Origin of the sequence: Amycolatopsis sp. CA-126428 (assembly GCF_002904335.1) — a bacterium.
Taxonomy (GTDB): Bacteria; Actinomycetota; Actinomycetes; order Mycobacteriales; family Pseudonocardiaceae; genus Amycolatopsis.
The window spans coordinates 1-48310 of record NZ_PPHF01000042.1; the positions used below are offsets into that span (position 1 = coordinate 1).

At 67.9% G+C, this 48310-nt stretch carries 36 protein-coding genes and 1 pseudogene; 24 read left to right on the forward strand and 13 right to left on the reverse strand.

What is annotated here, in order from left to right:
- Positions 1 to 729: 729 nt before the first annotated feature.
- The 5 genes from C2L58_RS12535 to C2L58_RS12555 are packed head-to-tail and all read right to left on the reverse strand — an operon-like array spanning position 730 to position 8266.
- A complete protein-coding gene (locus C2L58_RS12535; RefSeq protein ID WP_199191237.1) occupies positions 730 to 2040 on the reverse strand; it encodes a DUF3500 domain-containing protein in 1311 nt (436 codons plus the stop codon).
- 55 nt (positions 2041 to 2095) lie between these two features.
- A complete protein-coding gene (locus tag C2L58_RS12540) occupies positions 2096 to 3331 on the reverse strand; it encodes a CaiB/BaiF CoA transferase family protein (RefSeq protein ID WP_103337746.1) in 1236 nt (411 codons plus the stop codon).
- Complete coding sequence (locus tag C2L58_RS12545; protein WP_103337747.1) at positions 3328 to 4530, reverse strand: flavin reductase; 1203 nt, start codon at positions 4528 to 4530, stop codon at positions 3328 to 3330. Before C2L58_RS12545 ends, C2L58_RS12540 begins: the two co-directional genes overlap by 4 nt.
- 23 nt (positions 4531 to 4553) lie before the next feature.
- Entirely contained in the window at positions 4554 to 5786 is a 1233-nt protein-coding gene (locus C2L58_RS12550; RefSeq protein WP_158264109.1) for an acyl-CoA dehydrogenase family protein, read from the reverse strand.
- Between the two features lie 29 nt (positions 5787 to 5815).
- Positions 5816 to 8266 carry a CocE/NonD family hydrolase gene (locus C2L58_RS12555; RefSeq protein ID WP_146073576.1) on the reverse strand — a complete coding sequence of 817 codons (2451 nt, stop codon included), beginning with the start codon at positions 8264 to 8266 and terminating at the stop codon, positions 5816 to 5818.
- 136 nt (positions 8267 to 8402) lie between these two features.
- On the opposite strand from C2L58_RS12555, the gene C2L58_RS12560 reads away from it, so the two are divergent.
- Positions 8403 to 9437 carry a quinone oxidoreductase family protein gene (locus C2L58_RS12560; RefSeq protein WP_103337750.1) on the forward strand — a complete coding sequence of 345 codons (1035 nt, stop codon included), beginning with the start codon at positions 8403 to 8405 and terminating at the stop codon, positions 9435 to 9437.
- 116 nt (positions 9438 to 9553) lie between these two features.
- Here the strand turns inward: C2L58_RS12560 and C2L58_RS12565 are convergent, their stop codons facing one another.
- Entirely contained in the window at positions 9554 to 10336 is a 783-nt protein-coding gene (locus C2L58_RS12565) for a FadR/GntR family transcriptional regulator (RefSeq protein WP_103337751.1), read from the reverse strand.
- A gap of 240 nt (positions 10337 to 10576) precedes the next feature.
- Here C2L58_RS12565 and mhpA point away from each other — a divergent pair, with 240 nt between their 5' ends.
- The 17 genes and pseudogenes from mhpA (at position 10577) to C2L58_RS12650 (ending at position 35441) form a co-directional block, all read left to right on the forward strand.
- Positions 10577 to 12175 (forward strand): bifunctional 3-(3-hydroxy-phenyl)propionate/3-hydroxycinnamic acid hydroxylase MhpA, encoded by a 1599-nt coding sequence (gene mhpA, locus C2L58_RS12570; protein WP_255410530.1) that lies wholly within the window; start codon positions 10577 to 10579, stop codon positions 12173 to 12175.
- 6 nt (positions 12176 to 12181) lie between these two features.
- The gene (locus C2L58_RS12575; RefSeq protein ID WP_199191238.1) at positions 12182 to 12526 is read left to right on the forward strand and encodes a cupin domain-containing protein; all 345 of its coding nucleotides are present in this window, start codon (positions 12182 to 12184) and stop codon (positions 12524 to 12526) included.
- Positions 12527 to 12587: 61 nt separating this feature from the next.
- Positions 12588 to 13457, forward strand: a complete 870-nt coding sequence (locus tag C2L58_RS12580; protein ID WP_103337753.1) for a fumarylacetoacetate hydrolase family protein — start codon at positions 12588 to 12590, stop codon at positions 13455 to 13457.
- A gap of 66 nt (positions 13458 to 13523) precedes the next feature.
- Entirely contained in the window at positions 13524 to 14075 is a 552-nt protein-coding gene (locus tag C2L58_RS12585; protein ID WP_103337754.1) for a nuclear transport factor 2 family protein, read from the forward strand.
- Positions 14076 to 14228: 153 nt separating this feature from the next.
- The gene (locus tag C2L58_RS12590) at positions 14229 to 14810 is read left to right on the forward strand and encodes a nuclear transport factor 2 family protein (protein ID WP_199191239.1); all 582 of its coding nucleotides are present in this window, start codon (positions 14229 to 14231) and stop codon (positions 14808 to 14810) included.
- 58 nt (positions 14811 to 14868) lie between these two features.
- Positions 14869 to 17124: a CocE/NonD family hydrolase gene (locus C2L58_RS12595; protein ID WP_103337756.1), complete on the forward strand. Its 2256-nt coding sequence runs from the start codon at positions 14869 to 14871 to the stop codon at positions 17122 to 17124.
- Positions 17125 to 17165: 41 nt separating this feature from the next.
- Positions 17166 to 18431 (forward strand): acyl-CoA dehydrogenase family protein, encoded by a 1266-nt coding sequence (locus tag C2L58_RS12600; RefSeq protein ID WP_103337757.1) that lies wholly within the window; start codon positions 17166 to 17168, stop codon positions 18429 to 18431.
- A 96-nt stretch (positions 18432 to 18527) separates the two neighbouring features.
- Positions 18528 to 19136: a TetR/AcrR family transcriptional regulator gene (locus tag C2L58_RS12605; RefSeq protein ID WP_158264111.1), complete on the forward strand. Its 609-nt coding sequence runs from the start codon at positions 18528 to 18530 to the stop codon at positions 19134 to 19136.
- A gap of 217 nt (positions 19137 to 19353) precedes the next feature.
- Positions 19354 to 20562 (forward strand): cytochrome P450, encoded by a 1209-nt coding sequence (locus C2L58_RS12610; RefSeq protein WP_103337759.1) that lies wholly within the window; start codon positions 19354 to 19356, stop codon positions 20560 to 20562.
- A 206-nt stretch (positions 20563 to 20768) separates the two neighbouring features.
- Complete coding sequence (locus tag C2L58_RS12615; RefSeq protein WP_103337760.1) at positions 20769 to 21572, forward strand: SDR family NAD(P)-dependent oxidoreductase; 804 nt, start codon at positions 20769 to 20771, stop codon at positions 21570 to 21572.
- An 89-nt stretch (positions 21573 to 21661) separates the two neighbouring features.
- Positions 21662 to 28453: a type I polyketide synthase gene (locus tag C2L58_RS12620; RefSeq protein WP_103337761.1), complete on the forward strand. Its 6792-nt coding sequence runs from the start codon at positions 21662 to 21664 to the stop codon at positions 28451 to 28453.
- Between the two features lie 308 nt (positions 28454 to 28761).
- A pseudogene (locus C2L58_RS51485) lies at positions 28762 to 29541 on the forward strand (acyltransferase domain-containing protein); the annotation flags it as partial.
- A 1721-nt stretch (positions 29542 to 31262) separates the two neighbouring features.
- Positions 31263 to 31547: an acyl carrier protein gene (locus tag C2L58_RS12630; protein WP_233225691.1), complete on the forward strand. Its 285-nt coding sequence runs from the start codon at positions 31263 to 31265 to the stop codon at positions 31545 to 31547.
- 1 nt (position 31548) lies between these two features.
- Positions 31549 to 32385 carry an alpha/beta fold hydrolase gene (locus C2L58_RS12635; protein WP_103337764.1) on the forward strand — a complete coding sequence of 279 codons (837 nt, stop codon included), beginning with the start codon at positions 31549 to 31551 and terminating at the stop codon, positions 32383 to 32385.
- A gap of 17 nt (positions 32386 to 32402) precedes the next feature.
- On the forward strand, positions 32403 to 33548 hold the full coding sequence (locus C2L58_RS12640; RefSeq protein WP_369904180.1) for a glycosyltransferase: 1146 nt from the start codon (positions 32403 to 32405) through the stop codon (positions 33546 to 33548).
- A gap of 49 nt (positions 33549 to 33597) precedes the next feature.
- Positions 33598 to 34542 (forward strand): ATP-binding cassette domain-containing protein, encoded by a 945-nt coding sequence (locus C2L58_RS12645; protein WP_103337766.1) that lies wholly within the window; start codon positions 33598 to 33600, stop codon positions 34540 to 34542.
- The gene (locus C2L58_RS12650; RefSeq protein WP_369904179.1) at positions 34539 to 35441 is read left to right on the forward strand and encodes an ABC transporter permease; all 903 of its coding nucleotides are present in this window, start codon (positions 34539 to 34541) and stop codon (positions 35439 to 35441) included. The genes C2L58_RS12645 and C2L58_RS12650 overlap by 4 nt, the downstream gene beginning before the upstream one ends.
- A gap of 167 nt (positions 35442 to 35608) precedes the next feature.
- On the opposite strand, the gene C2L58_RS12655 is transcribed toward C2L58_RS12650, so the two are convergent.
- The 4 genes from C2L58_RS12655 to C2L58_RS12665 form a co-directional block, all read right to left on the reverse strand.
- Entirely contained in the window at positions 35609 to 35974 is a 366-nt protein-coding gene (locus C2L58_RS12655) for a transposase (RefSeq protein WP_158264112.1), read from the reverse strand.
- A 119-nt stretch (positions 35975 to 36093) separates the two neighbouring features.
- Positions 36094 to 37116 (reverse strand): RNA polymerase sigma factor, encoded by a 1023-nt coding sequence (locus C2L58_RS12660; protein WP_146073577.1) that lies wholly within the window; start codon positions 37114 to 37116, stop codon positions 36094 to 36096.
- Positions 37113 to 37328, reverse strand: a complete 216-nt coding sequence (locus C2L58_RS48575; RefSeq protein WP_146073578.1) for a hypothetical protein — start codon at positions 37326 to 37328, stop codon at positions 37113 to 37115. Before C2L58_RS48575 ends, C2L58_RS12660 begins: the two co-directional genes overlap by 4 nt.
- A gap of 103 nt (positions 37329 to 37431) precedes the next feature.
- On the reverse strand, positions 37432 to 37866 hold the full coding sequence (locus tag C2L58_RS12665; RefSeq protein ID WP_255410529.1) for a DUF4158 domain-containing protein: 435 nt from the start codon (positions 37864 to 37866) through the stop codon (positions 37432 to 37434).
- A 345-nt stretch (positions 37867 to 38211) separates the two neighbouring features.
- Between C2L58_RS12665 and C2L58_RS12670 the strand changes: the two genes are divergently transcribed.
- Together C2L58_RS12670 and C2L58_RS12675 are read left to right on the forward strand one after the other, a co-directional pair.
- Positions 38212 to 39420 (forward strand): cytochrome P450, encoded by a 1209-nt coding sequence (locus tag C2L58_RS12670; RefSeq protein ID WP_103337770.1) that lies wholly within the window; start codon positions 38212 to 38214, stop codon positions 39418 to 39420.
- A 32-nt stretch (positions 39421 to 39452) separates the two neighbouring features.
- The gene (locus C2L58_RS12675) at positions 39453 to 40631 is read left to right on the forward strand and encodes a cytochrome P450 family protein (RefSeq protein WP_103337771.1); all 1179 of its coding nucleotides are present in this window, start codon (positions 39453 to 39455) and stop codon (positions 40629 to 40631) included.
- A gap of 341 nt (positions 40632 to 40972) precedes the next feature.
- On the opposite strand, the gene C2L58_RS12680 is transcribed toward C2L58_RS12675, so the two are convergent.
- Together C2L58_RS12680 and C2L58_RS12685 are read right to left on the reverse strand one after the other, a co-directional pair.
- Positions 40973 to 41398, reverse strand: a complete 426-nt coding sequence (locus tag C2L58_RS12680; RefSeq protein WP_146073579.1) for a hypothetical protein — start codon at positions 41396 to 41398, stop codon at positions 40973 to 40975.
- 797 nt (positions 41399 to 42195) lie between these two features.
- Positions 42196 to 42810, reverse strand: a complete 615-nt coding sequence (locus C2L58_RS12685; RefSeq protein WP_103337773.1) for a TetR/AcrR family transcriptional regulator — start codon at positions 42808 to 42810, stop codon at positions 42196 to 42198.
- A gap of 116 nt (positions 42811 to 42926) precedes the next feature.
- Here C2L58_RS12685 and C2L58_RS12690 point away from each other — a divergent pair, with 116 nt between their 5' ends.
- Positions 42927 to 44933: a CocE/NonD family hydrolase gene (locus tag C2L58_RS12690; RefSeq protein WP_199191240.1), complete on the forward strand. Its 2007-nt coding sequence runs from the start codon at positions 42927 to 42929 to the stop codon at positions 44931 to 44933.
- Between the two features lie 420 nt (positions 44934 to 45353).
- Positions 45354 to 46130: a class I SAM-dependent methyltransferase gene (locus C2L58_RS12695; RefSeq protein WP_103337775.1), complete on the forward strand. Its 777-nt coding sequence runs from the start codon at positions 45354 to 45356 to the stop codon at positions 46128 to 46130.
- 163 nt (positions 46131 to 46293) lie between these two features.
- On the opposite strand, the gene C2L58_RS48580 is transcribed toward C2L58_RS12695, so the two are convergent.
- Positions 46294 to 46560, reverse strand: a complete 267-nt coding sequence (locus C2L58_RS48580) for a hypothetical protein (protein ID WP_146073580.1) — start codon at positions 46558 to 46560, stop codon at positions 46294 to 46296.
- Here C2L58_RS48580 and C2L58_RS12700 point away from each other — a divergent pair.
- Positions 46546 to 46935, forward strand: a complete 390-nt coding sequence (locus C2L58_RS12700) for a TetR/AcrR family transcriptional regulator C-terminal domain-containing protein (RefSeq protein ID WP_233225692.1) — start codon at positions 46546 to 46548, stop codon at positions 46933 to 46935. The genes C2L58_RS48580 and C2L58_RS12700 overlap by 15 nt on opposite strands.
- A gap of 176 nt (positions 46936 to 47111) precedes the next feature.
- Complete coding sequence (locus C2L58_RS12705; RefSeq protein ID WP_199191241.1) at positions 47112 to 48251, forward strand: FAD-dependent oxidoreductase; 1140 nt, start codon at positions 47112 to 47114, stop codon at positions 48249 to 48251.
- Positions 48252 to 48310: the final 59 nt, after the last annotated feature.

The window sequence follows — 48310 nt, forward strand, 5'->3', positions numbered from 1 at the left end:
CTCTCGGTGAGCAGGTTGTCCAGGGCGGGGGACTGCTCGGTCATGGTTGCAAGGCCTCCTGTAGTGCGCCGAAACGAAAACTGCTATCACGAGCACGACGTTCATCTGTCAAAGCTGCCCGCAGGTTTCGTGAGTGAATAAACCATGCCTGGCAAACGAATATCATGGTGACGCTGAGAATTGAAGTGCCGAGCGGAGTCGATGGCGCATCCCTGCCGAATTCGCGGTCGAGGCGAGTAATGCGCGCCTCCAAGGTCATTGCCAACGGGACGTGGGGGCCGACAGCGAGCCGGTCGCTGATGTCACTGCTGTCCGTCACCCGGAGTCAGGTCGCTGCTCTGTCTGGCTTGGCAGCGTTACCAACTTGTCCGGGATCATGTGCACTCTCTTACTGGAGGTAGGGCCTTCATTTCGACATGTGCACAGCAGACGACCTCTTTGACGACGGATCAGGAGGTGCACACGCAAGCCGTGGCGAAAGGGCGATGCGCTCGACTGGGGTGAGCGTGTCAATGCGGATATCGGGTGTGTCAGTTTCAGGAATCGCGATGTCATGGTGAGCGAAGACGAGCGCCACTGCCGATGACCGGTCCGGGACGGACGGTTTCTGCTGGGGCCAATGCGAGCTTGCCGGGAGCTTTCCGACGGTCTGTGATGTTCTGTTGCCTCCGGGGAAAGTCGAGCGCAGGCGGGGATTGCGGCGGCCCAGTCGAGTCGCACTGCCATGGCTTACTCCTCGTCGGTGAGGGTCAGCTGTTGTCCGGTTTCCTGCGCGACGAGGGCGACTCCGTAGTCATTGCCGTTCGGCGTGCGGATGATGGTGTGGGTGTGGAACTTCTCCGGGCGTTCGTTGGCGAGCATGATCCCGGCGTGGTGTTCGTATTCGATGAGCACAACGGGACTTTGAATACGGAAATAAAAGGGGCTGTCGGGTCCTGAGCCGCCGATCCAGCACAGCCACGTGTCATCCAGGTGAGCGCGGATGTCGTTGAGACGCGCGTGGTAGGGGCCGGGTGGCAGGTGGTCGATGAAGGTTCCGGCGAGGCGGCAGAGCAGGTCGCGGCTGTGCGGCGGGAAGCTGACGGCGCACACCCCCTCGTAGGGAATGACGCGGTTGTCCTGGAACATGCCGCCGAGGTGCAGCTCGTCGCCGAAGGCTTCCCGGCCGGGCGGGATCGCCGGGTCGCGTTTGTCCGGGTAGAGCACGACCGCGTCGCGGATCGTCTCGGGCAGGCCGTGCAGCAGGTTCAGGGCGAGCCTGTCCGGTTCACCGAACAGCCTGGTTCCTTCGTATGGGCCGTCGTCGATGACGTTGGGTTCGGCGCCGAGGAACATGGGGCTGGCGATCATCTGGGTGCCGATCACCATGACGTTTACGCAGACGTGGTGGCCGTAGAGCGACCATCCCCACGCAGCGGTCTCGCTCGGCTCGGCGAAGAGATTGAAGTTGTAGCTGTACTCGTTCATCACGCGGGGACCGCCGACGAGCTGCCCGAGGAAGGCGTTGGTCCACATGCATCCGCGCACTTTGGCGAAGCCCGCTTCGCTGAGGCTTGCGCGTATCAGATCCAGTACGGCGGCGCGCACGTCGGCGGAGACTTCGTCCAGGCGGAGGCCGAAGCGGTTGACGTACAGTTCCGGGTTCATCCACGCCCGCCAGACGCGGCTGTTCAGCGGGTGCTGCACGGCACGCCGCTGCGTGTCATCGAGCGTGCCGAGCAGGTGCTGTGCCGCTGCGACCATCGCCGTGGTCGGTGCCGCCTCGGCCCGCCTCGGGAACAAACCCTCGTGCCGCGTGCCGTCGGTGGTGATGCCGCGGAAAGACGTCTCAGCGAACATTGCGGTCCACGCGTCGATGGCGCCGCGGAACGTGTCGTACTGCAGGTGCCGGTCGACCCATTGGTAGGCGTCGAGGTCCTCGATGCCGTCGAACTTCTCGGCATCGGGTGGCATCAGGTAGTCGCGGAAGTTTTCCGGCATCAGCAGTCCTTGGCGATCAGCCGTCAGCAACGGGGTGGGATTGATGTCGTAGGAGAGCAAGTCGAACGGTCCGGACAGCGAACGAGGTGGTCAGCGGCGGAAGGCTGGCGAGCAGTCAGGAGTCCGCATGAGCGTCTCGTGGCTCGTCCGAGATTCCCCAGCGGATCGCCGGCCCATGCTGGTCGAGCCGCGGAGGCGGGCGGTGTCCCGTTCGGGTGTGCTCGGTGCCGGAAGCCTCGAAGAAGCGCAACGGCGGCCCGGGCAACGTGATCGTGCCAAGAGTGTCGTGGTCGACCTCGATGAGCAGACCCTGGCTGCGGGTCTGGTCCCACGTGTACACCTCGTCGATGCTGCGCACCTTGCCGGCAGGAATCCCTGCCTCGGCGAAGCGATCGAGCAGGTCGGCTGCCGTCCACGTCGCGAACACCTTCTCGACAAGGGCGACCAGCTCGCCGTGGTGGGCCACCCGCTCGGCATTGGTGGCCAGGCCCGGGGTGGCCGGATCGATGTCGAAACCGGCGCAGAACCGCGACCACTGGGCTGGGGTGGCGACCGCGATCTGCACGGACCCGTCGGCGCAGCGGAACAGGCCATAGGGGGCGATGGCGGCATGGTGGTTGCCGGCCGCGCGCCCCACTTCTCCGGCGACGGTCCAGCGTGTCCCCTGGAACGCGTGGACGCCCACGGCGGCCGCGAGCAGGGACGTCCGGACGATCTGACCGCGGCCGGTGCGGGTCCGCTCGTGCAGCGCGGCGAGGACACCGTACGCCCCGTACATCCCGGTGAGCAGGTCGCAGATGGGTGTACCGACCTTCTGCGGATCTTCGGGACCGGATCCGGTCACCGACATCAGGCCGCCTTCGCCTTGGGCGATCTGGTCGTAGCCGGGCCTGCCGCCCTCGGGCCCGTCGTGTCCGAACCCGGTGATCGACAGCACGACCAGGCGTGGGTTGAGTTTGTGTAGCCGCTCATCACCGAGCCCGAGTCGGTCCATCACCCCGGTGCGGAAATTCTCGACGAGGACGTCAGCGCGACCGATGAGTTGCTCGAGGACCTCGAGGTCGGCCGGATCTTTCAGATCGAGACAGACCGACTCCTTGTTCCGGTTGACGGAGAGGAAATACGTCGACTCGCGCTGACCGTCGTCGCCGGTGACGAACGGCGGTCCCCAGCCACGGGCGTCGTCGCCGGTATCCGGCGCCTCCACCTTGACCACTCGTGCTCCCAGATCGCCGAGCATCATTGTGGCGTGCGGTCCGGCCACGGCCCGGCTCAGATCCACCACGAGCAGGTCGCGCAGCGGCCCGGGCGAATCCGCTGCTGCGGGAAGCGAGGCGGATGCGGGATTCATCGGGGGTTCCTTCCTGCCACGGCGTCCGACGCTGCGCGCCCGGCGTCGGGCAGTGTTCGAGACACCCGCTCGGCCGCGTCCCGCAGATGCCGCACGTACGTGTCGACGTCGGCTTGCCCGGCCTGGGGCGGTAGGCCGTTGACCGTCAGCTGCATGACGACCTGGTGTCGTGCGTCGAACACGGGTACGGACACGCTGCGGATCCGGTAGTGCTGGCTCTTGTCGTGCAGATCGTCGGGTTCGTGCTCGCTGCCCAGTTGTTCGACCAACTGCCGCACTGCGCGGCGCCCGTGCGGGGTCAGCCCCTTGAGGGTGGTGTCGTCGACGCTGGACTCGAGCTCACGCAGGCTGTCGCTCCACGTCGCCACCGACCAGCCGCGGGCGCGCACCCGCTCGACCAGTTGCTGGGGGTCGTACTGCCGCTGCGAGCAGTCGCCGGCTCGAGCGATCCAGGCGTGCGCGGCGTCTTCCGACCAGGCCACCAGCGCGGTTCCCAAGGGGGGTATGTGCGGCAGTCGTTGCCCGACGCGGCTGTAGGTGCGGCCGCCGGCGGGGGTGCCGGCCGTGGCCAGCAGGACGATGTCCTCGCCGACGGCGGCGGAGGCCAGGCATTCGACCTGGTGGTGCGCGGCGACCTCTTCCATGATGGGCCTGGCCGCATCGACCAGCCGGAGGTGCTCGATCAGGTCGGGCTCGCTCGCGGCCGCCAGCGACAGAGGCGCGAACCGTCCGTAGCCGCCCTGGAAGAACAGCAGCGGCAACGATGGTTGCGGCGCATCCAGCGCCGTCACCTGCCCGATGACGATGTTGTGGTCGCCGGCCTCGTGCACGGCGTACACGGTGCACTCGATCCAGGCGAGGGAATTGTCCACGCGGGGCAGTCCGTTGGGTGACCACGTCCAGCCCAGGCCGTCGAACTTCCGATCGCCGCCGCTGGCGAAGGACCGGGATGCCGTTTCCTGGTGCGCGCCCAGCATGTTGACGCAGAATCGGCCGTGGCGCTGGATCGTCGCCGACGTACGTGAGTGCTTGCCCGGCAGGAACGCCACCAGCGGTGGCGAGAGTGAGACGGAGGTGAACGACCCGACCGTCATGCCGACCGGGGCGCCGGTGTCGTCGCAGGAGGTCACTGCAGCGACGCCGGTGGGGAAGTGTCCCAGCACATGGCGGAAGTGCTGCGGGTCGATGGGTTCGGACATGATGCTCTCCTCGTCGAGGCAAGTCAGGCGGGGCGCCGCTCAAGCACGCTGGTCGACAGCGCCGCGGCGTCAACGCCACACAAGCTCCGTCCGAGGTTTTCCAGCCACGTGTCGAGGTGGTTGGCGGCGTGCATGCTGCCGGCAAGGCAATTGCGGGTGATCAGCTGCAGCGGGTTGCGTGTGGCGATCGCCGAGGCGCCCGAGTCGCGGAACAGTGCCTCGACCGCGCGGCTGCAGGTGTCCCAGACGTAGGCGGCGTCAGTGTGCAGCTGCAGCGCCTCAGGTTCCGAGGGATCCTTGTCTTCGGCCTGGTAGCGGTCGAGCTCGGCGACCGCGGCGTCGGCGACGCGCCCCGCGGCGCGGATTTGCTGGTATGCGTGGCCGGCGGTGTGGTGGGCGACCGGAGCGTCGAGCTGGCGTGAGTACGGCGAGTACGGCAGGCTGCGCCGGCCGATGGCACCGAGGAACGCCTCCACCGCCTGGTCGGCCATGCCGAGAGCCAGGCCGGTGCTGATGGTGATCGACCGGACGATCCCGCCTCGCGCCGGACCGCGACCCTGCTGGGTCAGCTGCGTGATCTGGGCGTCGAGCTGGGCGGGGGTGCTGAATCGCTCGTCCGGGACGAACAGCTCCCCGTCGGTGGCGACGGTCTGGCTGCCGGTGCCGGCGAGCCCCATCGCCTCCCAGTCGTCGCGCTCGATCAGCTGCTCCTTGGGAACTAGCGCCATGCCGATCTTGCCGTCGTCGGTCTCGTCGTAGAAGGCGGCGAGGTACCCGTGGGAAGCATGGACGCTGCCGGTGGCGAACGGCCACGCGCCCTGGATCATCCAGCCGCCCTCGACCTGGCGTGCGGTCCCGGACATGCGCCGGCTGGTGCCGCCGAGGGCGAAGGTGCGGTTGCCTACCCACGGCGATTGGTACACCGGGGCGATGACCTTCTCGGGAAAGGCGCAGCTCCACAGGTTGCCCCCGGCGGCGGCCCAGACCACCCACGCGGTCGCCCCGCACCCGGCGGCGAACGCGCGGAAGATGTCGTGCATGTCCCGGGTACTGAAGTCGGCGCCGCCGTAGCGCGGCGGCGTGGTCAGGGCGAAGATCCCGGCCTTGTCGAGACGCTCGATGCTCTCCTGGGGGACACGGCGCTGCTGTTCGGCTTCGGCCTGGTGCTCGCGCAGCCAGGGCGTCAGCTCCTCGATGTGGGCGAGAATGTCTTTCGCCTGGGGCCGCTGGGCGACCACGGTGCTGTTGGTCGTCACGTGTTGCTCACCTTCTGCTTGGGCTGGGTTCATGACGCGGCGAGCGGCACGACCGGCAGTTGCACGTAGCTCGGGTAGTCGGGTCCGGTGAAGATCGTGTTCTGCGCCCCGTCGTGGTAGGCACTGTCGTAGGTGTGACGCATGCCGTGTCCGGCGCCGGTGTAGGGCTGGATGTCGACACGCAACCGCTGGCCCGTCCGGATCAGACCGGTGTTCGGGATGATCTCGACCTCGACCGGCACGACTTCACCGTCGCGCAGCGGTGCGTAGTCGGCCTGCAAGTGGGTGTGCTTGGGCCGGAACTCGGTCGAGCGCTGCGGGTCCAGCTTGCGGTGCGAGACCTTGAGCCAGCCCTTCGCCAGCGGGTAGAACGTGGTCGAGATGCCAGGAATCAGGGCCGGGCCACAGAAGTCGACTTCCTGGCCGCGTTCGTCCAGAACGCGCAAGGCGACGAAGATGTCCATGTCCTCGCTGGTAGAGGAGACCCAGACGATCAGCTTGCTGTAGCCGGCGATGACGGTGTCGGCGTCGAACGGAGCGCTGAGAAAGGTGGCACCCGGTGAACACGGCGCGGCTTTCCCGCCGTGTTGCGCGGCTGCCGGTGGCGCGGGCCGGCGGAACTCGGCCACGTCCACCGCAGCCGAGAACGCCATCGATGGGTCCACCTCGGCCGAGTAGGTCACCGAGTGCTGGGCCTCGGGTGCTGTGCGGGCCAGTCGTCCGACGTTGTCGCAGCCGGGGTGGCTGTCTCCCTCTGCCGGTGCTGCGTCCAGGTACCACTTGACGTAGTCGGTGCGCGCGATCGGCCACTCGTGCTCTTGCTGCAGATACGAGCTACCGCGCCCGGTGCGGATCTCCAACCGGACCGGGGGCGTGTCCATGATCCCGTTGTCGACGCCCTTGAGCCAGTGGTCGAAGAACGCGACGTGGCCCTCGACTGCCTCGGGCGAGTAGGACTTGAGGAACCAGTCCTCCCAGAAGTCGATCTTCTTGTTCGACGTCGGTGTGTTGAGGTAGGTTTCGCTGCTGCCGAGCTGGTGGAAGTTGCCGGGATGCGCGGTCGCAGCGACCGTCCACAACGGCACCGAGACGTCACTGAGGTCGGGACTCATCAGCACTTCGGACCGGGGCCCGAAGATCGCGTCGGGGTCGGAGTCCTTGAACGGGTTCGCCCGGGCGGTCGCCAGGAAGTCCTCCGCGTCGACGTCCCCGCAGATCGCGGGAACGATGCCACCTGCGAACCAGCCGGGGAAGAATTCCTCGTTGAGGATGCCGCCGGTGTAGGCGACTTCCTCATAGAGGTCGGCGTCGGTACCGATCGCGATCATGGCCTTCAAGTGCGGCGGCTTCAGGCTGGCCACCGCGTGCTGGTTGACCGCGTAGTACGACATGCCCCACAGGCCGACGTTGCCGTTCGACCAGCGCTGGGCACCGGCCCATTCGATGGCGTCGTAGTAGGCCTCGGCTTCCTCGATGCCCCAGATGCCCAGTGTCCCGGGGCTCTTGCCCGCGCCCGGGCCGTCGACGCGGACGAGGGCGTAGCCGCGCGGGATCCAGGTGGCGGTGTTGATGCTTTCGTGGTTTTCGTACTCGTAGCCGTCGGGGTTGCCGCGGAAGTACCGGTCTTCCATCACCTCGTGGTGTTCGGCGTCTTCTCCGCTGCAGATGGAGTGGTGGACGAAGGCTCGTCCGTAGACGCCGCAGTTCATCACGACCGGGACCGGGTCGTCGCTGTCGGGGCGGAAGACGTCGGCGTAGACGAAGGAGCCGTTGCGCAGCGGGATCTTGACGTCGCGGTAGCGCCGGATGCCGAGGATGTGGCGGCGCACCTCGTTGCGTGCAGCGGCCGGAGAAGTGAGCGTGCGCGGCGTGGTGCCGGTGAACACCTTGGCCTGGTTGAGATCCTCCAGCAGCTGCGCGAGGACCGGGTCGTCGGTGAACGCCTGGAGGGGATCGACGGCTGCGCCCGGCAGCGACATGATCCGGTAGCGGAAGTCGATGGCACGATCGCCCACCAGCTCATGCATCCGCGGAGTCAGCGTGATGCCGGCGTCAGCGTTGCCGTCCTCATTCAGCGTCAGCACGAAGCGTGCGATGTTGGTCAGGCCCGGATCGGCCACCTTGGCAAGGCTGCCGCTGACCCTGGCCACGATGTCGGCGAGGGTCAGCCGTTGCGCGCCGCGAGCCACACCGACGATGACCTCGCCGACGGAGAAGGTGATGATCTCGCCGTCGCGGTATCGGAAGGTCCCCGCCACATCGGTGACACCTGAACAGGTTGGGGTGTCGAACCGCAAGCCGACGACCGGTCCGGCGAACTGTCCTTCACGCACCATCGCACTTCCTCGTCGAGACGCGAACCTAAAACACCCGTATCTTTCGCTTCTTTTGCTACTGTGATCCGGCGGCGTCGGTCTGTCAAGTTGAGATGAGAGCGGCGCCGCTCCGGCCGCGAGCCTCCCCTCGGGCGCGTGCCGCACGGGGCTCTACCCCTGTCCTGCGGAAGGAGCACGTCCCAGTGAAGAGTGACAGCACGGCCGCCGCGACCACGGTCGCGATCGGCCGGTCCGGCCGCGGCGGGAAGAATGTGGCGCGGCCTACTCCCGGAGGTGCAGCATGACCGGACCACAAGCCCGGCCGCGCGACACGCCGGACAACGGCGACAGGATGCCGGCAGCGATCATCGACGCGCCGGGAGCCCAGCCACGCCTGGGCTCCATCGCTCTGCCGTCGCCGACGGCCGGTACCACCCTGCTGGCCGTGGCTGCCGCGCCGCTGAACCCCTTGGACCTGGCCATCGCCTCGGGCACGTTTCACTCCGTTCGCCACGACGCCCCCTACGTCCCCGGCAGCGAATGCGTGGGGATCGTGCTCGACTCCGGCCGCTACGAGCGCGGCACCACCGTCTATGCCGAGTGCCACGCCTCTCCTGCCACGTCCGGCACCTTCGCCACGCACGTCCTCATCGCCGACGACGACCTCCTGCCTCTGCCCGAAGGGCTCGATCCGGTCCTGGGGGCGGCCGTCGGCAACTCCGGCACCGCGGCGGTCATCCCGCTGCTCGAGGACGCCACCCTGTGTCCCGGGGAAACGGTGCTGGTGCTGGGAGCCACCGGAGCGGTCGGGCAGATCGCCATCCAGGTAGCGCACCGCAGCGGCGCGAAATGTGTGGTCGGCGTCGCGCGCGACCACGCGGCACTGCAGCGTCTACTCGATCTGGGCGCGGATGCGGTCATCGCGCTGAGGGCCGGCGAGACCGCGGACGAACTGGCGGGCCGTCTGCTCGCTGCGGCTGGACCGGTCGACGTCGTCCTCGACGGCGTCTACGGGCTTCCCGTCGAGGCCGCGCTGAGGGCATGCGCACCGGGCGCGCGTGTAGTCAACATCGGCAACGCCGCCGGCGCCACCGCGTCCGTGCCGGCAGGGCTGCTGCGCGGCAAGCAACTCACGCTATCCGGCTTCGCCGGTCTCCACACACCGCTGCAGCACAAGCGAGAAGCACTGCACTGGCTGTGGACGGCGCTGCTGCGCGCAGAACTCACCCTCGACGTCGAGACCGTAGCGCTCGATCAACTTCCGGCCGCGTGGCGCGCCCAGGCGGACTCACCCCATAAGAAGTGCGTCGTCATCCCTGAGGGCGCCCGCAGCTAGGCACGGCGGCGGCATCCGGAAGGGCTGATGGCGCCGGTAACTTTCCCGGCGTGGTGTCGCCGGAAATCTTGCCGGGACGGTGTCGCCGGTGCGGGTGCTGGGCCGGGGAGCGTCGATCAATCCACGATGGCGCGGCGCTTGGCCGGCGTACCTTGCGGTGAGACGCGGTCGCCGGCGGTGGCCGAGAACTGTCCTGAGCAGCCGTCCAGCACTCCGGCTGCGCGGTCACCGCGATGAGCGGCGACGGCCGCCCGGACCCGGTCTGCGTCGCCGAGTCGGATCGCCTCGACGAGGTCCTCGTGCACGGCCATCCGCTCGGCCAGGTAAGCGCTCGAGGTGCAGGACGTCTGAGGGTCGGCACGGACCGAAAGCTCGGTGATGGCGCGGATCAAGGCGACGTACAGCGCGCGGGCGAGATCATTGGAGGTAATGGCTGCGATGCGTTCGTGCAACGACCAGTTCGCGTGCACGAAGTCGTCGTAATCGTCACTGCAGCGCCGCATCGCGTCCAGGCAGACGTCGAGGTCCCTCAGGTCGCGATCGGTCCGGTTTGCGGCGGCCTCGAGCGCGACGAGCTCCTCGAGTGCGTCACGCAAGGCAATAGCGTGCGCGACGGTGGTCGCGCCTTGGGGCACGGTGAGCAGCGTTTGCCGTAACCGCACCACGGGGCTGACCTGCGCGACGAACAGGCCGCCGCCGCGGCCGGGGCGGACCTCGACGATGCCCCGTTCGGCGAGCAGACGACACGTTTCGCCGATGGTGGCGCGGCCGTACCCGGTCTGCGTACGCAACTCCTCCATGGTGGCCACCCGCTCACCGGACTGAAGGCCACGGACGCTGATCAGCTCCTCGATCTCGGAGGCAAGGTTCTGGGCGAGGCCGGGTGGTCTGGAAAACATCCGCCTATTTTAGCTCTTGACAGCGGCCACCCGTCAAAGACAGGATCAAACTATCCGAAACATACGGGTGTTTGCGTGAACCTTTCACCTCCCCGGTGTTCGGCCGCCAACGGCGACGGTAGGAGGCGACCTTGTGACGTGGCGAAGTGTGCCTCGAACGCTGTGCGCGGCTGATGCGGTGCTGGCGATCGTCCGCGATGGGCTCAAGGTGCGTCGCGTGGGGGAGCGGCACCCATGACGATGCCCCCGGCACGCACTCCCGTCGCGCTGCGACGAGCGGTCGACTGCGTGGTGATCGGCGGCGGCCCCGTCGGCCTGTTGACGGCGGTCTTCCTGGGGCAATCCGGGCTGCGGGTCGCGGTGATCGAGCGCTGGCCCCAGCGGTACCCGCTGCCCCGGGCCTGCACCATCGACCACGAAGCCATTCGCATTCTGCAGGCCGCCGGGCTGCTGGCCGGCCACGCCGACCTGTTCGAGCCGTCGCAGGGTGAACGGGGCGGCTATGAGTTCCGTAACGGCGCGGGTGAACTCCTGCAGGCCATCGACTGGAACCGGGCGTCGGAGTCGGGGTGGGCCAACACCAACGGGTTCTACCAGCCTGACCTCGAGGCCGCCCTCGAAGAGCTCGCGGTCGCGACGCCCGGGGTGTCTGTCCACCGCGGATGGTCGTTTCGGGCTGTGACGCAGCATCACGACGGCGTGTCGGTCCACCTCAGCCCGAGCGACACGTCCGAGGACGTCGTGCAGATCGAGTCACGGTGGCTCGTCGGCGCCGATGGCGCCAACAGCGCCGTACGCGCTCACCTCGGCATTGGCGTCCAGGACTCAGGTTTCACCGCCGACTGGCTGGTGGTGGACTATCAGCCGCTGATCGAGGAGAACTGGAGTGCGTTCGTCACCCAGTACTGCGACCCGGCGCAACCGGCGACCGCGGTCAACAGCGGACCGGGTCGCCGCCGGTTCGAGTTCATGCGCCGCGCGGACACCACCATCGACGAGCTCAACCAGGAGAGCACGGCGTGGCGGCTCATGGCTCCCTGGGGCGTGACGCCCGAGACCGCGCGCCTGGAACGACACGCTGTCTACACGTTCCGGGGACAGTGGGCGCAGCGGTGGCGCGTCGGCAACGTCTTCCTCGCCGGCGACGCCGCGCACGTCATGCCGCCCTTCCTCGGCCAAGGCCTGTGCTCGGGCCTGCGCGACGCCCGGGCACTGACCTGGCGGCTGGCCCTCGTGCACCGCGGCTGCGCCAGTCCCGCGGTACTGGAAAGCTACGGGCCCGAACGCACCGGACACGTCTTGGAGATCATCGACGAGGCGGTCGCCGCCGGCCGGGTCATCTGCGAACTCGACGCCGACCGCGCGGCCGCCCGGGACGCGGAGATGAAGGACCGCGCGCGCGACCCCCACGCCGTCACCCGCCAGCCACCACACCCCCGTTTGGGCCGTCCCTCGTTGACGATGCCCAGCGCAGGCACCGACGGACGGCTGGCACCTCAGGGGCGGGTCCGCGTCGGCGGCCGTGAAGGCCTGTTCGACGATGTCGTCGGCGGTTGCTGGCAGCTGATCGGCTTCGGCAGACATCCGGCCGATTTCTGCGGGTTCGACGACCTGGAGTGGTTCCGGCACCTCGGTGGCGTCGTCGCGGAGGTCTCCACACAGGGGGAGGTCGAGGACGTCGATGGGCTCTACCAGCGTTGGTTCGCCGACAACGGGTGCCAGGCGGTTGTCGCGCGCCCGGATTTCTACGTGTTCGCCGCCGGCGCGCACCACGACGTCCCGACCTTCCTCACGCGCCTGCGCCAGGCGCTGCAGCCGGACACGACCGCAGGAGAGTGATCGATCATGGGTATGCAGGTAACCCGGCTCGCCGACGCGGAGCCGTTCGACCCGCCAGGACACCACGGGGTCGGACCTGTGCGCTTACAGGGCGGTCACGGAGCAACGCCAGGTCGTGTCTCGGTGGTTCTGTCTCACTACCTGCCCGGCGGAGAAGCGCAGATGGCTCCTCAACCGGCAGAAACCATCTACGTCCTCGTCGCCGGCGAGCTGGTGATGATCAGCGACGGCGCCGAAGAGACGCTGCACCCGTTCGATTCAGTGCGCTTCACCGCCGGAACGGTGCGGCAGGTGGTCAACCGAACCCACCTGCCCGCCAGCATGCTCGTCATCAGGCCGGTCAGCAGATAACCACGACGGTGCCGGCGACCGCCTTCCGTGCGTCCGCAGATCAGCAAGAGAAGAGGTAGTAGTGAGAATCGTAGGGGTCAAACGTGCTGACGGCGACTCCGATGTGGAGGTCGCTGCTTTGGGCGAACGCGGCGAGACGGTCGCCCTCATCGCGCCGCTCGTCGACTTCTGGAGCGACCCGACAGCGTACCTGTCTCGTCCGCCCGCCGGACCGGTGATGGCCGTCTCGACCGTCGAGCTGGTGCCACCGGTGCTGCCCGGGGCCCGCGTGCTCTGCATCGGCCTGAACTATCACGACCACGTCGCGGAGGGCAGCTACCGCGACCAGACGCTGCCGCCGTTTCCGACCGTGTTCGCCCGGTGGACGCAGTCGCTGACCGTCGATGGGGCTGAGGTTCCCGTGCCGGGCAACGAACCCGGGCTCGATTGGGAAGGTGAAGTCGTGGCCTGGGTCGGCGCGCCCTTGGTCGACGCCTCCCCGGAGGAAGCGCTGGCCGCGGTGGTCGGCTACTCCGCGTTCAACGATCTGACCGCACGCACGGCGCAGAAGCGGACTTCGCAGTGGACCTTGGGTAAGAACGCCGACCGGTCCGGGCCGATCGGTCCCATCGTCCCGGCCGCCGAAGTCGGGGACCTCTGCCACGGCCTGAGGCTGCGGACCCGCGTCAACGGCGAGACCGTGCAAGACGCCCGGACCGATCAGATGATGTACACCGTCGGTGAAACCCTGGCGCAGATCTCACAGACGCTGTCGCTGCGTCCCGGTGACTTGCTGGCCACCGGGACACCATCCGGTGTCGGCTACGCCCGCACCCCGCCCCAGTTGCTGCAGCCGGGCGACACCGTCGAGGTCGAGATCGAACGACTCGGCGTGCTGCGCAACGTCATCGTCGGCAACGACCACCGATTCGCCGCGGCCACGGCCGGGTGACGTCTTCGGCGCGAGCCCGCGCCAACTGCTACGAACCGAGCTCCGTCAACTTGTCACGAGGACGCAATGAATATCGACGAACTGAGCGCTCGAGCCGAAATCCACGACGTCCTTCTGCGGTACTGCCGCGGGCTGGATCGGGTCGACATGTCTCTCGTCCGCGGCGCCTTCCACGACGACGCCTGGGTGCAGTTCCCCGAAAGCCTGCACACCGGCTCCCTGGACGGCTTCGTGAGGTTCTTGTCCGATGAAATGCCGCGCTTCGTCCGAACGATGCACTTCCTCGGCAACAGCCTCATCGAGTTCGACGGCCCGACCGTCGCGCATGTGGAGACCTACCTGCAGGCGGACCACCAGGCATCGGAGCGCCATCACTGGAACGGTGACTACGTCAAGTTGTGGGCGCGGTACCTCGACCGGTTCGAGCTGCGCGACGGAACCTGGCTGATCGCCCGCCGCAAGCTCGCCGTCGACTGGATGTACCGCTACCGCCCCGTCGGCTTCTTCGACGACCACCCCGACGCCTCCATCGGCACGCGCGACGGTACCGACCCGACCCTGATTCCGGTCGGGGGGTTCGCCGGCGCGGCGTTGGCGACCGCTCAATGGCCCGATTGAGTCCTCGGCTCGGCCCAGGCCGGAACCCGTGGACCGCCCGCCCCCTTGGCTGAGGTCTTTCGCTTCTGAGAAAACGGATCTGCGAGACGCGCCCTGTTTCGACCCCGCTCCCGTCATCGAGGCGGCCGCGCACCGCGCCCGCAACGCGATGACATGAGACTGACGCAGGCATGCAGCAGCAATGCCGAAACGGATATGGAGATTGCCCTCATGGCTGACAACGACAAAGCCGAGATCATTCAAGTTTTGAACCTGTACGGGTTCGCGCTCGACGCCCACCAGTGGGACTTGTTCGACCTCGTCTTCACCGACGACGTCACCGCCGAGTTCGGGCCGGCCGGTTCCGCCTGGAAGGGGCTCGAGAACTTCAAGCGCTCCTTCGGCGAGTTCCACCAGAGCTTGGACAACCACCAGCACACGATGATGGGTCACCTGGTTCATGTCGATGGTGACACCGCCTACACCTTCAGCTACGGCACCTGGGTACTGATCCGCGATGACGCCGAAGGGGGTTCGAACTGGACCGGAACCGGCTGGTATGACGACGAACTCGTCCGGACCGAGCACGGTTGGCGTATCCGGCACCGCCTGTGCAAGCTCGTGTCGTGGACCGGCAACCCGCTCGTTCCCGTACCGAACGCCGAGCACCACCCCGACATGGACACCAACGTTCTCCGCCAGCACGTCGACGCCGGCAAGGTCCGGTACCTGGCGGCGATCCAGGGCAAGCAGTAAGACCGCGCTGTCACTTATTGCGTGAAGAATTTCGACGAGCAGCAAAGGCGAGAGCTCCATGGTCAACGTCGACACAGCCAACGAGGCGCGCACCACCGCCACCGGCGTCTTCGCCGGCCCGGTCTGCGGCCTGAAGTACCAGACGCCGACCCTCGCCGGCGTCACCAACGACCGCGGCGAATTCCGTTACCGGCACGGAGAAGCGGTCACGTTCCTCGTGGGCGGTCTGATTCTCGGCGCCGTCGAAGGCGCCCCGCGAGTGAACTTGGCGCAACTGGTCAACCGGGTGGCGGGCAAGATCGACCGATTGCACGATCCGCTCGTCACCAACCTCGCCCGGCTGATCCACACTTTGGATCAGGACGGCAACGCCGAGGGTGTGGTGCGGATCGCGCCGATCGTGCACGACCTGATCGGACCCGTGGTCATCAACTTCGCGCACGCCGAATCCGAGGAAGACGGGTTCGGCAACGACCCCGTGGTCGTGGCCCTCATGGACAAGCTCAACTCCACTACCGGCGTCTTCACCACGACCACGCCCCGCAGACTGCGCAGTCCCGCCGCAGCTCGCAACGAATTGCGGCGCAACATCCGCGGCATCGTCAAGATGACCGACGTGAAGATCCCGCTGCGGGACGGCTCGTTCGTCTACGCGGACGTGTTCCGGCCCGACGACGGCGATCGCCATCCGGTCGTAATGAACAAGGGGTTCTACGGCAAAAGCTTCTACCACGAATGCATCTGCAACGAGAACGACGCGCGGATAAAGGAGGAGCTGGAGGACCGGTTCTTCTCCGGCAACCCCGACGGCCTGCAGGACGAGAATCACGAAAGTGTCGACTCGGCGACGTGGGTCCCGAACGGATACGTGTGCATCCGGGTCGACGCCCGCGGCGTCTGCAAGAGCCCGGGCCTGCAGGCGCCGCTGAGCGTCCAGGAAGCTGAGGACTATTACGACGCGATCGAGTGGGCGGGGACGCAGTCCTGGTCCAACGGTAACGTCGGCCTGTGGGGCATGTCGTACTTGGCGATGACACAGCATAATGTCGCGAGCTTGCAGCCCCCGCACCTGAAGGCGATGATCGCTCTCGGCACCGACGCTGATCCCTACAACGAAACCCTCTACAACGGAGGCATCTTCGGGGAAGGGTTCTGGAGCTGGTGGTGGAAGGCATGGTCGGGGAAGAACTACTGCGGCAAGCGACGCGAGACCGACTGGATGACCCGGGTGCTGGCGACACCGTTCAACGACCCGGCCGCGTACGGCCCGCGCGGCTCGATCTTCATGCGCCCCGAGCTGGAGAAGGCGACAGCTCCGGTGTGGATCGTCGGCCCCCAGACCGGCGCCGCGATCCACCAGCTCGGCAGCAGCGAAACCTACATTCGCTCCACCGGAGCCAAAGCGCGGAAGTTCGACTTCGTCGACGCCTGGTTCCCGCACTGTTACAAGGACTCCACCGTCGCCGAACACATGCGATTCTTCGACTACTGGCTCAAAGGCGAGGACAACGGCGCGATGGACGAAGCGCCGGTGCGGGTCCAGGTCAGAACCGGAAGCGCAGCATACTACGTGCTCGAAGAGCCCGAGTGGCCGATCCCGCGGACCACCTACCGCCGCTGGTATCTGGATGCGAGCCCGTCGGACTGGCACGGTGACGGCCGCCGCAGCGACTTCCTGCGGATCACCGACAGCCTTCCGCAGGCCGGACACAGCGTGAGCTACGAGGCGCACCTGGAGCTGGGGCAACCGTCGCCCGCTCCGACCGGTCCGATCGGCGGCACCGAACGCTGGTCGACCGGTGTCTCCTTCGTCAGCGACCCCCTGGCTGAGGACATGGTGCTCGTCGGCTACATGAAAGCCGGGCTCTGGGTGTCCTCGACCAGTGCCGACATGGACGTGTTCGTCTCCCTGCGCGTGTTCGACGAACACGACCGAGAAGTCCGCTACGAAGCCGTGGTCCACCCGGTCGACCCCACGAACTTCCACCCGATCGGACACGGCTCCCTCAAAGTCTCGCACCGCAAAATCGACGAGGCGAAGTCAACGAACTACTGGCCCGTCCACACCCACACCGAGGACGATCACCAGCCCCTCGCTGATGGAGACATCGTCGCGATCGAGGTCGGCCTCAACCCGAGCAGCGCGCTAATCCGGAAGAACAGCCGTCTCCGGGTCGACATCCAGCCGTACTCGCCCGCGGGCCTACCGGTACGTGCCTACGACGAGACATACCACCTCGACGCGACGAACACGATCTACACCGGCCCCGATCACCCCAGCTTCGTACAGCTGCCGATCGTGCCCGCGAACTAGCTACAGACCCACTCTTTTCACCGAAGCAGGAGATAACACTGATGGCTGAGACCAGCGACTCGTCGGCGAGGCTAGCGACCATCCTGGACAACATCCGTGAAATCGGACCTACCCTGCGGTCCCGCGCGCTGGACGCGGAACGCGCAGGCCGGCTCTCGGACGAAACGATCGAGGACCTGGACACCGCGGGCGCCTTCAACATCGGCAGTCCGGCCGAGTTCGGCGGCGACGAACTGTCTGTTCGGCAACAGCTCGACGTGGTCTCCGAAGTGGCCAAGTGGGATGGCTCGTGCGGGTGGAGCGTGTGGGTCGGTGCGTCGACGAACTGGATTCCCGCCGGGTCGGGAGCCCGTGTTGTCGATGAGGTGTACGGCTGCGATTGGGTCGGACCGCGGGTCGCCGGCTCAAGCCACTTCCCCGCCTCGCGAGGCCGGGTCAAGCGGGTGGAGCACGGCTGGATCGTCTCCGGCGGTCCCTGGACCTTCGGGAGTGACTCGCTGTGGGCGCCGTACACCAACCTCGGCTGCATTGCCGATGACGGTGAGGGCCCCTACCTGGTCGGTGTTCAGGTCCCGTTCGATCAGCTGCTGTTCCTCGACGACTGGCAGGTGGCCGGCATGCGCGCCACCGGCAGCGTGTCGGTCAAACTGAAGGAAGACGAACTGTTCGTGCCCGACTACCGCGGCGTCGTCTTCAGTGACGTCCTGGGCGGTACCCTCGACAACGGCCTCAACGGCTCGCTGTGGAAAGCACCGTCGCTGGGCTGGGCGTTCAGCCTCATGGCCGGGATGTCGATCGGCATCGCCCAAGGCGCGGTCGACCGTTTCCTGGAGCGTTCCGCCGGCCGGCCTATCCGTGGCACCAGCTACACGAACCAGCTGGAAGCTCCCCTCACGCACCTGATGCTCACCGAGGTGCACATGAAACTCCAGTCGGCGACGCTGATGACCAGGGCGAACGCCGAGGAGACCGACCGGCTCGGTACGCTCGCCGCCGCCGGCACCCCGGCCGACCCGCACTACCTGCAGCGCTTCAGCGCCCGGGTACTCGCCGAGACCGCCTATGCGGCCAAGTGGTGCGCGGAAGCGATCGAGCTTCTCCAGCGGAACTCCGGCTCCACGGCAATCATGGACTTCGAGCCGATCCAGCGAGCCTGGCGCGACGCTCGGGTGATCACCCTGCACGGCGCTCTCAACCTCGAAGCGCTCTCGGAGAACCACGGCCGGTTGATGGCCGGGGCGCAGCCGCACCAATTCGCGGGCATCACCACCTTGGACCGGTTCGCTCCCGCCCCCGTGCACAAGTAGCCGGGCTCGCTCGGCTGGTGGGCGCCGCGTCACCGCCCACCAGCCGAGAAAGGGCAAGGATGGCTGTGCCGACCTCCGTCGTGGATGCTGAGAGGCATGGGTGACACCTCGGGACCGAAGCAGTGCCTGCGTGCTGACGCGCGCCGAAACCAGGCGCGCATCCTCGACGCGGCGCGTGCGGTGATCAGCGAAAACGGGCCCGAGTTCGCGGTCAACGACGTCGCGATCAGGGCCGAGGTAGGGCTGCGCACGGTCTACCGGCGCTTCGCCCGGCGCGAAGACCTCATCAGCGCGGTGTTCGAGCGGTACGTCACCGATGAAGTTCAGCCCATGGTCGAAGCCGCGGTCGCCCACGACGACCCGTGGCAGGCGCTGGCCGACGGGCTGGAGACGACCGTCGTCTCCGTCGCCGCCAACTCCGCATTGCTGACCGCGGCACGAGACACCGCACTGGTCACCCGGGCGACCGCCGAGGGCTTCGTCAAGCCGCTAACCCGTGCCCTGGAACGTGCGCAGACCGCCGGCGTCGCGCGCACCGACCTGGACGCCACCGACTTCCCGTCTCTGATCGCGATGGTCGTGGCCACGATGCTCGCCGTCCCTGATCTGGAGACGGCGCAACCGGCTCGCTGGCGTCGATACCTCGCGCTGCTGCTGGAAGGCTGCCGTGCAAGCACGGCTCAGAAATCACTTCCCGAGCTGTGACGCGTTACCCCGGCCCCGGCCCCGGCCCGGGGGCCATATAGCTACCTCCTGTCATGGTCGTCAAGTGCAACGCGTGTGCGGCGAGCGCAACCGCTGTGAGCGAGGCAAAAGGTTCACTCGAAATGTGATTCGCACCACTGCCCATAAGTGACAAAGACGCGCCACTTAGCAAGTAGGGTGCCGGGAATCAGCAAGTCCCTTGTCTCTGGAGTTGCCCATGCCGGCCGACATCGAAGACATCCCCCGACTGCCGTTCGATCGCCCGGCGGTACTCGACGTCGGGCCCGTCTGGGCCGATCTGCGAGAACGGCATCCGATATCCCGGGTGTTGACCCCGGCGGGTGACCCGGCCTGGCTCGTCACCGGGTACAACGAAGCGAAGACGTTGTTCGGCGACCCACGGCTGGGGCGATCGCACCGCGAGCCGCAGAAGGCGTCGCGGATCTCCAATTCCGGGTTCAACGGTGGCCCGGTCGGCAGCTTCGAGGGCGAGCCCGCTTTTAACGCCCGGTTGCGCCGGGTTCTGGTGCCCTCGTTCTCCGCGAGCCGGATGCGGCGTCTCGAGGACGGGATGCAGAAGCTCGTCGACACACTGCTGGATGACATGATCGATGCGGGTGGCAGCGGAAAGGTGGTCGACTTGCACGAGCGCCTGTCGCTTCCGCTGCCCATCTTCGTGATCTGCCAGCTGCTCGGCGTACCCTACGGCGATCGCGCTTACTTCAAAGATCTATCCGAGCGTGCCGCGACGATGACCGGCGAGGACCCTTTCGCCGCGATTGTCGAACTTCTCGCCTACGCTGGCGAGCTCGCCGATGTCAAACGCCGAGATCCCGGACTGGACGTCATCAGTGATCTCGTGAAGGCTCAACGGGACGATCCTAGCTTTACCAATGCCGAGCTGACTCAGATCGTCGCCGGTGTGCTCTTCGCCGGTCATGAGACCACGGTCAACCGCATCAGCCTGGGCGTCGTGATGCTGCTGGAGAACCCGCAGGTTCGCCGCCGCCTGGTGGACGATCCGCTCAGCCGGCCGCACATCGTGGAAGAAGTTCTGCGCCTGGCCGCGCCGGAAAACTTCGGTCTGGCGCGGTACGCCAGTGAGGACATCGTGATCGGTGACGTCACGATCAATGCGGGGGATGCCGTCATCATCGCCACCTTGGCGGGTAACCGCGACGAGCGAGCGTTTCCCGATCCCGAAGCTCTCGACCCTGATCGACCCGTCTCTGCCGCGCATCTGAGTTTCGGATACGGAGCGCACTACTGCATCGGCGCCGGCCTGGCTCGCACCGAACTCCGGGTAGCGCTGACCAGCTTGTTCGCCCGCCTGCCTGACCTGCGGCTCGCGGCTGAGCCCGGCCAGCTGCGACTGCACGTCGAACGGGTCACCGGCGGGCTGCATGAGCTCCCCGTCACCTGGTAGTGCCAGGATGCCGCCGCGTCGTGAGGTCCGCTTTTTGCTCGGCTGCTACATCGTGCCGTGGCTAGCGGTTTGCGCACGTACAGCGGAGATTCGATGCTCACCCGCCAGCTTTCCCACTGCGACTCGTGGACTGACTCGTACCTCGCCTACAGCCGAACACGGGCTTGTGCGAAAGCCCTGCTCTCTCTACTGAAGCCGGAGAACCTGTGAATATAGCAGGCAAGACTGTTGTCATCACTGGCGCCGGACGTGGCATTGGCGCGGCAATCGCGCAGCGCTTGGCTGTCGAGCAGCCGCGCGGGATCGTGGTGTCGGACATTGACGAGAGGGCGGCAAAAGACACGGCGGCCCGTCTCGGCGAGCAGGGATGTCCGGTCCTCGCGGTCGGCTCGGACGTGTCCGACGGAGACCAGGTCGAGCGGCTGGTCACCGCCGCGACGGACGCGTTCGGTCCGGTCGACGTCGCCATCTCGAACGCCGGCGTGGCGACGGCCAGGGGCCTGTACGCCGCCGAGCAGGAGTGGGAAGCCGCGTGGTCGGTCAATGTCATGGGTCACGTGCGGCTGGCCAAGGCGGTGCTGCCGGGCATGGTCCGGCGTCGCGCCGGCTCTGTGGTGCTGACCGCGTCCGCTGTGGGATTGCTCGGTCTGCCCGGTGACGCGCCGTACTCGGTGACCAAGCACGCCACGGTCGGCTTGGCCGAATGGCTGGCCTTCACCTACCGGCCCCGCGGGGTGCACGTGAGCGCATTGTGCCCGTTGGGTGTCCGAACTGGACTGCTGATGCCGGCCGTCGAACACGGTCACCTGGCCGGAGCGATGGTCGAGGCGGCTGCCCCGATCATCGAGCCCGCAGAGGTCGCCGAGGCCGTGGTGCGGGGAATAGATGCCGAGCGGTTCCTCATCCTGCCGCATCCGGAGGTGGCCGCGATGCACGCCGCCAAAGCCGCCGATCCCGACGCGTGGATCGCCGAGCAGGCCGACGCATCGGCGCGGCGACGCCGACGGTGACGAGGCTCGCCGGCCAGAAACCAAGTCCGGGCACAACGGCGGTTTCCGGGCGGAGCATGACCATGGACACGAGAGGTGAGTGAGAGTGCATGCGGCGACCTGAGGATGCGGCGGACCTGGTCATCGGGATCACCCCGGCCGGCGAGCCGAGCGCCCGGATCTGCGCGGCGGTGAGCCGGGCGCACGGCCTCGGTGTCCTGGATCTCGGGTCCGACGACCACGTCGGGCGTGACGAGCTGACCCGCGCCGCCCGATGGGCGGTGTCACCGATCGGGCTGCGCGCCGGGGCCGGCTGCTCGCTCACCCCACACGAGGTCGTCGAAGTACTTGGACCGCGCGCGCGGTCCGTCGAGACCGCCGTGCTGGCCTGGGATTCGTCATGGCGTGAGGTCGAGCTCCCCCCGCAGTGGCGGGTGCTGGTCGAGGTGACCAGTGTGGCCGAGGCCGTCGAGGCGGCGCGGACCGGCGCACGCGGAGTGATCGCACGAGGCGGCGACGCCGGCGGCCGAGTCAGTGACCTCAGCTCGTTCGTGTTGCTGCAACGGCTGCTCGCGGCCGGCGAGGTGGATCTGCCGGTGTGGCTGTGCGGCGGTATCGGGCGCCATACCGCCGCTGCGGCCGTCATCGGCGGTGCGGCCGGTGTCGTGCTCGACACGCAGCTGGCGTTGCTGGCCGAAGCAGACCTGCCAACTGATTTGACCGCGGCGATAGCGGCTAGCGACGGCACCGACACCAGCGTCGCCGGAAGCCGGCGAGCCACAGCCCTGGGAATGCCGCTCGGTCAGGACACCTTCCTGGCCGATCGCTTCGCCGAGGAGTTCGGATCGATACCGCGGGCGGTCCGCGCCGTGCGCGACAGCATCGTGGCCGCGTTGCGGGGCGACGTCCGCCCCGTACTCGGTCCCGGAGCGGGGCTGAGCGCCGCGCTCGGCACCGCACTGCCGGTCGTGCAGGGGCCGATGACCAGGGTCAGCGACCGGCCCGGGTTCGCGGCCGCAGTCGCTGATGCCGGTGCACTGCCGGTCATCGCGCTGGCGCTCTCCTCGGAGGAACAGACCAGATCCGTCCTGACCGAAACCGACGCCGCGCTGGCCGGTCGATCGTGGGGTGTAGGGGTGCTCGGGTTCGCGCCCGACGACGTGCGCGAGGCCCAGCTGGCGGTGATCCGGGAGATCCGTCCGAAGGCCGCAGTGATCGCCGGAGGCAATCCGGCGCAGGCCGCCGACCTCGAGAACGCTGGTATCACGACCTTCCTGCACGTGGCTTCGCCGACCCTGCTGCGGCAGTTCCTGGACGCCGGAGCCCGCAAGTTCGTGTTCGAGGGTTCGGAGTGCGGCGGGCACGTCGGACCGCGTTCCAGTTTTTCGCTATGGGAGGGCCAGCTCGGCGTGCTGCACGCCTACTTCGCCGATCAGCCGGCTGCCGATCTGCAGGTACTGTTCGCCGGCGGCGTCCACGACGAACGGTCGGCCGCGATGGTCGCCGCGCTCGCCGAGCCCCTGACCCGGCTCGGCGCGTCGGCCGGCGTACTCGTCGGGACCGGCTACTTGTTCACGGAAGAAGCCGTCCGTCACGGCGCGATCGGATCGGTATTCCAAGACGCCGCCCTGGCCGCCGAGGCAACCGCGCAACTGGAGACCGCACCCGGTCACATCACGCGGTGCTTGCCGAGCCCGTTCGTGGACACCTTCGCCGCGATCAGCGCGGACCTGGCCGCGCGTGGCGTGCCCCGTCGCCAGGTGTGGGAGCAACTCGAGCAGCTCAACGTGGGACGCCTGCGCATCGCCAGCAAAGGACTGCGGCGCCACGAGGGCGACCTGGTGGCGGTCAGCCAGGCCGACCAAGCCGCCGACGGCTTGTTCATGGCCGGCCAGGTCGCCGCTCTGCGCTCGTCGACAACGACCATCGCCCGGCTGCACCACGACGTCACCACGGGAGCGGAACGGTTCCGGGCCGAGCGCGTCGCGGCTTTCGCGCCGGCGAAGCCCGACCCGGTCGAGTCGGCCGCACCGCCGCCAGTCGACGTCGCCATCGTGGGTATGGCGTGCTTGTTCCCCGGCGCCGCCGACCTTGCCTCGTTCTGGGCCAACATCCTCGGCAAGGTCGACGCGATCACCGAAGTGCCCGAGCGACGATGGAGCACGTCGCTCTACCACGCTGAGGACGCCACCGGAGCGAATGGCGAACGCACGCCCTCGAAGTGGGGTGGTTTTCTCGGGGAGACACCGTTCGATCCGCTGACGTACGGTGTCCCCCCGTCGGCGCTGGCCGCGATCGAGCCGGTGCAGCTGCTGGCGCTGCAGACGGCGCACCGCGCACTCATCGACGCCGGTTACGACGCCACCGGCCCCGGCTCGGCGCCCGTCGACCGGGCACGGGTCAGCGTGGTGTTCGGCGCCGAGGCCGGCAGTGACCTGCTCAACGCGACCTCGCTGCGCATGGTGCTGCCGTCCTACCTCGGCTCGGTCCCCGCGGAGCTGGACGAGCAACTGCCCACGGTCACCGAAGACAGTTTCGCCGGGCAGCTGACCAATGTGATCGCCGGGCGGATCGCCAACCGGCTCGACTTCGGCGGCGCCAGCTACTCGGTGGACGCCGCCTGCGGCTCTTCGCTGGCGGCCGTTGACTCGGCCTGCCAGGAGCTGACCCGCGGCACCAGCGACATGGTGCTCTGCGGTGGCGTCGACCTGCACAACGCGGTCAACGACTACCTGCTGTTCTCCTCCGTCGGTGCGCTGTCCCCGACCGGTCGATGCCGTCCGTTCGCCGAGAACGCGGACGGCATCGCGCTGGGAGAGGGAGTGGCGTGCGTGGTGCTGAAGCGCCGCGCGGACGCCGAGCGCGACGGCGACCGGATCTACGCCGTCATCGACGGTGTGGGCAGCGGCAGCGACGGCCGGTCGCTCGGCCTGACCGCGCCCCGCCCGGAAGGACAGCGCCGCGCGCTCGAACGCGCCTTCCGCAACGCCCGGGTATCCCCGGCCGACATCGGGTTGGTCGAAGCGCACGGCACCGGAACCGTCGTGGGTGACCGGATCGAACTGGCCACGCTGGAAGTGCTGTTCTCCGAGGCAGGTGCCGCTCCCGGGAGCACTGCCCTCGGGTCGGTGAAGTCACAGATCGGGCACACCAAGTGCGCCGCCGGGCTCGCCGGGATCATCAAGGCAGCGATGGCCGTGTACACCGGTGTGAAACCGCCGACGCTGCACGTCGGGCGGCCCAACGCCGCCTGGCAAGGCGATACCAGCGCATTCGCGTTCCACCGTGACCCGGCCCCGTGGCTCACGCCCGCAGCGGACCGGATCGCCGGGGTAAGCGCTTTCGGCTTCGGAGGTACCAATTTCCACGTGGTCCTGCGTGGGCACGACTCGGCCGAACTCGTGCGGCACGCCGCGAACCAATGGCCGGCCGAGCTATTCACTTTCAAGGGGAAGGACCGGGCTGCGGGCCGCCGTGAGGTGGACCGGATGCGCGAACTGCTCAGCGCCAACGACGCGCACGGTCGTCCGTGGCGGCTGCGCGATCTGGCGCGCACCGCTGCGGCGCGGGCGGACCGCGGCAGAGACCCGGTCCAGTTCGCCGTGGTGGCTTCGGATCTCGACGAATTGGCCGACCGGCTGCAGATCGTGGCCGACCACGGAGCCGACCCCCGCCAAGGCGTGTTCGCCGCCGACGAGACCGCACCGCCGGCCGGCAAGCTGGCGATGGTCTTCCCGGGGCAGGGCAGCCAGCGACCGGGCATGCTCGGCGAGCTGTTCGTGGCGTTCCCCGACCTGCGACGGTTCGCCGAATCCACCGGTGCGGTCGCCGAGGCGATGTTCCCCGCCGCCGCGTTCGACGTCGCCGGTGAGCAGGCGCAGTCTCTGCGGCTGCGCGACACCACCATGGCGCAACCCGCACTGGGCGTCACCGGGCTCGCCGTGCACCACTTGCTGACCCGCCTCGGCGTCGTCCCGGACATGGTGGCCGGGCACAGCTACGGGGAACTGGCCGCGCTCGCCGCCGCCGGCTGCTTCGAGGCACCCACCCTGCTGCGGCTAAGCGCCGCGCGCGCTCAGACCATCCTGGATGCCGCCGGAGACAGGCCGGACGGCGACCTCGGTGCCATGGCCGCGGTCGCGGCCGGAGCCGACGAGGTCGTCCGTGCGCTCGGAGACGCCTGCATCGCCGGTGACGTCGTGCTGGCCAACCTCAACTCCCCGAACCAATCCGTGCTTTCCGGCCCGACACTGGCTGTGCGTTCGGCGGTGGAAGCGCTGCGCGCCGAAGGCTTGTCGCTCACCGAGCTGCCGGTGGCGTGTGCTTTCCACAGCCCCCTGGTGGCCGGAGCGGTGCCCCGGTTCGCCGACGTGCTGGCCGAACACCCGGTCGCAGAACCTCGCGTGCCTGTCTGGTCCAACCGGACCGGCGGACGCTACCCCGTGGACCCCGACGCCGTGCGCGCCGAGCTCGCCGCACAGATCGGGGCGCCGGTCCGGTTCGCCGACGAGATCCAAGCCATGTACGCCGACGGTGCTCGGATCTTCGTCGAAGCCGGTCCCGGCCGGGTCCTCAGCGGCATGATCGACAGCATCCTCGACGGTCGCCCCCACGACACGATCACCATCGAAAGCAGCCAGGGCGCCGGATTACCCGGACTGCTCACAGCGCTCGCCCGGCTTGCGGTGCTCGGTGTCGACGTGCGCACGAGCTGGCTGACCAGCGGCCGGGACGCCGTCGACGTCAGCAGGCTGACCCCACCCCGCCGACCCGGATGGACGGTCGACGGCCAGACCGTGCGCACCGTGGACGGGAAGTACCTGCCCGGCGGGCTCGCGCCTGCTCAACGTGTGGAGGTCACCATGACGGACAAAGCCGGCCCTGCGGGACAAGCCGGTCGCGATGCGCTGGTGGGGGAGTTCTTGCGGTCCAGCCGCGAGCTGATCGCGGCACAACGTGACGTCCTGCTGGGCCTCCTGGGTACCGCGCCGACGACCGCGACCAGCCTGATGCCGGCACCGCAGGCCGTGCCATCCGCCGCCGTGGCCGTGACAGCGGCACCACCTCTCACGGCGCCGACCCCGGCCGACCCACTCACCACAGTCGTCGATCTGATCGTCGAGCGCACCGGCTATCCGGCAGAGATGATCGAGCCCGACCTCGACCTCGAGGCCGACCTCAGCATCGACTCGATCAAACGAACCGAGATCGCCGGCGAGCTCGCCGCGCGGCTCGGTCTCGACGGGACCGGCACCCCCTTCGACGCCCTGGCGCGCCTGCGCACCACCCGGGCCATAGCGGCCTGGATTACCGACACCACCGCGACGACGAGCGCCGCGGACGCGGCACCTTCCGGCCCCGCTCCCTGGCCGGACGCGGCCCGCCCGCTGGCCGCGCTTGCTCAGCCTGTTCCTGCAGCCGGAAAAGCGCCGACGCGATTCACGATGAAACTGATGCCCGCGCCTGAGGTGACCGCCAGCAAACCGTCGCCGGTCGCTGGCGCGAAAGTCACCCTGGTCGGCGGCGATCCGGAACTAGTCACGGAGTTGTCGGAACGGCTGACCACCCACGGCGCCGCCGTGACGGCAATCGGGCCCGGTGACGAGATCACCGGGGCGCTGGACGGCCTGGTGCTGCTCGACCCCTTGTCGGACGCCGCCGAACCCGTATTGCCGACTGCGTTCTCGTCGCTGCGATCAGCCTTGATGCGACGTCCCCGCTGGGTCATCGCAGTAGCTCCCAAAGATCAGCCGTCTCGTGCCGGCCGCGCGGCCGGGCTCCGGGGACTGTTCCGCACTTTGGTCACGGAGTACCCCGAGACGGCGGCGACGCTGGTGGAGGTCGCTCGAGGTGCGGCGCACGAGCTGGCCGAGGCGATCACGACGGAACTGCTTGCCGCGTCCGGCGACCCGGTCGTCGTCGTCGAAGACGGACGGCGCCACACTTTCGTGTTGACGCCCACCGGGCTCGGCCCTCTCGCGGCCACTGGCGCAGGACCGGCAGGAGATGGGACCGCAGAACTCGCCGCTGTCGGTCTCACCCGCGACTCGGTGGTCCTGCTCATCGGCGGAGCGCGCGGCATCACCTCGCGGCTCGCCAGCACACTGGCGAGCTCGACCCAGTGCCGCGTCGAGCTCGCCGGACGGACCCCGTTCGGTGGCCAACCCGAAGACCCCGCGACCGCCCTCGCGGCAGACCTGCCCTCCTTGCGGGCCGCGCTCGCCGGACTCGGCCATCGTGACCCCGCGGCCATCGATCTCACAGCCCGGGAAATCTTGGCCCGCCGCGAGGTCGCCGCTACCGTAGCCGAGCTGAGTGGTCACGGTAGCGAGGTCACCTACCACGCCCTCGACGTGCTCGACACCGAAACGGTTCGGCAGCTCATCAAGCGAGTCCACACCGAACACGGTCGCATCGACGGGGTCGTCTACGCCGCCGGCGTCATCGACGACAAGCTGATCGAGGACAAGGACGACGCCTCGTTCGCCAGGGTGTACTCCACCAAGGTGGATGGGGCAGCCGCCATGCTCGAGGAACTGGCCGGACTACCAAGTCTGCCCGGATTCGTGGTGCTGTTCGGAAGCGTGGCCGCGGTTCTGGGCAACCGCGGGCAGGCGGACTACGCAGCGGCCAACGACGCGCTGGAAGCCATGGGCGTGCAGTGGTCGGCCCGCACCGGGGGCCGCGCGTTGACCGTCCACTGGGGACCATGGGCTCCGTCCGGCGCGAACGGTGGCATGGTCACCACCGAGCTCGCCCGAACCTACCAAGCCCGGGGTATCGAGCTGATCGACCCGGCCGAAGGGGTCGCCGCGCTGGTTCGCGAGCTGGCGTGGGGCGACCCCGAGGTCACGGCAGTGGTGCTGAATGCTGCGGTGCGGTGGGGAGAGGGTGCGTCGTGACCAGCGATCGGACGGCCGCCCGGACCGTGACTGCGGTGGCAGAGCGGGTCTTGTGCCTGGCCGCGGACAGCCGGGCTGAGTTGGGGCGCCTGCTGTCCGTGCCGGACGAGGAGTTGCTGGCAGCGCCACCAGGACTCCGCGGGGGAGCTGGTACGGCCTCCGACTGCCGAATCGGCATCGTCTCGCCGGACGCCAAAAGGCTCGCCCTGGCCAGGAAACTGGTACCCGCCGGACGCCCTTGGCGTGGCCGAAGTGACATCTGGTTCAGTCCGGAACCGCTGCTCAGTGGTGGCGGCCAGGTCGCGTTCATGTTTCCCGGCTTGGAAGGCGACTTTTCGCCGTCGGTCGAGGACGTCTCGCACTGGCTCGGGCGTTCCGCCCCGGCCTTCAGTACCGAGTCGGTCGGCCGGCACGCCGAAGGAGTGATCACCCTCGGCCAGCTGTTGTCCGAGGCATTGCGTCACCTCGACGTGCGCCCGGATGCGCTGGCCGGGCACAGCGTGGGGGAGTGGAACGCGATGATCGCCGGCGGGATGTTCGGCGAACAGGACGCTGCCCGACTGCTGACTCGAGGCGACGTGGACTCGATGCTCGTGCCCGACGTCGACTTCGGGGTGCTCGGCTGCGGGGTGCACCAAGTCCACGAGTATCTCGGCGATCGCACCGACGTCGTCGTCTCGCACGACAACGCCCCGCACCAGACCGTCGTCTGCGGTCCGGTCGCGACGGTCGCCGGCATCGTCGCCGAGTTCCGGTCGCGCGGCGTGATCTGCCGGGCCCTGCCGTTCCGGTCGGGCTTCCACACCCCGATGCTGCGGCCATACCTGGGCCCTCTGGCTGGCGAAGTGGCTGCACTGCAGCTGCGGCCCGCCCAGCGAACACCGGTGTGGTCCGCCACGACCGCGTCCCCGTTCCCCGACGAACCGGACGCGATCCGAGAGCTGTACCTGCGGCACCTGGTGGAACCGGTGCGGTTCCGCGAGCTCGTGCTCGGCCTCTACGACCACGGCGTCCGGGTGTTTGTGCAGGTCGGCTCGGGCCAGCTCGGATCACTGATCGATGACACGCTCCGCGGCCGTCCGCACCTGAGCGTCGCCGCCAACGCGCCGCACCGGCCCGGACTGGATCAATTGCGCCGCGTGGCGACGGCACTCTGGGTCGAAGGTGGCCGGCCGGATGTCGGCGCCTTGGACCGCGGGCCCGATCAGCCGGCCTCCGGGCAACCAGCTCCGCAACGGTCTGACCGGTCCACGACCTCGACGCTCTGCGATCCCAGTCCGGTGCCTGCCGTCGACGCGAGGAACCGGCTCGCCGAATTGGGCCGCCGGTTCCCGGCGGCCGCAGAGCTCAGCCTGCTGATGGACGACGTCGCCGACGCCGTCACCACCGTGCTCGGCGCCCGCCGCTTCGCGGCTACGACGACGACCACCTTGCGCGTGTCGACGGCGGCCATGCCGTACCTGCTCGACCACTGCATCACCCAGCAACGGGAGGGCTGGCCGGACGACGCGGACCGGCGCCCGGTCGTGCCGGCGACGACGATGGTGCGGCACATGGTGGACGCGGCCGAGCGGGCCGCGTCGGGGAAGGTCGCCGTCGCCGTCGAAGACGTCGCACTGCACCGGTGGCTGGTGGCCGCCCCGGCCACCGACGTCACCGTCTCCGTCCGACCGGTGCGCCCCGACCGGGTGCACGTGCGGCTCGGCGACCACGCCGACGCGGTGGTCGTGCTCGCCGACCGCTATTCGCCGGCCACCGATGGCGTGTGGTCGGCCGAGCCAGGCGAACGGGCCACCGCGCAGTCCGCAGACGCGCTGTACACACAGCGCTGGCTCTTCCACGGTCCCCGGTTTCAGGTGGTCACCAAGTCCGTCGGGATCTCCGGCTCCGGTGTGCGCGGTGAGATCACAGTGCCCGACGCGCCCGGTGCGATGCTGGACGGCGTCGGACACGTTCTCGGCCAATGGCTGGCGGAAAACCAGACCGGTGGATGCGTGGCGTTTCCGGTCCGCATCGGACGGATCCGTTTCCACGAGCCGGAGCCGGCCGCCGGCACGACGGTGGCCTGCGCGGTGCGGATCACGCACCGCACCGACGACGTCGTCGAGGCAGACGCGCAAGTGAGCGCGGCCGGCCGGCCGGTGGTGTCGATCAGCGGCTGGCGCGACCGGCAGTTCGGCGGTGACACGACGATCAGCGCGGTGTTCCGGTTCCCCGAACTCAGCACAGTGGCGCAGCGCCAGCCCGGTGGCTGGTGGAGCACGGCAGAACCCTGGCGGAACCTGGCTGCCCGCGAACTGTACCTCCAGGCGTACCTGGCGTCGGACGAACGGCAGCAATACGAGGCGTGCCGTCCTGTCGACCGCCGCGAGTGGCTGCTGCGGCGAATCGCGGCCAAGGACGCCGTGCGCGGCTGGCTGTGGGACCACGGTTCAGGACCGCTGTTCCCGGCGGAGATAGCGGTAACCGAGGACCGAGCAGGTCGTCTCGTTGTCGCCGGGCGGCACGGGCTGGTGGTGCCGGCGCTGGACGTCGCGGTTGCGCACTGCCGGGAGATGGCGGTGGTCCGCGTCCGCGACGACCGTGATGACACGGAGTCGAACGGTATCCGTCTGGTGGAAATTCTGGAGACGGCGGCCGAGCCGCAACTGGCTCCGGGCGATCGTGTGCGCACCGCTCTGCTGCACAACCCGGACGGCCTGCCGCCACGCCGCTACTTGGTGGCGTGGCGGGCGAGCAAGAGCAACGACGAGCTGAAGAAAGGGTCTTCATGACCACATCACCGGTTCCCACGACGTCGACCGCAGCAGTGCTGCACGACGTCCGCGCCATCATCGCCGAGATCCTGGACACCGCGTCGGATCCGCAAGTCTTGCAGATCGAGCCGGAGACGGCCCTGATCGACGACCTTGGACTGGAAAGCATCGACCTGGTGACCATCGGCGGAATGCTCACCGAGCGCTACGGCGACCGCGTGAACCTCGCGGCGTTCCTCGCCGCTCAGGATATCGACCAGGTCATCGCGATGACCGTCGGGAGCCTGGTCAATTTCGTCGTCGGTTCGGCCGGCGGCGACCACGACCCGGAACGCTGACATGGCCACGATCCTGGTGAACGGGGTTCGGACGCACTACCAGTGGATGCCGGCGCGGCGAGCGTCGCCTGAGGGTGCGCCGGTGGTGGTGTGTGTGCACGGGATCGGCTACGACAGCCTGGCCAGTTTCTACCTGACCCTCGCCGCGCCGCTGGCCGAAGCCGGTATCGATGTGCTGGCCTACGACCTGCGCGGCCACGGGCGCTCGGCTCGTCCGGCCACCGGCTACCGGCTGGGCGACTTCGTCGGCGACCTCGAGGATTTAATCGGGCGGCTGCACCTCGACCGGCCGGTGCACCTGCTGGGCAACAGCTTCGGGGGTACGGTTGCGTTCAGCTTCGCGGCGCGGCACCCGGAGCGGGTGGCCAGTGTCGTGTCGATCGAGTCGGAGCCGGCGACGGAGGCATGGTCGGCGAAGATGAGCACGACCATCCGCAACGTGGTGGACGCGATGGCTGACGAAACGAGCCTTTCCTGGGTCGCTGGCACCTTCGGAGCCCATTACGCCCGGCTGACCAAGGCGGCTGGGGCGATCATCCGGTCGACGTCGATCGTCGAGGAGATCGCCGCCGGCCCTCTGCTGAGTGCGGACGACCTGGACGCCATCAGGTGCCCGGTGTTGTCCATCGTGGGCAGCGAGGGGTTCCAGCAGGACGATCTCACCGCGGTTGCGGCCTCCTTGCCGCACTGTCACACGAACGTGATTGACGGTCAGGGGCATTCGGTTCTGGTCGAACGCCACCAGACGGTTCGGCGAATCCTGCTGGGCTGGCTCGCCGAACACGATCCGGTAGACCTGCCGGGCGGGGCAGGCCTAGCCGAAGACGGTGCGGCGTGAAGCGATTCTTGTTCGTCGTGCCGCCGTTGACCGGTCACGTCAACCCGACGGTCGGCGTCGCCGAAGAGCTCAGGGTCCGCGGGCACGAGGTCGCGTTCGCCGGCGACCTGATCACGCTCGCGGCCCTGGTACCCGCAGTGTTCCCGCGATACCCATGCGACTGTTTGTCCGCTGTGGATCGACCGCCCGGCGTCCGTGGTTTCACGGCTCTGAAGTTCCTGTGGGAAGAATTCCTGATCCCACTCGCCGAGGCGATGATGCCCGGCGTGCTGCGAGCGGTCGGCGCGTTCGCTCCAGATGTGCTCGTCGTTGACCAGCAGACCTTCGCCGGCGCACTGGTCGCCGAACGGCTGGGCATTCCGTGGGCCACGTCGGCGACCACGTCATCTGAGCTGACCGACCCGCTCGCGGAGATGCCGAAGATCCGGCTGTGGCGGGATGAGCTGCTGGAGGGCCTTCGCCGGCGGTTCGGTGACCCACGAGCCGGTTCTGACCTGCGCTTCTCGCCCTTCCTGGTGCTGGCGTTCACGGTGCCCGAGATGCTCGAGGAATGGTCGCGGCCAGAAATGCCGGTGTCTTTCGTGGGCGTCGTTCCCCGGTCCGGCGGGTCCGGGCCATCGGCCGGCACGTTGCCCCCACCCGAACTCGGCAAACCCTTGGTGTTCGTCAGCCTCGGTACGGCGAACGCCCTGGCGGGCCGGCGCTTCCTGGACGAATGTGTTGCCGCGCTGACCGAGCGTTCCGGGATACAGGCCATCGTGGTGGATCCCACCCGCAGCCGGCGCGACGCGGGTGCCGTCCTGATCCGGCCACGGGTGGCTCAGCTCATGGTGCTGCACCGCGCGAGCGCCGTGGTCTGCCACGGCGGCCACAACACCGTGTGCGAAGCACTGAGCCTTGCCCTGCCGCTGGTGATCGCGCCGATCAGGGACGATCAGATGATCGTGGCCGATCAAGTGACCCGGGTGGGGGCGGGAGTGCGGTTGCGGTTCGACCGGGCACGCGCGCCGGAGATCGGCGCCGCCGTCGATCGGATCCTGACCCGGCCGTCCTACCGGGACGCCGCCGCGCGGATCCGGACGTCGTTCGCCGCGGCCGGCGGCGCGCGTGAAGCCGCAGACCGGTTGGCGCTGCTGACCGCGACGCACCCCTCGCCGCGATGACTCGTCCCGACGTGGCCCCGTACGGCGCGGGCCAAGAAGGGAGACGCGGATGGCGCGGCCGCGAATTGTGGTGAAGCGACTGGGGAAGTCGTATGGGCAGGTCGATGCGCTGGTCGACGTCTCGCTCGCGGTCGGTGCCGGCTCGGTGCTCGGTGTGCTGGGGCACAACGGTGCCGGCAAAACGACTCTCGTCGATGTGCTCGCCACCCGTACCCCTCCCAGTACCGGTTCTGCCCGGGTCTGCGGCTGGGACGTCGTGCGTTCGGGCCACAGGGTACGTCAGCACATCGGTATGACCAGCCAGTTCGCCGCCGTCGACGACGCCATGTCCGGCTGGGACAACCTCGTGCTGATCGGTCGGCTGCTCGGCGCGACCAAACGCCAGGCCCGGGAGCGTGCCGATGCCCTCATCAGCTCGTTCGACCTTCGCGACGCAGCGACGCGGAAAGCGGTCACCTACTCCGGCGGGATGCGCCGCCGCCTGGACCTCGCAGCGAGCATGGTTGCTCAGCCCGAGGTGTTGTTCCTGGATGAACCGACCACCGGCCTGGACCCGGTGAGCCGGACCGACGTGTGGGAGCTCGTCGAAAACCTCGTGGCCCGGGGTACAACCGTCGTGCTCACCACGCAGTACATCGAGGAAGCCGAGCGGCTGGCCGACCGGGTGGTGCTTCTCGCCGCAGGCCGCGTGGTCGCTTCCGGCACGCCTGAGCGGCTCAAGGCCACCGTGGGAAAGCGGACCGCCACGGTGGATCTTGGCAGCCCAGCAGCTGTGCACCGGGCGGCGGCCTTGTTGCGCCGGTACCGGCTGAGCCCGGGACCGATCGGGCCACGGAGCGAGCTGAGCGTGCCGATCAGGTCGCCGGGTGACATCCCGATGGTCCTGCGGATCTTGGATGCCGACGGCATCGCCGTTCGCGACCTGACCGTGACCGAGCCGACGCTGCACGATGTGTATCTGGCGCTGCACCGCGCGGGCTGGACGACCAGGTGAGCCGCCGCGACCGCGGCGTCACCGAGGCAGGTGTCGACGATACGATTCCGCTGTACGCGCGTGCGCAGGCCCCCACTCGGCCAGCCGCCAAGCCCGTCGACGTGCCGGTCATCCAGCGGCCCTGGAGAACCTGCGGGTTCATGGCGCAGGTCTGGGTGCTGACCGGCCGTTCGCTGCGCGCCGTATTCGGAGACGTGCGTCTGGTCGTGTTCGGTGTGCTCCAGCCGGTGGTGTTGCTGCTGCTCTTCAGCCAGGTCTTCCAAAGCGTGGGCGGGCTGCCCGGTGTGGCGCAGTACCGCGGCTACGTCAACTTCCTCGTGCCGGCCACACTGATCAACATCGCGATGACGACGGCGATGGGCTCCGGCGTGGGAGTGCTCGCGGAGATCTACACCGGCTGGATGGGCCGGCTGCGGACGATGCCGGTCTTCCTGATCTCGGTGCTGGTCGCCAGGACTCTTGCGGACGCGGTGCGGTTGGCCGCACAGCTGGTGGCGACGGTGGCGGTCGCGGTCGCCGTACTGGGGTTCCGCCCCGGTGACGCGCTCGGGATGGTCGGCGCGATCGGGCTGGCGTTGCTGGTGGGATGGGGACTCAGCTGGGTGTTCGTGGCGATTGCCACCTGGCAGCGCAAGCCCGAGACCATGCAGGCGGTGTCTTTCATCGTGATGTTCCCGTTGATGTTTGGGTCCAGCGCGTACATGCCGCCGGCAGCCATGCCGACGTGGATGCGTGTGGTGGCCACGATCAACCCCGTGACGTATGCGATCGACGCGACCCGCTGTCTCGCTCTCGGCCGGCCGGTCGGTGCGGCCTTGGTTCTCGCGGTGGCGCTTGTCGCAGTCACCGCTTCACTCGGCGCTGTTGCGGCGGCCCGCAACGTCCGTCGAAATCGCTGATCCGAGGTAGACACTTGGCACGTGGAGACCGCAATTGTTTTTGTGCTGACTTGCGGGAGCCTCGTGGCGGCGGCCACCCGGCTTTCGGGGCGGGTCGTCGCCTCCAGTGCCTGTATCGAAGTCAGTCAGCGCCTTTCGTTGATGGCTGCGATGGGGACGGTGGCTTCCTAGCGTTCGGTGAGCTCGTAGCGATTGACTACCCCACGGTGGCGTTTGAGCCGGTTGATGCCGCCCTTCACCGCATGACGCTGCTTGTAGATCCCGGGGTCGAAGGACGGTGGCCGGCCGTCCTTCGACCCCTTGGCCTTGCGGTGCATGTCCTGGTCGGCTTCGCTCAGGATGGTCGCCTCGATTCCGCGCTTGCGCAGGTGAGCCCGGTTGGCCTTCCAGGTGTAGGCCTTGTCCGCCGGCACCCGTTCCGGACGCGTCCGCGGCCGCCCACCACCGGCCGATCGGGGCACCCGAATTCCGGCCACGACCGGAATGACCTGCGGGCTGTCGCCCGGCTGCCGGGCGTTCAGCACGATCGACAACCGCTTCTGCTCTGATCGCACCTCATTATCCGCTGAGATCGCGGTAGCTGAACGACGTGTTGGTCACGACCTGCCCCGGATGGGTGACTGCAACGATCTGGGCCGTACGAGGGAGAAGCTCAGTCGTTCTCGCGGGATGCCGGATCGTCACGGATGTCGTTGTCTGTGACCCGTCTGCGCAGTTCCGCAGGTTGGCGGGCACGCAACGTTCTCCACTCGCGCTCGGAGTGCCAAACGGCCACGCTCACGGCTGTCAGGCACACGATAAGGACGATGGCCAACCCAGCGAATGCGGCGGGGTGGCCGAGTACCGCCAGGAGTTCTCCAAGTTTTTCGAACGAGATGCTCGCCGGAGCGGTCGAGGGTGGAGGGCAGGCGTGCGGAGCGGTACATACCGGCGGAGACACATCCTTTTCTGCCGCGGACCGCACAACGACGCAGGCCACACAGATCGCCAGCAGCGAAACCCCAAGACCCGTGAGGCGACTGGCGAGACTGGCTGGCTCGCGCAGGCGGGTGGTACCTCGGTGGATGTGCACGCTGGCTGTTGCCGGAGCGCAGTCGATGTAGGCGCCGATCTCGGTGGGAGTCCAGCCCTGCGCGTGCCGGAGGTACACGGCGACTGCCTGCCGGTGAGGAAGGTGGCGCAAATCCGTCATCACGCGCCGTGCCTCGAGGACATCGTCGAGGTCGGGATGAGGCGTCAGGCTGGACCAGCGAACCGAGCTGCTGTCGAGCAGGCTTTCCGATGTGAGGCCGGACTGCCGATGCTGATGAGCGGCACCGATCTTGCCGACCATGCGGCGGGCCACGGTGAATAACCAGGCGGGCGGGTTCTCGATGGTGTCGAGCGAGCCAATCATGGCTGCAAAGGCTTCGTGCACCACTGCTTCAGCGTCGAGCAGGGACTCTGACATGCCGTGGCTGTGGCCGAGGCTGCGCACGAACCCCAGCAGCCGAACCGCATAAGCGCGATACAGCGAATCGACAAGGTGTTTCCCCGCCTCGCCTGCTCCTTTCACATCACAACAAGGGCAGGTCGCGCCGGCGGCACGATGGAGGGCCTCGCACTCGCGACACCGCACCAGATCGGGCGTGCTGAGTGCCGGAGGATTTCCGGCGCAGGGCCACTGCTCAATCACGACCGCGCCAACCCACGATCGGTGACGGGGACCCGCACCCCGCACGCATCCCGCTCCTGTCCGGCGACCTCCACGCTCACGGACGTCGCCACCGTGACCCGGGCAAGCTCGATCCGGCTTCTCAACACGATCCGCTGCGCGAACGCGTCGGCCATAATCGTTACTGCTCGGGCGCAGGTAACCACCAGACCAATCATCACGGCATCTGTCACGACCGCCGCCTCCCTGTCTACTGCGGCCGCCGTCTCAAGGTGACCGTTCTACCACCTATGTGTCGAGTCCACTACAAACCCTTTACCGGTTCAGTCAGATCGATCATCGGGCAGCTTCGTTCAACCGGGCCCGCGTCTCCTCAGGCAGCAGCACGGCGACCCGTTCCACTAGCCTCGCCTCGCCGCGGTCCAGCGCCGACCGCGCAGCCAGCCCAGCAGCTCGGCGCGGAACATGCTCAGAGCAGCGCTCGACCTCGGTCGCCTCGTTGACCAGCCAGTCCGTGGCCTCGGTCTGGTCGGCGACTGAGCACTCGGTGAACCCGAAGAACTCGCGGATCTGCGCGCGGTGCCACTCTTGCGTCCGGCGCGTCCGGCGCGTCCGGCGCGTCCAGCCGTAGGAGCCGAGCTCGGCGGCCGGAACCGTGACCTGCTTGGCCACGAACTCCACCACCTGGTCCGGCAACTCCAGTCGGCATGCAGGAACCGGCCCAGCCGGGAGTAGAACCGCGCCAGCAGCCCGAACGCCAACGCGTTCCACCCCCGCTTCCCCTCGACGAGGCCGACCTCGTCGTCGGAAAGGGGTCCGGTGCTCGATCAGCTCGTCCTACTCCAAGGCACGCGCGCAGGCTAACGCCGCCTCGAAAACGACCATAACCATCCTACTCAGATCGAATGGCGGCTCATGACACCGTCCCTGATAGCAGGCCAACCCGCGCGGAGGCGCCCGTATCTAAGGCTGCTGCTGCGAGGGTGTCGAACCCGCGAGGGCAGCAGTCCGCGTCTGGGATGTGGTAAGGGCCACACTATACGTAAGTGACGTGGACGTGTCACTTGACGATAGGGTCTGAGACGTCAGCAAGACCCTCGCTTCCTGGAGTTGCCCATGTCGGCCGACACCGCGGATCTGCCTCAGCTGCCCTTCGAACGCCCGGCCGTCCTCGACATCGGCCCTATCTGGGCTGAGCTGCGCGCCCGCCACCCGATCACCCCGGTCGTGACCCCGGCCGGCGATCCGGCCTGGCTAGTCACTGGCTATCTCGAAGCGAAGACGCTGTTCAGCGATCCGCGCCTGGGCCGCTCCCACCGCGAACCGGAGACGGCGTCGCGGATCTCCAACTCCGGCTTCAACGGTGGCCCGGTCGGCAGTTTCGAGGGCGAGCCCGCTTTCAACGCCCGACTGCGCCGGGTGCTGGTGCCCTCGTTCTCCGCGCGCCGGATGCGAAGCCTCGAAGAAGGCATGCAGGGGCTGACCGACAGCCTGCTGGACGACATGGTCGACGCCGGTCGTGGCGGAAAAACCGTCGACCTGCACGAACACCTCTCCCTGCCGCTTCCCATCTACGTGATCTGCCAGCTGCTGGGGGTGCCCTACAGCGAACGCGACTACTTCAAGGACCTCTCCGAGCGCTCCGCCACGATGACCGGCGACGACCCGTTCACCGCGATCATTGAACTGCTCGCCTACGCCGGCGAACTCGCCGAGGTCAAGCGGCAGAATCCCGGCCAGGACGTCATCACCGACCTCGTGCAGGCGCAACGCGACGATCCCAACTTCACGACAGACGAGCTGACCCAGATCGTCGCCGGCGTCCTCTTCGCCGGGCACGAGACCACGGTCAACCGCATCAGCATCGGCGCCCTGCTGCTGCTGGAAAACCCATTAGCGCGCCAGCGGTTGATCGGCGAACCCGCGGCTCGGCCGCGAATCGTCGAGGAGATCCTACGGCTGGCCGCGCCGGAAAACTTCGGCCTCGCCCGCTACGCCCGCGAAGACATCGTCATCGGCGACACCACGATCGAGGCCGGCGACGCAGTCATCATCTCCACCCTGGCCGGCAACCGCGACACGACGGCGTTTCCCGACGCCGAAACCCTGGACCCAAGCCGGCCTGTCGCCCCCGCGCACCTCAGCTTCGGGCACGGGGCGCACTACTGCATCGGCGCCAGTTTGGCCCGTACCGAATTGCGGGTCGCGTTGACGTCCCTGTTCACCCGGATTCCCGATCTGCGGCTCGCGGTCGACGTCGGCGAGCTGCGCCTGCACACCGAACGACTCACCGGCGGCCTGCACGAACTCCCGGTCACCTGGTAGCTGGTTCCCCGTCATCTCGGTCAGGAGAGCTGATGACCGTCACCCACGAGCTGTTCACCGGCGGATTCTGGCGCGATCCCTACCCGGCCTACACCGAGTTGCGAGATGCCGCGCCGGTGTACCGCACCGAGCAGGCGGGCACCACGGTCTGGGTGCTCAGCCGGTATGTCGACGTCCGGGCCGCGCTGGCCGACCCTCGCTTGTCCAAGGACGCGCGCTACCTGCTGCCGCCCGAGCAGCGGGCCGCCACCGCGAGCCCGTCGGTGGAGATGATGGTGTTGATGGACCCGCCGGATCACACCCGGCTGCGCAGGCTGGTTTCGCGGGTCTTCACCGCCCGCCGCATGGAAGGGCTGCGCCCTCGCGTGCGGCAGCTCAGCCACGAACTCGTCGACGCGCTCCCGCGCACCGGCCGCGTCGACATCCTGCGTGAGTACGCCTTCCTGCTGCCGGTGCTGGTGATCTGCGAGCTGCTCGGCGTGCCGGCCGAGGACCGCGACGACTTCGCGGCCTGGTCGAATGTGGTCGTCGACGACTCGACTCGCGACGAGTCGATGGAGGCGATGGGCAAACTGCAGGTCTACCTGTCGGAGCTGATCGAGGCGAAACGAACACAGCCGGATGACGCTCTGATCAGTGCGCTGATCAGCGACTCCGACGAGGACAAGCTTTCGCGCTCCGAACTTGTCGCGATGTCGGTGATGCTGCTGATCGCCGGGCACGAGACCACGATCAACCTGATCGGCAACGGTCTTCTCGCCCTGCTGACCCATCCGGAGCAGCTCGCTCAGGTGCGCGAGAACCCCGATCTGATGCCGGCTGCGGTGGAAGAGTTCCTACGGTGGGACTCCCCGGTGCACTCCCTGAGCACCTTCTACACAACCGAGGACGTCGAATACTCAGGCGGAAGGATTCCCGGCGGGTCCGTGGTCCGGTTGTCTCTCGCGGCCGCCAACCGCGATCCGGACCGTTTCCCGGATGCCGAAGAGCTACGATTCGACCGCGTCGAATCCGGACACCTTGCCTTCTCCCACGGTCTGCATTACTGCCTGGGCGCCCAGCTCGCGCGGGTGGAGGGGCAGGAGGCAATCCAGACGCTGATTGCGGCCAAACCGGGCTTGGCGCTGGCGGTGCCCAGTGACGAGCTGATCTATCGGCACAGTCAGGTTGTGCGCGGCCTGAAAGAACTGCCGGTCACTTTCGGCACTTGACCCACCTCTCTTGCTTTCATGGAGCGCCGTGCCGGCATGCTCGGACGCTCTGGTCGAAGTGTGCTGCCGCGAGGATCGGCTGAGCTTCATTTTGGTGTTGTCGCCGAGGATGATTCATCGGCACCACCGGAAGGGCGCGACCCGGCTGCAGCGTTCTGACGGCAGCTACTTTCCTGAGTTAACACACCGCGGTCGCAATGCGAGTGACATCGTGGCCGAGTCGTCAGCGACTGGCACTCTGTCCTTATCTATCACCGCGGTGGGACGCCGATGACGACTGGCGCCCACCGCGGCCCTGGTTCTCGACTGACGTCGATGCGGTCGACGAGTTCGGCGTTATGTCACGAAATCTGCACCAGGTACACCGACGCAGTGCCAGCGCCTTCGGGACCGGCGACGTGCACCAGTTGCCCGCCGGCGGACAACGGCAGCATGCGTGTCCGGTAGGTGCCCGTCGGGCCGCCGACGTAACCGAGCTCGGTGCCGTTCACGTAAGTGTCGAAGAATGCTGTTCCGGTGACGGTGTATTCGATCACGTACGAGCCCGCCGTGGGCGTGCTCGCCTCGAACGATGCGGGACCGTCGACGTAACCGAGTAACTGTCGGAACGATTCCGACGTCGCTGTCAACGATGGGTCGCCGGTGGCGGTCAGCCTTGTCGCTGACGCTGTTCCCGCCGACGCCACGCAGACCGTGGTCACGGCGATAGCCGCCGCCAGCGCCGCCGCAGCAGTCCTGGCGTGTCGGTGTGCAGGCACGAGTTTCACCTTCCGTCGATTTCCACTTGAGGTTGGACACGGTTGTCTGACCGCGTATCTGCTTAATGTGTCTCCATAAACCTCCTTTCAGCATGTTTGTGGTGACCGTCCAGTTGTCTCAGGCCTGGAAGTCATGATGTTGATCTCGATGCGCCAAGAGTGGCAGATAGGCGCGCGCCCGTAACCGCCGCAACGGTCCGGGCCATTTGTGCTCGTCCGCCGCGCGTGGCGTCCGTGTGAGCAACCTTGGCGCGTACGGTTACCAGTTTTGCCCAAATTAGTGCGCGCCATCGATACTAAGGTCTTCTTGTGGCCATGTCACCGTCAGAACGGGTCAATTTTCGATGGCAGACCAAGGATGCCCGATCGGTCACCGAAGACGGCCTTGAATGCCAACGGCGCCGACGGTAATCCGCGCATCGCCGTGTCAGGACAGCGAAGCCGCGCGCGGACGTAGCGTTCGAGCGCGATGTACCGCTTCCCTCGTAGCTGGGGCGACCGGATCGAGGTCACCGCAGAGGGAGGCATCACCCGGATGCGCGAGAGCCTTGTCCGCAATGCGGAAGCCACTGCGAAGCGGTGTTCACCCTGACCCAAGGCTGATCCTGTGGCGACATCTTGGTCGGTAAACTGGTCCGAGGGAACGTCGCACACGACGCTACGGCAGGGAAGGCGATTTAGGCCCGCGTCAGCAGCTACCCCTGTAGTCGAGACGCCTGCCGGCCGTGGCGTCGTGAATCGACGAGCGGATCGATGGTGCCCGGAGCGGCGATCGGCGGCGTCCGTTGCACTTGCCGCACTGATAGCTAGGAAGTCAGCAGCGCCTGCAGCGCGTTCGCTGCGGTGGCGACGACGGAATCGAAGCTTGCGTCGGCGACGGTCGGTACGCGAACGACGCTTCGAGCGACGATGATGCCGACGAGCATGGCCGACGCGACGCCTACCCGCAGTCGCGTCTGCTGGTCGTCGCGCAGCCGGCCGGCGGCGCCGATCAGCAGCCGGGCTTCGATGAAGTCACGGAGCTGCGCTGCTGCTCGCTCGTGGGCGATTGCGCCGCGCAGCATCGCCAGGAGCGGCTCGGATGCGTGCGGGTCGTTCTCGAACACATCGAGGAACGTGTGCGCCACGCGCCTCCCGATATCGTCTTGAGGGCCGCTCCATACATCAGTCATGCGCGCGAGCGCCGCGGGCGGCACCGACATGACGGTGCCGAAAAGCTCGTCCTTCGATTTGAAGAATTGCATGACCAAGGCCGCGTCGACTCCAGCGTCCGCGGCAATTTTACGGATCGTCGCGCCGGCGAAACCATCGGAGGCGAAGCGGGCTCGCGCCGCGTCGAGGATGAGTTGCCTCGTGTCATTCTGACCTGGTCGGCGACCGCGCCGTGCGCGCGCTGCGGCGCTGCCCTCAGTTGACGACATGTCCTCACAATGGAAGGTTCTCCAGGCAGTTGTCAACGGCCGCGGATATCGCAGTGGCGTTGTCCTCGTCGTACGTCACGCGTCCCCTGTCGCGCCGCCGGAGGGGTTGCGAGCGCGTGCCGTGGGCCGCCGATGAGGTCGGCCGCATCGATCGGGTGATCTTCGCTGTCTGCGCTATCGATCGACGGCGCTGGGTGTCGACGATGAGATTGTCGGGCGCCTTGGCTGCAGTGACGCTGCTGGCTCACCCTATCGAAGGATATCAACACCTGTTGATATCTGGTCGCCGCGAAGGTACGTTGCGGACAAGCGGCGACGTCGTGGTCGTCGTCGATCCGACACGGCGCCGGTCATCAGACGAAGAGACAGAGGAGCCCGCCTTGAGCGATGACCAGAAGATCTACATGCCATCGCAGCCGCTGGAAGCCGGCAACGACCGGTACGGTCTGCTGAGCGATTTCGAGCCCGGAACGCGAACTCTGGAAACCGGTTTCCAAATCGCGCCACCATTTCGGCCGTTGCCGGTCGACGTCGTGCTCGAAAAGGACATCGCTGTCACCTTGCGAGACGGTGTGACGACCTACGTCGACGTGCTGCGCCCTGCGGGAACGGAGAAAGTGCCGGTCATCGTGGCGTTCAGCCCGTACGGCAAAGGCCAGGGAACATCGCCCAGCGTGATGGGCGTATTTGGGCTGGTCGGCCTGGACAACGGCATCGTGTCGGGCCTGGCGAAGTTCGAGGGTCCGGATCCGGCGTACTGGTGCGCGCACGGATACGCGATCTGCAACCCCGACATCCGTGGCGTCGCCAACTGCGAAGGCGACAGCGTGCTGTGGGACCGCCAGGAAGGCCGGGACTGCCATGACTTGGTCGAGTGGCTGGCCGCCCAGGAGTGGTGTTCGGGCAAAGTCGCGATGAGCGGGACGTCCTACCTCGCGGTCTCGCAGTGGTTCACCGCAGCCGAACAACCACCGCATCTCGCCGCGATCAACCCCTGGGAAGGCGTCAGCGATGTCTACCGCGACCTGGTGATGCGCGGCGGCATGCCCGACACCGGCTTCGCGCGGCAGCTGCGGGACTACAGCTACTGGGGCAAGGGCCGCAAAGAAGACATCCTCGCCGAAGCCGAGCGCTATCCGCTGATGACCGAGCTGTGGGAGAACAAGATCCCGCAGCTCGACCAGATCACCGTGCCGGCGTACGTGGTGGCCAGCTACTCCAACACGCTGCACACCGCCGGAACGTTCCGCGCCTGGCGCCGGATCGGCTCCGAGGAGAAGTGGCTGCGCATCCACAACGGCCAGGAGTGGCCCGACTACTACGACGAGGCGAACCGGGAAGATCTGCGCCGGTTCTTCGACCACTACCTCAAGGGCGAGGACAACGGGTGGGAGCAGACCCCACGCGTGCGCTACTCGCTGCTTGACCTCGAAGGCGGCGACCAGGTCAACATCGCGGCAGACGAGTTCCCGCCGAACGACGTCACTCTGACGAAGTACTACCTTGACGGCCGGTCCCGCGTCCTGACCACCACGGCGCCGAGCGACGAAGCGACGGCGAGCTACGACGTCGCCGCCAACCCGGACCTGGTGTCGTTCGTCACCCGATTTGACCGGGAGACGGTGCTGGTCGGGTACCCCAAAGCGCACCTGTGGGTCGAGGCGGCAGGTGCGGACGACATGGACTTGTTCGTCCTCGTCCAGAAACTCGACGCGTACGGCACGCCGCTGCAGCAGTTCACGGTGCCCAACCAAACCGCCATGGCGCACGACCTGACCGAGCGAGGTGCCTCGATCCTGCGCTACAAGGGATCCGACGGCCGCCTGCGCGTCTCCCTGCGCCACTTGGACGAAACACTGTCGACGGACGCCGTGCCGGTGCACAGCTTCGACCGAGTCGAAAAGCTCAGCCCAGGCGAGATCGCGGAAATCGAGATCGACCTGCTACCGGTCGGCCTCGAGTTTCACCCTGGTGAACAGCTGCGCTTCGTCATCAGCGGGCGGCCGCTGATCGGGCCGATGATGCCCAGGCTCGTCGAGTACGTTCCTGCCAACAACGGACAACACGTCGTCCACACTGGCGGCGATCATGCGTCTTACCTGCAACTGCCCGTGTGGGCGTGACGGCCAGGCTTCACGGCCGCCGTGGTTGAGGCGGCTTCACGACACCGCCTCAACCACCATGCCGGAAAGCAAGGATGGCCGCAATGCTGCGCAGTCGCGTCCAGCCTTGCGTTGCGGCACGCGGAAAGGGGCGCCGGCGTCGTGCCGATTGAGTCGAAGCCGGTGAAAGACGAGCGTGGTACGTTCCGAGATCATCTGAGGTGACATGCGCGCATCACCACTTGTCGGTTTATCTGCACCTCGGCTGACCTGCCGCGCGGGGGGTGTCACTTGCGAACCCGATGGTGAGGAGCCTTCGGCGGATCGCTGGCTGCCTTGGGCTGAGCAGCACCGTGTGCACGCCGTCGGGGCGATCGTCACCAGCAGATAGCACGCGCAATACGCTTCCTGCCGGTCGGGTGGGGTGGAACGGGAGGCACGATGGGTTCCAAGTTCGCGGTCGGCGAGGAACAATGGCGGGCTCGACTGGGGACTCTCCGGCAGGTGGTTCGGCAGGAGCTCGTCGCCAGGCAGTTGACGAGCCATCTCCCGGACTCCCGCCCCTTGGAGGTTCTGGATGTGGGATGCGGCCAGGGAACCCAGGCCCTGCGCTTGGCGCGGCAGGGACATCACGTCACCGGCCTCGACTCCTCGCCCACGCTCCTGGGGGACCTTCAACGGGTGTTGGAGGACGAACGGGCCGAGGTCAGGGCGCGGGTGCGGACCGTCGAGCACGACGCCCGCGACCTGGCCGCGTTGTTCGAGCCGGGCCGCTTCGACGTGGTGCTGTGCCACGGTGTCCTGATGTACTTTCCCGACCCGGAGCCTCTGCTGGCGGACCTGGGGAGGCTGGTGATGAGGGACGGCATCCTCTCCCTGCTCGTCCGCAACGGCGACGGGTTGGCGATGCGCCCAGGTCTGGCCGGCGACTGGACGACTGCGTCGCAGGCGTTCGACGAGCTGTCGTATGACAACCGGATCGGCGTGTCCGCCCGCGCTGACCGCTTCGACGCCTTGGCCTCGTCGCTCTCCGACGGGGGAATGAGGGTGCGTGCGTGGTACGGCGTCCGGGTGTTCACCGACGCAGCCCCGGCTGAGGCCACATTCCCAGACGAACAGGAACTCCTCGCGTTGCTGGCGTGCGAGGAACGGGCCGGGGCCACCGATCCATATCGCCGTGTGGCTTCCTTGACACACGTGATCGCCGAGCCCGCCTAGCGTTTCCAAGGTCATGATCGGTCCTCCGTCCGCGCGGCCGATGGCAAACCGAGGTCGACGGCTGGTCTCCACAGCCGACGCTGGGTGTCCTCGCGCCCCGCAGACTTCAGACCCGGCCGTACTCACCTCGGGCCTGGCGACCTGCTGCGGCCCGTTTAGAGCGTCACCGGCCACGCAAAGAGAACATCCGGCCCGAGATCGCCGCCGCGTCGGCCGGGAGCTCGGGCGCGCTGGTCCATGACGTGATGTACCTGGCGGCAGGCGGCGTGACGGTGCTGCTGGACCTGGCGAACGAGTTCGAGTCGAAGGGGCCGACCTCCTGGACTCGCTGCTCGGCGAGGTCGACCTGAGCGACCGGGACGGCGGTGAGGACTGGCGCGAGCAGCTCCGCGCCGTCATGGCGTCGTGCACTCAGGTGCTGTTCGAGCACCCGCCGATGGCGCGAGCCGCGCTCGTCGGCCGCCCGAGCGGAGAGAACTACCTGCGTCTGGTGGAGCGCATCCTCGATCTCCTGGTGTGCAGTGGTGCCGGTCGCGAGCAGGTCGCGCGGGGAGCGAACAAGCTGCTGCAGGATGCGCCCGCCACCGCTGCCGAGCGTGCGACGCGGGCGCACGACCCCGCCGCCGGGAAGGACTGGGACGCCACTGTGCGTGTGCTGGACGCCGTGGACGTGAGTACGCATCCGGCGATCGCCGTGCACGTGCCCGCGCTGATCGGCGGCTCGGTGCCGGACCGGATCCGCTGGAGCTTCGACGTCCTCATCAACGGCATCACCCACACGCCCGTCCTGGGCGCAGCGGACTGACTGATAGGCGGATTCAGCCTGCTTTGAAGCTGAATGTGACGTAGGGCGATGAGGGTTGCCTCACAGCGAACTTGTTCGCGGCGAACATGTTCGTTACGGTGTGGTTGTCGAGGTCGCCGATTGCGCTCAGGCGGGCCCGGCGAACAGACGTCTTCCCCACGGATTTCGGAGGTCCCATGAGCACTCACTTCCCCATCGCGATCATCGGCGGAGGTCTCGGCGGTCTGACCGCTGCCCGCGTCCTGCACGCCAACGGCATCGAACCGGTGCTCTTCGAGCTGGAGGCGTCGGCGGCGGCCCGCACCCAGGGAGGGATGCTGGACATCCATGAGGAGAACGGGCAGAAGGCTCTGCACGCCGCCGGTCTGTACGACGACTTCTTGAAGATCGTCCACGAGGGTGGCCAGGCCATGCGCCTGCTGGGGCCCGACGGCACGGTGTACGTGGCCGAGGAGGACGACGGCACTGGCGGGCGGCCGGAAGTGGACCGCGGCGACCTGCGCGACCTGCTGCTGAACTCCCTGCCCGACGGCGCGATCCACTGGGGCCGGAAGGTCACCGGCGCGCGGGGGCTGGGCGAGGGGCGCCACGAGGTGACCTTCGCCGACGGCTCCACCATCACCACCGATCTGCTGATCGGCGCGGACGGCGCCTGGTCGCGGATCCGGTCGCTGGTCTCGGCCGCCAAGCCCGCCTACACCGGCATCTCCTTCGCCGAGACCGACCTGTTCGACGCCGACACCCGCCACCCCCGCAGCGCCGCGATCATTGGCGGCGGGTTCTTCATGGCGCTGGGAAACGAACGTGGCATGCTCGCGCACCGGGAAACCGACGGCAGCCTGCACATCTACACGGCCCTCAAGACAGACGAAGGGTGGCTGGACACGGTCGAGTTCACCGACCCGGCCGCCGCCAAGGCCGCGGTTCTGGCCCACTTCGCCGACTGGGACGAGGGCCTGCGGGGCCTGGTCGACGACGCGGACACGATCACCCCGCGCCGAATTCACGCCCTGCCCGTCGGGCACCGCTGGGACCGCGTCCCGGGCGTGACGCTGCTCGGTGACGCCGCCCACGTCATGTCCCCGTTCGCAGGGGAAGGCGCCAACCTCGCCATGCTCGACGGCGCGGAACTCGCCCTGGCCATCGCCGCCCATCCGGGCGACACCGAGGCGGCCCTGGCCGCGTACGAGCAGGCGCTGTTCCCGCGCAGTGAGGCGTCCGCCGCCGAGAACGTGGCCCACATGGACACCATGTTCGGCCGGCGAGGCCTGGAGCAGACGGCCGAGTTCTTCACTTCCGGCCGGGCAGCCCACTGAGCTCGGCCCCGACGATCACCGCGCCCGCCGCCATCGAACGCGCATCCAGGAGGAACCCA

Bases quoted from the DNA above. Each gene is read 5' to 3' on its own strand.
- C2L58_RS12540 (WP_103337746.1), bottom strand. From the start codon at position 3,331: ATGAATCCCGCATCCGCCTCGCTTCCCGCAGCAGCGGATTCGCCCGGG.
- C2L58_RS12545 (WP_103337747.1), bottom strand. From the start codon at position 4,530: ATGTCCGAACCCATCGACCCGCAGCACTTCCGCCATGTGCTGGGACAC.
- C2L58_RS12560 (WP_103337750.1), top strand. From the start codon at position 8,403: ATGACCGGACCACAAGCCCGGCCGCGCGACACGCCGGACAACGGCGAC.
- C2L58_RS12565 (WP_103337751.1), bottom strand. From the start codon at position 10,336: ATGTTTTCCAGACCACCCGGCCTCGCCCAGAACCTTGCCTCCGAGATC.
- mhpA (WP_255410530.1), top strand. From the start codon at position 10,577: ATGCCCCCGGCACGCACTCCCGTCGCGCTGCGACGAGCGGTCGACTGC.
- C2L58_RS12575 (WP_199191238.1), top strand. From the start codon at position 12,182: ATGGGTATGCAGGTAACCCGGCTCGCCGACGCGGAGCCGTTCGACCCG.
- C2L58_RS12585 (WP_103337754.1), top strand. From the start codon at position 13,524: ATGAATATCGACGAACTGAGCGCTCGAGCCGAAATCCACGACGTCCTT.
- C2L58_RS12590 (WP_199191239.1), top strand. From the start codon at position 14,229: ATGAGACTGACGCAGGCATGCAGCAGCAATGCCGAAACGGATATGGAG.
- C2L58_RS12595 (WP_103337756.1), top strand. From the start codon at position 14,869: ATGGTCAACGTCGACACAGCCAACGAGGCGCGCACCACCGCCACCGGC.
- C2L58_RS12600 (WP_103337757.1), top strand. From the start codon at position 17,166: ATGGCTGAGACCAGCGACTCGTCGGCGAGGCTAGCGACCATCCTGGAC.
- C2L58_RS12605 (WP_158264111.1), top strand. From the start codon at position 18,528: ATGGGTGACACCTCGGGACCGAAGCAGTGCCTGCGTGCTGACGCGCGC.
- C2L58_RS12610 (WP_103337759.1), top strand. From the start codon at position 19,354: ATGCCGGCCGACATCGAAGACATCCCCCGACTGCCGTTCGATCGCCCG.
- C2L58_RS12620 (WP_103337761.1), top strand. From the start codon at position 21,662: ATGCGGCGACCTGAGGATGCGGCGGACCTGGTCATCGGGATCACCCCG.
- C2L58_RS12635 (WP_103337764.1), top strand. From the start codon at position 31,549: ATGGCCACGATCCTGGTGAACGGGGTTCGGACGCACTACCAGTGGATG.
- C2L58_RS12645 (WP_103337766.1), top strand. From the start codon at position 33,598: ATGGCGCGGCCGCGAATTGTGGTGAAGCGACTGGGGAAGTCGTATGGG.
- C2L58_RS12670 (WP_103337770.1), top strand. From the start codon at position 38,212: ATGTCGGCCGACACCGCGGATCTGCCTCAGCTGCCCTTCGAACGCCCG.
- C2L58_RS12675 (WP_103337771.1), top strand. From the start codon at position 39,453: ATGACCGTCACCCACGAGCTGTTCACCGGCGGATTCTGGCGCGATCCC.
- C2L58_RS12685 (WP_103337773.1), bottom strand. From the start codon at position 42,810: ATGTCGTCAACTGAGGGCAGCGCCGCAGCGCGCGCACGGCGCGGTCGC.
- C2L58_RS12695 (WP_103337775.1), top strand. From the start codon at position 45,354: ATGGGTTCCAAGTTCGCGGTCGGCGAGGAACAATGGCGGGCTCGACTG.
- C2L58_RS12705 (WP_199191241.1), top strand. From the start codon at position 47,112: ATGAGCACTCACTTCCCCATCGCGATCATCGGCGGAGGTCTCGGCGGT.